A 57,671-nucleotide genomic window follows, 5' to 3' on the forward strand; every position below is an offset into this window, starting at 1 on the left:
GCCACCTTCGTCAACGGCAAGCTCGTCGAACGCCCCGACGATCAGCCCTCACCAGCAGCTGCTTAGGAACTCGTGATCCACAGGTCTTGACGATTGCTCCTAAGCCGGGGCCACACCCGCTCCTACCGAGGGCTTGAAGCCGGTCGGCGATGATTGCCGAAGGGCCCGCTCCTCTGTGCCCGTCAGGGCCTTCGCCATGACCTGCGTCCTGCTCACGCCGTCACGCAGCAGCTCTCCCGGCTTTCCGGTGTCCCTGAAGCCGTGGCGTTCGTACAGAGCGATGGCCCGGTCGTTACCCGGCATCACTGCCAACCGCAACGTACTGACCGCCCGATCACACACGGCCCACCGCTCGATCTCTCTGATCAACCGGTTTCCGACCCCTTTGCCACGAACCGAGGGACTCACCCAGAAGGAGATCAACTCAGCTTCGTCGGCTGTCTCGGCCGGAATGCCGGCGGCCATTCCAACCGGACGGTCGTCGATCGTGGCGATGACATTGTGGGAACCGGGCATCGCCAGGCGTGCCCGCCAGCGTTCCTCGCGGTCGCCTTCTCCCTGCCACTCCGACAACGTCGAGCCGAACGCGTACGGCGCCTCGGCAAGCGCGGCGAGCCGCAGCTCGCGCCAAATCGGCCAATCGTCTTCATACAGGACACGTAGTTCGATCACCGCCAAAACCTACAGGCGGCCACGGCACCACCCGCATCATCGGCAGGCGACGAGCGACCTGGGACGGAAGCGCGGCGGCAGCCGGGCGTGGTCGTAAGTTGCCATACGGGCTCAAGCCGCCGCCTGTGCCGGGCGGCGGTAACACGGCGCGTCCGCCCGCGGCCGCGCTACGTATCTCTTGGATCTGTTGCGCTCTGTCAGTCGACTCCTAGTCTTTTACAGTGCCGCAAGGAAAGCCTGCATCTCCAACATGTCCACCGTCTCGATATCATCCGGTCGGATGATCACGGTGAGCTCGCGGCATACCGGACGTACTCGAGATGAGGCAACAAAAGACAAAATAATCACTTTCAGAAGATTCTCGCGATCAAGAGCGTACACTCTTGCCAGCTCCGCACCCATGATGGGTACTGCCACGGCATTGAGTTGGCCCCTAGCCCCGATTGCTGTCCACAGTTTTCCTAAACTCATCCAGAAGTCGTCAATAGAGCATCGAGCCGTCAGATCATTACCCATCCTGCTATATGCCACGCAATAGATCCTCCGCTTGGGTGAACCAATGACGGCGACTGTCCCTATGGCGTACCGCATCAATTTCCCCTGCGGCTTTGTCGTTTTGGTCTCCACCTTAATAGGTGAGTATTCCGAGAGGGCTCGCGCTAGATCATCATCGAGCCTGCGACGATCGTTCTCGTAGGTTCGCTGTAGCAATTGTCCTTGAAGGCTTGCTCCATTGATTACGATGTCGTCTGTGGTGTCCGTGTCGAATGTGTCACAAAATCCCACAACGATATCAGTGTCCGACTCAAGAATATCGCCGACCCGGATTTCTATGGAAATATCGGGGTAATCGAATGCGCGTCCTGCATGGCGGCGTGGGAACGCCTTGAAGATGGCCCAGGCGAGGCATGCCGCCAGAGATAGCCCCGTCACTAGTCCTGGTTCAGCGAATCGAACGCCAAAGACTTGACCCGCGAACTGAATCGCCCCAGAGATGAGGCCAAAAGCGATGAGGAACTGCGCGAATAAAGCGTGCGGGCTCTGCGTGTGTTCCACACCATCTTGTTCTTTCTGCCTACGCACAATGATCTAATTTATCACCTGGCGGCGTGGCGCGTATATGCGTCGAGATTCTGGAGATGTTCTGTGTCCGCAAAATCCTCGCCGGTAGCTCTCACCGCGCATCCTGCCGTCTGCAGCCGCTGGCGCAACTTCAATATGCTCGGCACTGAGCCATCAAACTGAATGTAGTTGCGACCGCCTATATCTGAGAAATCTCGTAAGTGTCCCATCTTTATAAGAACCGTTCGCTCTGGGTACAAGCCGAAAGCCATGCCGGCCTCAAACAGAACGTTTGGCCTGGCTTGACACTGCGTGCCGTGCTCGGGATCGGGCCCGCTCCCCTGAAGTGAAGGGTGCAGGCGGACGATGTCGTCCGGGGTCATCAATACCAAGGCGGCTTGGGCGATGGTGAAAGCGGCACGGACAGTGTCGCCCAAATAAGGGCTGGCCATCCCGACTTCTTGCACTATCGACTCCCATTCCAGAGGATGTAGGCCCATCCTGCGGAGCAGGTCAAACATCCTCAACCGTGCCTGCGAGTCGCGTCCGTGGATGACGAACACGGTACGATCAAGGCCTTCGCGAGAATGTCCGGGACCGCGGGTGGATTGCTCGGTGTCGGGATGATGAGCGTAAGTCACGGCTCGAGCCTTCGGTCCGGATGCGACATTTGCCGCATTGATTTGCCCGTGACCACTGATCCAGATTCCTTCATTCTTATTCATTTCCTTACCTTCTTGTTGATCCATCGGCTCTGCCGGATCTACCCATGTGATCGCCATGGCTGATCGCTTGCGCGTTGTTGCCAGCGGCAACGCTGTCCGCCGTAATCGAACTATTTCCCGTCACCATCACCCCGTTGTTCATGATTGTGGTCTGTCGCTGAATCAATTCACCCGTATCAATGTTCCGACTATCAAGGAATTGAACCAGGGAGTCAAAGATCCGCTGCTCGACGACCTTCGTGTACATCTCGCTGTCGAGCTTCTGAAAGTAGCGCTGATAGCGGGAATCGCTTGCCCACTCCCTGATGCTGAAGAAGGCACCATGGTCGAAGTCCTGGCGGTCGACACCTCTTTTGTTCGGCGCGAGTGCTCGACGGTCGTCACGGTATTCGGAGAGGTGAGTGAACCCGCTGACAATTCCAGAGAACGGTCGGAGACAACTAAAGAACAAGCGCATATGGTCACTCACGCTTGAGACCGGCTCGATTTTATCGTATTTGCGAAACGAATCTTGGAGTGGAGTCAGAATTGAATGACTGGCTTCGATGAACAGATTTTTCTTAACCATAACGAAGCGTAGGAATATGGTTAAGGCGAGTTCGCCGTCCCAGCCGAGTAGGCGAATAACCATATACGGGCGCGCTCGTTTGTCTGGTGCCGCTAGGAGTTGATTGAAATGCACCTGGTCGACACCTGGCCGTGGACGCCCGTCGCTTTGAATGAACATGCTGTCATTAGGAACGTCCCGTCCGCTGACGAATACGCGATCCTCTACTGTCAAGCCCAACCACTTCAGTGCCTCTACCTGACTCTTGACATAGGTGCGGATGTCATGGACATCAAATAGCTCTGGAATCGTCCCCTCTATCCGTGGTTTCGTGAGGTCGATTGCAAACGACCAGCCGCCGATCACCTTGCCGTATCCTCGGAATGGCTTGAATCCTTGGTATATGGTGGTGTTTCCGCGTGTTAGATCAGCGATCTGACGCAGGCGGCTGCGCAAGAGAGGACTGCGTGGCTCGGGCGCGGTAGTTGCCGAGAACCTGTCGCGTCGAAGTGCCCCCGTCATCACGCGGTAATAGTGCAGCTTTGAGAGATACAGCACAAGCGAGGAGACGATTGTCGATAAGCCGATTGCCCATGGCAGTAAAGCAAGAGGTTCGAGTGAGACGGTCAATGCAGCACTGATAATTGAACCCAATACCACTAGGGTCAGTGGCAGGTTTACGGCGGTGAGGACGCAGTCCCGGATTGCCCGCCGCCTACGCGCCGCGCATGCATGCCGGAGCACGCCCACGACATCAAGACCCGGGGACATCGCGATGCCACGGCGAGGTTGCCGAATGATGTGGGCAACGAGGTTCTGCGCGAACATAGGGTCTGACTCGGCCGCGCAGCATAAGTATCGGGTTACCTGATAATCGGCTTCTGCGACGTCCACAACGGGGGTGTGGGCTAGAAGATCTTCCTCGGTAAGGCGATCTGAGAAGGTGACTGATGGAGCCTTGTCCGCTGTTGGGACTGCCCAGGGACAATCGGCGCAAGTGTTACCGCCAGGGGTGCGTGATTGGCAGTCGCCGCATCGCATCCCCTGCTCGTTTCCCATCGGGTGCAGTAGTGACCTCGCTTGAGCAGGCAGATTATGGAGCGTTACAGATGTAGTACATATGTCTCTATACACCTCCAAGTCGCCGTCGGCCAGTGTTTGCAGGAAAGCTCGCGACCAGTGGTCCCAAGTTCCTACTGGCAGGTAGCGGGGATGGTTTCGGAAACCGCTTATCAAGGGACATTTGTGCTGCTCAAAGCATTGACTCGAGCTCGGGCAGTCCTCACCGTAAAGATCAGCGGCGGGGAGGGCCGATGACCGGGTCGTCCAAGCCGAGGTCCTCTAGAGCCGCAGGGGTGAGCACAATGCGTAATGCGTCATCGCGGATAGTGACTTCTCGAACGCAACCGTAGGCGGTTCGCTGGTCTGCGGTGACCAGGCAAGTGAGTGTCCAGGCCGAGATCCGCGTCTTGGTCGCCGGCTTCTTCGATGCCACTCATGAAGATCAGCATGAAGCCGCTGCCGTCCTCGTTTTCCGCTATCCCGGCCTGCCGGTAATTTTCGTCGAAGTCTTCGTCGCCGCCGGCGACACGGGCCGTGAATCGGTAGGTCACTACCGGGATATATCAGCCGGATAGTTCGCACGGGTTCCAACCGCGGCCCGCCGGCGCGTGGCGGGCTGCTCATCGCCGGGATCCGGCGGCGGTCGTCAGTGCTTTCCTGACGACGGAGGGAGAAGGGCGACCTGGTAGCGGTCGCGGTAGGCCACCCGTGAGCCCGGGGCGTTCTTGATGCGGATCACCCGTACGGTGTGACCCGCCTCGCGCAGCTCGGCCCAATGGTTCCGGCCGTACACGCGCCAGCCCTCCTCGGTCTACCAGAACCGGACCCGGCGGTTGTTCAGCGGTGGCAGGGGCAGCCCGTTCAGCGAGGAGCACGGACCGCCCGACGCTCACGCCCCGCGCAGCCGCGTGCCCGAGGGCCGCTCGCCGTCGTCGCGGGGGATGTCCGCGTCCACCCAGCTCGTGATCGTGTCCGCCAGGATCCGGTAGAGCATGCCGGCACCTCCCACCCAAGAATGGGCCGAATCGCCGGCGGTGACCAGGGTGCGGAGCCTCAGGCGGAGTACGGGTGCTCGCGGTGGGCCTGGCGCACCAGCCTCCGGGCGATCTCGGGCCAGACGCCCGGCAGCGGTTCGGCGAGTAGGGTCGCAGCCGACTGCAAGCTAACCGCTGCGGACGTCGTGAGGACGGTTCCGGCCGATCCCACGGTCGGCGAATATGCCGCGACGGGAACTGTTCGATGCGGCAGACGTTCTTCCGTGCTGTTGGAGAACCGGGTAGATCGCGTCTGCGAACTGGCGCAGCTTCAACCTGGACGCAGCGCGCGACGTACCGACCCCGTGCGGGTGCAGGGCGCAGGGGCGGCGCTCGGTCGGGGAGACGCCCAGGGCGGACGGATCATGCCAGCGCGGGCGCCTGCTCGGCCGGACCGGACGCCACACCGGCGGGGACACGCTGCTGGGCGGGCTCCCGGCCGGGCGGCTCAGGCTCGGGCGGCAACTGAAGGGGAGCCGCATGCGCGAGGGCGGGCCGGGCCGGCGCGCGCCCGCGCAGCCGGGCCAGGGCGAGCCCGGCGGCCACGGTGGCCAGGACCACCACGACACCGGTGACCTGCAAAGTCACGCGGGGGCCCACGATGTCGCAGAGCAGGCCGAGAAGCGGCCCGCCGATGGCCCCCGCGCCCGCGCTGACCACGCCTTGGACGGCGATGACCCGGCCGCGCATGTGGTCGGGGCTGTCCAGCTGGGCGCGGGTCGCGAGGGTGGTGTCGATGATCACAGCGCCGGCGGCGATCGGCAGCATGAGCGCGCCGAAGGCGGCCAGGCCGGGCATGAAGCCGCTGACGCTCTGGCCCACGCCGGTCAGCAGCGCGGTGACGAGCAGCAGGGCCACCGTGAGGCGGGGACGTCCGGCGGCGATCACCCCGCCGATCACCGTGCCGATCGCGAAGATCGTCGACAGCAGCCCGTATCCTCCGGCGCCGGCGGCCAGCGGTCCGGAGCTCATCGCCGCCATGGTGACCTGGTAGTTGCGGCCCAGGCTGCCCAGAATCAGCGCGAGCGCCAGCAGCACCACGAGCCAGGGCGTGCGAAGCACGTAGGACAGGCCGGCGCGCACCCCGCCCCGGTCCGTCTCGGAGTGCAGGAGCCGGTGCATCTCGGAGGCGCGCATGGCGAGGACGGCCACGATGACGGCGGCGAAGCTCAGGGCGTTGACGAGGAACAGGCCGGCCGTGCCGGTGAGTGGGAGAAGGGCCCCGGCCAGGCTCATGCCGAGGATGCGGCCGGCCGAATTGATGATCGATCCCAGCGCGAAGGCGTTCGGCAGGTCCCGCGCGGGGACCACCTCGGCCCCGAATCTGCCGAGGGCCGGGCCGCCGATGGCGTTCACGACGCCGCTCGCGAACACGATGGCGTACACCGGTGCCACGGAGCCGGGGGCGCCCGCGGCGGTGAGCGCGAGGAGAGCGGCGAGCGCCGCCTGAGCCACCTGCGTGGCGAGCACGACCGGGCGGGCGGGGAGCCGGTCGGCCAGGGAGCCGCCCCACAGCCCCAGCAGGAGCGTGGGTGCGGCCTGGAGGACCAGGCTGAGGCCCACGCTGGTCGCCGATCCGGTGGCCGAGAGGATCAGCCAGTTGACACCCAGCACCTGCATCCAGGTGCCAGTGACCGAGACCAGGTCTGCTCCTGCCCAGAGGCGGTAGTTGTGATGGCGAAAAGAGCGCAGCGTCGCCGCAGGCAAGGGCACTTCTTTGTCCTTCTTTGGGGCGATTATCCGGAATGGCAACACCTCGAGCCGAGAGAAGGATTCCGGTCAGACCGAAAATATGGCGCGGATCACACCCGGAGAAGGTTTGACCAGGCTTCCTCCGGGTGGCCCGCCGCCGGCTGGAGAGGGGGACGGTGGCGCCAGGTGCACGGACACATCGTGGGCAGCGGGTTCAGCGTCGACATCACGATCACCGACGCCGGCTGTCCGGTGAACCAGAAGAGCTGCCTGAGTGCTCGACGACATCGTTTCCTTGGAAGATGTCCAGGCGGAGGGCCGCGTCGATCGCCGATCTACGCTCGGGTCTTTGCGCTGGCTAGGCTGAACGCGTGACTGATGCGGGGGGACGGGTCGAGCCGTCCGGGGTGTGGGCCACGGCCGTGGGCGTGGCCCGGGTGAGGGCGATGGAGACGGCACGCGAGCAGCCGCTGTTCCGCGACCCGCTGGCGCAGGCCTTCGCCATGGCCGGTGGGAGAGACCCTGGGGCGCCGCCGCCCCCGCGCGCGGACGAGGCGGCGCAGTGCCGCCGGCTCGGTGTGGCCTTCTCCATCGTCATCCGGACGAAGTTCCTCGACGACCTGCTCGAGCGGGCGGTCGCGTCCGGCGTCCGGCAGGTCGTGCTGCTCGGAGCCGGGATGGACAGCAGGGCCTTCCGGATGGACTGGCCTGAGGGGACCCGGCTGTTCGAGGTCGACACAGCCGAACCGCTGGACTTCAAGGCGTCGGTGCTGCGTCAGGAGCGGGCCGTTCCGCGCTGCGAGCGGATCACCGTCCCGGTCGACCTGCATGAGGACTGGCCCGGCGCCTTGGCCGCGGCCGGGCACGATCCGGCGCAGCCGACGGTGTGGATCGCCGAGGGACTGCTGATCTATCTGCCCGAGGACGCGGTGCAGTCGCTGCTCGAACGGGTCGGCGCGCTGTCCGCCGCAGGCAGCAGGATGGGTCTGACACTGGGCTCGCGCGGGGTGCTCGAACGCTTCCGCGAGGACGCCACTCCGGGATCGGCGGCATCGATGTGGGTCTGGGAGATGCCGGAAGACCCGGTCGGCTGGCTGCACGGCCTCGGCTGGGAGGCGGAGACCTTCACCCTGCGTGAGCGCGCCGACGTCTACGGGCGCCCGATGCTCACCCCGCCGCAGCTTGACGAGGGCGCCGGCGGACTGGTCTCGGCGGTGCGCGCGGCGCACTGAGCACTATGGTGCGCGCGGCGCACTGAGCACTATGGTGCGCGCGGCGCACTGAGCACGATGAAGGCGCACGATGAAGGCCGGCCTCACATGTGGCGTCGGCAGAGCCTGTGGCGCATGCTGTCCGGCTCCGCGTGCTCCAGCACTTCCTGGCCATGACGAGTCAGCCGCCACCGGCGCGAGTCCATGAGACAAGGCCTCGCCCGACGTTCAGGTCCAGGCCACCCGGCGGTCATCGCCCGCATGAAGGGTGGAACGTGTATCGAGGCCAAGCGGGGCGGACACTTCGTGTCCGTCATCGGCGGCGACGTCCGGGTGAGGCGCCGCGCGTGCGCTCGCTCGACGCGCTCACCGACGGCTCGCTGCGCGTCGTCGCCGATGGCCGGACGCCGCTCGACCAGCACCTCACGCGCGGCGGGGCGATCGAGTTCACCGTCCCGGCCCGGCCGGGCCGGGTGCGCGCCGAGCTGCGCCTCGGCAACGACCTGCCCGAGCAGGCCCCGCTGTGCGGACCGATCAGGGGATGCCCGCAGCGGGCGAGCGACGGTCGGGCGGTGAGGGATGCGTTACGGCGGATGAACGCGCGCGTGACGCCGGGGAAACGACGGCCCCGTACATATCTGTCAATCGACAGAAATCCCCCCAGCGCCCGGAGCCCCGATGGCCGTCACCGTCCCTTCCTCGCCCCCCACCGACGAGAGCGCCCTGCAGACGTTCGGCTACCGCCAGGAGCTGCACCGCAGCATGGGCAGGTACGCCTCCTTCGCCGCCGGATTCTCCTTCATCTCCGTGCTGACCACGGTCTTCCAGTTCTTCGCGTTCGGGTACGCCTTCGGAGGCCCCGCCTTCTTCTGGACCTGGCCCGTGGTGCTGGCAGGGCAGATCCTGGTCGCCCTCAACTTCGCCGAGCTGGCGGCCCGCTATCCGATCTCCGGCTCCATCTACCAGTGGTCGACGCGGCTCAGCACGGCGGCGTTCGGCTGGTTCGCCGGATGGATCATGATCCTCGGGCAGATCGTGGTGATCGCGGCGGCGGCGCTCGCCCTCCAGGTCGTGCTGCCCGCGATCTGGCCGGGCTTCCAGCTCGTCGGCGGCGACCCCACGCCCACGACGGCCACCGGTGCGGCCAACGCCGCGATCCTCGGCCTGGTGCTGCTCGCGCTCACCACGACCATCAACGTCGTCGACAACCGCGTTCTCGCCCGGGTCAACGGGATCGGCGTCACCGCCGAGATCATCGGGGCGGTGCTCATCGTGGTGCTGCTGCTCACCCACGCCGAGCACGGCCCCGGCATCACGCTCAGCACCGGCGGGCAAGGCGGAGCCATCGGCGCGCTGCTGGTCGGCTCGTTCACCGCCGCCTACGTCCTCATCGGGTTCGACAGCGCGGGGGAGCTGAGCGAGGAGACCCGCAACCCCCGGCGGGTCGCGCCGCATACGATCCTGACCGCGCTCACGGCGGCCGGGGGGCTCGGGGGGCTCATCCTGTTCGCCGGTCTGCTCGCCGCGCCCAGCCTGACCGACGGGAGGCTGGCCTCCGAGGGCCTGTCGTACGTGCTCACCAGCAGGCTGGGCGACTGGGTGGGCAAGCTGCTGCTGGCCGACGTGGTGCTCGCGATCACCGTGGCGACCCTGGCGATCCAGACCGCCGCCACCAGGATGCTGTTCTCCATGTCGCGCGACGGGGCGATGCCCTGGTCCAAGGCGCTGTCCAGGGTCTCGCCCCGCAGCGGGATGCCGACCGGGCCCGCGCTGGTCACCGGGATGGGCGCGGCGGCCATCCTGCTGCTCAACTTCGCCTCTCCGGAGGCGTTCCTGGCCATCGGCACCACCTGCATCGTGCTGCTCTACCTGGCGTACGCGATGGTGACGGGCCCGCTGCTGCTCCAGCGCCTGCGCGGCGGCTGGCGGGGCGGGGCGCCGGCCGGGTTCGCCGAGGACGGCAGCCGGCTGTTCAGCATGGGCCGCTGGGGCCTGCCGGTCAACGCGCTGGCCCTCTGCTACGGCCTGGCGATGGCGGTCAACCTGGCGTGGCCGAGGGCCGAGGTGTACGCGCCGATCACCGGCCACTGGTTCTTCCAGTGGTTCACTGTGCTCTTCCTGGCGGCGGTCGTGGCCCTGGGCGCGCTCTACCGGCGGCTACGCCGGCCCGCGGCCCGTGTCGCGCAGGCCGGGCAGATCCCCGTCGGGAACGCCGGCCAGGCGTAGCGCCGCGTCGGCGGTGGCGGCCGCCAGCGTCTCCAGGACGTCGGCGGCCATCTCGCCCGGAGCGTCCCTGCGGATCAGGATGACGCCCTCGATCAGCGCGAACAGCAGATCGGTGCGCAGCGCCCGCTCGGCGGGCGTCAGCGCCGCTCCGGCGGAGGTTTCCGCCAGCAGCCGGCCGTACGTGTCCTTGAGCTCGTCGCGCATGCGGCGGAAGGCGGCGAACCGTTCGGTGTGCACCTCGGGCAGCAGATAGAGCGCGCCCAGGTTGTGGGGGCCCGAGCACAGCAGCCTGGCGTCGCAGTAGCACAGCTCCCACAGCCGCTGCTCCGGCGTGCCGCCGGTGAGAGCGCGGGCGGTCTCCAGCGAGGGCCGCACCGTGCTCTCCAGCAGTTCGGCGAGGATGTCCTCCTTGCCGCCGAAATAGTGGTAGATCGACGCCTGCCTGATCCCGGCCCGCTCGGCCATCGCCCGCGTCGAGGTCGCGGCGTAGCCGTGCGTCGTGAACAACTCCGCCGCCGCCGTCAGGATCTCCTCCCGGGGGCTCAGCTCACTTCGGGGCCGTTCGACGGCTCGCGGCCTGCCGACTCTTCTGACGGTGGAACTGGCACTCACCGGACGATCGTCGCACACCTCCGGACGGGCGCCGCCGCTGTGCGCTTCCGGTAACGGATGGGAAACGTCGCGGCGCGTGAGAGGAAACATGCGCCGCCTAATTTCTGTCATGCGACAGAAATTCGCCCCCGGAACTTCCACCCCCCGAGGAGATCGCGTCATGGCGACCAGCACGACGTACGGCGCGCGCGAGCACGCCCGAGCACAGGAAGGCACCACGAGCGACACCATGCCGGTGCTCCCGGCCTCCGACTGGCCCGCCCCGCCGGACGGCGTCGACCCCGCCGACCTCGTGTGGGCCGAGACCGTCGCCGGGGGCGGCTACACCCACAAGGTGCTGGCCCGGGGCACCGAGCTGCGCCTCACCGACCTCGCCGGCGACGCCTGCGCACACCTGCTGCTCTACGTCGAGGGCCGCCCCTGGGAACGGCTCAACGTCGCCGACACCGTCAAGGTGCTGTGGAACGCCTACATCGGCGAAGGCCACCTGCTGCTGTCGGACCAGGGCCGCGTGCTGGCCTCGATGGTCGCCGACACCTCCGGCCGCCATGACACCATCTGCGGGACCTCCACCCTGCGGCGCAACATCGAGCGGTACGGCGACGGCTCGCCGCAGGGCGCGTCCCCCGCCGGGCGGGAGCTGTTCACGCTGGCCGCCGCCAAGCACGGCCTGCAGCCCCGGGACCTGCCCCCGTCGATCTCCTTCTTCCAGGGGGTCAGGGTCGGCCCCGACGGCGGCCTGATCTTCACCGGCTCGGCCGGGCCCGGCGCGTCGGTCACCCTGCGCGCCGAGATGCCGCTGGTCGTGCTCATCGCCAACACCGCGCACCCCATCGACCCGCGCCCCGCCTACACCTGCACCACGCTGGAGGTCCTGGCCTGGCGCGCCCGGCCCACCGCACCCGACGACCCCCTGTGGCAGGCGAGCCCCGAAGGCCGCCGCGCCTTCCTCAACACCGCCGAGGTGACCCGATGACCCTCACCGACACGTCCGTGCTCGACGTCACCGTCGCCGCCCGCGCCCCCTGGTCGGCCGTCATCCGCGCCGGGCAGGAGCTGACCATCACCGACCTCGGCGGCAACCAGGCGGTCGACTTCCTGCTGTACGACGCGCACGACACGGCCGTCCGCTACAGCGCCCCCGACACCATCCACGCCCAGGGCAACATCTTCCTCACCACCGGCAGCGTGCTGCTGTCGAACGAGCACACCCCGCTGATGACCGTCGTCGCGGACACCTGCGGCCGCCACGACACCGTCGGCGGCGCCTGCTCCAAGGAGTCCAACACCCTGCGCTACGGGCACCACACCTACTCCCAGCACGCCTGCGTCGAGAACTTCCTCATCGAGGGCAGCCGCCACGGGCTCGGCAAGCGCGACCTGGTCAGCAACATCAACTGGTTCATGAACGTCCCGGTCGAGGCCGACGGCACGCTCGGCATCGTGGACGGCATCTCCGCCCCCGGCCTCGCGGTCACCCTGCGCGCCGAGACCGACGTGCTGGTCCTGGTCTCCAACTGCCCGCAGATCAACAACCCGTGCAACGGCTTCGACCCCACGCCCGTACGGATGACGGTGCGATGAACACCCTCCTCGTCGCCAACCGGGGCGAGATCGCCGTCCGCGTCATCGCCACCGCCCGCCGCCTCGGGCTGCGCACGGTCGCCGTCTACTCCGACGCCGACCGGGGCGCCGCCCACGTCCGCCTGGCCGACCACGCCGTACGGCTCGGCCCCGCTCCGGCCAGGGAGAGCTACCTCGATGCCGATCGCGTGCTGCGGGCCGCCCTGGACAGCGGCGCGGACGCCGTCCACCCCGGTTATGGCTTCCTGTCGGAGGACGCCGCCTTCGCGCGCCGGGTCGAGGCCGCAGGGCTGGCCTTCGTCGGTCCCACTCCCGAGCAGCTCGACCTGTTCGGGGCCAAGCACACCGCCCGCGCCGCCGCCGAGGCGGCCGGGGTGCCCCTGCTCCCCGGCACCGGCCTGCTCCCCGACCTCGACGCGGCCCTGGACGCCGCGAGCGACATCGGCTATCCGGTCATGCTCAAGGCCACCGGCGGAGGCGGCGGCATCGGCATGCGCGCCTGCCGCGACGCCGGCGAACTGGCCCAGGCGTGGCAGAGCGTCGAGCGTACGGCCGCCGCGAGCTTCGCCTCGGCCGGGCTGTTCCTGGAGCGCCTGGTCGAGGGGGGCCGGCATGTCGAGGTGCAGGTCTTCGGCGACGGCATGGGCAACGTCGTCGCGCTCGGCGACCGCGACTGCTCGCTGCAGCGGCGCCACCAGAAGGTGCTGGAGGAGGCACCCGCGCCCGGCCTGCCGCCGGCCGTGCGGGCCAGGCTCGCGGACAGCGCCGCCGGTCTGTGCGCCTCCGTGCGCTACCGGTCGGCCGGCACCGTCGAGTTCATCTACGACCCCGTGCGCGCCGAGCCGTACTTCCTGGAGGTCAACACCCGTCTCCAGGTGGAGCACCCGGTCACCGAGGCGATCTACGGCGTCGACCTGGTCGAGTGGATGCTGCGCCTGGCCCAGGGCGACGCCGGGCACGTGCACGCCGCCCTGCGCACCCCGCCCGTGGCCGTCGGCCACGCCGTCGAGGCCCGGGTCTACGCCGAGGACCCTAGCCGCGACCACCGGCCCAGCGCGGGCCTGCTCACCCACGTCGCGTTCCCCCCGGGCGTACGGGTCGACGGCTGGGTCGAGACGGGCACCCAGGTGAGCAGCGCCTACGACCCGCTGCTCGCCAAGGTGATCGCGCACGGCGCCGACCGGGAACAGGCACTCGACCGGCTGGCCGCGGCGCTGGCCGAGACCAGGATCGACGGCGTCGAGACCAACGTCGGGCTGCTGCGCGCCGCCGCCGGCGACCCCTCCGTACGGGCGGCAACGCACGGCACCGCTACCCTGGCCGGGCTCGCCGACGGCTCCCGGCGCGTCGAGGTGGTGCGCCCCGGCACGCTCACGACCGTTCAGGACTGGCCGGGACGCGCCGGCTACTGGCAGGTGGGCGTGCCGCCGTCCGGACCGATGGACGACCGCTCCTTCAGATATGGCAACGCCGTCCTCGGCAACGACCCCGGCGCGCCCGGCCTGGAGTGCACGCTGCGGGGCCCGGCGCTGCGCTTCAGCCACGCCGCCACCGTCTGCGTCACCGGCGCGCCCACGCCCGTCACCGTGGACGGCACGCCGGTGCCGCAGTGGGAGCCGGTCACCGTGCCCGCCGGCGGCGTGCTGGACATCGGCGCCGCCGAAGGGCCGGGGTTGCGGGTCTCCCTGCTCGTCGCGGGCGGGTTCGACGTGCCCGCCTATCTGGGCAGCGCCGCGACGTTCACGCTCGGCGGGTTCGGCGGCCACGGCGGCCGGGCCCTGCGCGCGGGTGACGTCCTTCACGGGGGCCGCCTCTACGACGGCGGCGCGGACGGTGGTGTAACCCTGGCGGAGCGGCCCGAGTTCGGGCACGCCTGGCGGATCGGCGTGGTCGAGGGCCCGCACGCCAACCCCGAGTTCTTCACCGACGAGGACATCCGCGACTTCTACGCCGCCCAGTGGAAGGTCCACCACAACTCCGCGCGCACCGGCGTCCGCCTGGTCGGCCCCAAACCGCGCTGGGCCCGCCTCGACGGGGGAGAGGCGGGACTGCATCCGTCCAACATCCACGACACCCCCTATTCGGTGGGCGCGGTGGACTACACCGGCGACATGCCGGTCGTGCTCGGCCCCGACGGCCCCTCGCTCGGCGGGTTCGTGTGCCCGGCCACCGTCGTCACCTCGGAACGCTGGAAACTCGGCCAGCTCCGGCCGGGAGACACCGTCACCTTCGTCCCCGTGCCGCCCGCGATCGGCGTCCCCGGCGACGGCGGCGTGCTGCACCGTCTCCCCGAGACCGGCGAGCGGCCCGCCGTCACCTACCGGCGCAGCGGCGACGACAACATCCTCGTCGAGTATGGCCCGATGGAGCTCGACCTGGGCCTGCGCATGCGGGTGCACGCGCTGTCGGAGGCGGTCGCCGCCCGCGACCTGCCTGGTGTCGTCGACCTCACCCCCGGCATCCGGTCGCTTCAGGTCCATCTCGACCCGGCCGTGCTCTCGCAGCGCGACCTGCTGGTCGAACTGCTCCACATCGAGGCCGGTCTGCCGCCCACCGGGGAGCTGGAGGTGCCCAGCCGCGTCGTCCACCTGCCCCTGTCGTGGGACGATCCCGCCACCCGGGAGGCCATCGCCCGCTACATGGCGGGCGTGCGCGACGACGCGCCCTGGTGCCCGTCGAACATCGAGTTCATCCGGCGGGTGAACGGCCTGGAGGACGAGGCCGAGGTCCATCGCATCGTCTTCGACGCCGAATATCTCGTCCTCGGGCTCGGCGACGTCTATCTCGGCGCGCCCGTGGCCACCCCGCTCGATCCCCGGCACCGCCTGGTCACGACCAAGTACAACCCCGCCCGCACCTGGACCGCCGAGAACTCCGTCGGCATCGGCGGCGCGTACCTGTGCATCTACGGCATGGAGGGACCGGGCGGCTACCAGTTCGTCGGCCGCACCACGCAGGTGTGGTCGAGCTGGCAGCAGCGCGGCGCGTTCGAGCCCGGCTCGCCCTGGCTGCTGCGCTTCTTCGACCGGATCCGCTGGTATCCGGTGACGGCCGAAGAGCTGCTCGAACTGCGCGCCGACCTGGCGGCCGGGCGCCTCGAACCCAAGATCGAAGAAGGAGTGTTCCGGCTCGCCGACTATCGCCGCTTCCTCGACGAGCACGCCGGCTCCATCGCGGCCTTCCGCGAACGGCAGGCCGCCGCCTTCGCGGCCGAGCGCGCGGCCTGGCAGGCGGCGGGCGAGTTCGACCGCGCGGAGCAGCCACCGGGCCCGGCCGAGACCGAGCTGGACGTCCCGCCGGGCTGCCGGGTGGTGGAGGCGGAGTTCGCCGCGAGCGTCTGGCAGATCGGCGTCACACCCGGCAGGCGGGTCGCCGAGGGGGAACCGCTGATCGTGCTGGAGGCGATGAAGATGGAGTCCGCCGTCCTGGCCCCGGAGGACGGCGTGGTCGAACGCGTCCTGGTCAGGCCCGGTGAGCAGGTCGAGGCGGGCGTCCCGATGGTGGTGCTGAGGAGTGATCGTGGCTGAGACGGCACTGGACCGGGTCCGCAGGGCCTACGCGCGGATCGCCGAGACCGGCCGTCCGGAGATCTGGATCGACCTGCGGCCGCAGGCCGACGTTGAGGACGAGGCCGCCGCCGTGGACGCCCGGGTGGCGGGCGGCGAACCCCTTCCCCTCGCGGGCCGCCTGCTGGCGGTGAAGGGCAACATCGACGTGGCCGGACTGCCGACCACCGCGGGCTGCCCCTCCTACGCCTACCTCCCGGACGCCGACGCCCCCGCCGTGGCCGCCCTGCGCGAGGCCGGCGCGATCGTGCTCGGCACCACCAACCTGGACCAGTTCGCCACCGGGCTCGTGGGCACCCGCAGCCCGTACGGCGCGGTGCGCGCCGCCACGGACCCGGCCCGGATCTCCGGGGGATCCAGCTCGGGCTCGGCGGTCGCCGTCGCACTCGGCCTGGCCGACCTCGCGCTCGGCACCGACACCGCGGGCTCGGGCCGGGTTCCGGCCGCCTTCAACGGCATCGTGGGGATCAAGCCGACCCGTGGCCTGATCTCTGCGGACGGCGTGGTGCCTGCCTGCCGGAGCCTCGACTGCGTCAGCGTCTTCGCCCGCACGCTCCCCGAGGCCCAGCGGGCACTGGCCATGATGACCGGCTCCTCCGCACGGCCCGCGTCCCGTCCGGCCCGCCGTACAGGGCCGTGGCGGGTGGCCGTGCCCGCCACCGCCGATCTCGGCCCGCTGGCCCCGGGCTGGGCCGAGGCGTTCGAGGCGACGGCGGGACGGCTGGCCTGGGCGGGCGTGGAGGCCGGCCCGATCGACCCCGGCCCCTTCCTGGAGGCCGCCGCGCTGCTCTACCAGGGGGCGTTCGTCGCCGAGCGCTACACCGCCGTCGGCGCGTTCGTCGAGAAGGGCGGCCCCGACCTGGATCCGGTCGTCGCCTCCATCATCACCGCCGCCCGCGACCTGCCCGCCCACCGCCTGTTCGCCGACCGGGAACGGCTCGCGGAGCTGCGGGAGCGGGCCTTCTCCCTGCTGGGCGACCGCGACGCGCTGCTCCTGCCGGTCACCCCGCGCCATCCCACGCCGGCACAGGTCGCGGCCGACCCCGTCGGCGTCAACAGCGACCTCGGCCGCTTCACCAACTTCGTCAACCTCTTCGACATGTGCGCGCTTGCCATACCGGCCGGGCAGGTGGACGGCCTGCCGTACGGCGTCATGCTCGTCGGCCGGGCCCACGCCGACGACGACCTGGCCGCCATCGCCCGGCTGCTCCAGCCGGTCGTACGGCTCGCGGTGGTCGGCGCGCACCTGTCGGGACAGCCGCTCAACCACGAGCTCATCACGCGCGGCGCCCGCCTGGTGGCCGCCTCCACGACCGCCGCGCGTTATCGGCTGCACGCCCTGGCCACCGACCCGCCCAAACCCGGGCTCGTACGGGTCGCCGAAGGCGGCGCGGCCATCGAGTGCGAGGTGTGGGAGCTGCCCGCCGAAGGGCTGGGCGACATGCTCGCGGCCCTTCCCCGCCCGATGACGTTCGGCCAGGTCGAGCTGGCCGACGGCGCGAACGTGCCGGGCTTCCTCTGCGCCCCCGAAGGGCTGCGGGGCGCGGCCGACATCACCGGGCACGGGGGATGGCGCGCCTACCTCCGGTCACAGGCGGTTCACGGCCGACCGGCACCCTGACGCCGCCGTCAGCATCCGGGAGGCGTGAACTCCCGGGTACGCCTGCGGCCGCCGGGCTCGGAGGCGGCTCAGCCGTGCAGGCTGCGGCGGAGGAAGGCGTGCCACGTCTGCTCGAACGAGCGGGCCAGGGCCGACGTGGCCGCGAAGCGATCCCATGCGTGGAACGCGCGGGCGTAGAGGTGCAGGTCGACCGGCACACCGGCGGCGGTCAGCCGGCGGGCGAAGTCGATGCCCTCGTCGCGCAGCACGTCGAACTGGGCGACGGCGACGAAGGTGTCCGGCAGGCCGGCGAGATCGGTGGCCCGGCCGGGCGCGGAGTAGGGGTGCACGTCGTCCGTGCCCAGCCGGTCGCCCAGGACCGCGGCCCAGGCGAGCCCCATGTCCGTACGGGTGAAGACGACCTCGGAGACGGCCTCGAAGCTCGACGGCGACTCCAGGCGGTCGTCGAGCATCGGGTAGAGCAGGGACAGCGAGCACGGCCGTACGGCGTGCCGATCGCGCACCATGAGCGCGGTGGCCGCGGCGGGCGCTCCGCCGCCGCTGGCACCGGCGAGCCCGATCCGGTGCGGGTCGATCCGGTGCTCGGCGGCGTGCTCGACGAGGTGGGTGTAGGCGAGGTAGCCGTCCTCGGCGGCACCGGGAGCCGGGGTCTCCGGGGCGAGCCGGTAGACGACGGCGGCCAGGACGCGGCCGAGGTCCAGGGCCAGGGCGGTGTGGTAGGCGTCGTCGTCGCGGGCGTTGTCGCCGAGGACCTGGGCGCCGGCGTGGAACCAGACCAGCGCGGGGAGGGCGTGCCCGGCGCCGGCCGGGCGATAGAGGACCACTTCGAGCTCGGTCCGGTCGGCCCGGGGGATGCGCAGCGTCTCGATCGTGACCCGCGGGTCCGCAGGGGCCGGGGCCAGGTGGGCGCGGGCCGCGCGCATCCGCGCGCGCAGGCCAGGGATGTCGGAGAGGTCGAGCAGGGTGCCGTTCGCGGCCTTGGGCATCGCGGCGAACGCGGTGGCGAGCTCCGGGTCGAGCGCGTCGTTGATTCCGGGCATGGGAGGTCCTTTCAGAACAGGGAGGGCTGGCCGCTGCCGGCGGTGATGCCGCCGTCGACGGGCAGGATGACGCCGGTGATGAAACGGGCGTCGTCCGAGGCCAGGAAGCCGACGGCGGCGGCGACGTCGGCCGGGGTGCTGAAGCCGGCGAGCGCCCGGCGCTGGTTGAAGCGTTCGACGAGGTCGGCGTGCTCGGCCGCCAGTTCTTCCGGTCCGGTCAGCGACGGGGCGACGGTGTTCACCCGGATGCCGAAATGGCCGAGGTCGAAGGCGAGCCCGCGGGTGAAGTTCACGACCGCGCCCTTGGCCGCGTTGTAGGCGGTGAGCATGCGGTCGCCGCCGAGGCCGGAGGCCGAGGCGATGTGGACGATGCTGCCGCGGCTGTCCTTCAGGTACGGCAGCGCCGCCTGCGCGCCGAAGAAGCAGCTGTCGACGTCGGTGCTCATGAGGAGCCGCCAGTCCGCCAGTGTCGTGTCCGCGAACTCCTTGCCGAGGCCGACGCCGGCGTTGGAGACCAGGACGTCGATGCCGCCGAACCGGGCGGCGCCGGCGTCGATCATCGCCCGCACCTCGTCCTGGCGGGTGACGTCGGTGGCGACGGGGAGCGCACGGTGGGCGCCGAGCTCGGCCGCGAGGGCCTCCAGCCGGTCCTTGCGCCGCGCGGCGAGCACGACGTTGGCCCCTTCGGCCGCGAACCGCCGTGCGATGCCCTCGCCGATGCCGGAACCGGCTCCGGTGACCACGACCGTCCTGCCGGTGAATCGCTGTTCCACGATGACCTTCTTAACGTCAGTGACTGACGCATTTGCGTCAGTCGCTGACTGTACGATGCGACAGTCACTGACGCAACTTCGTGTCAGTCACTGTCGCCTGTGATAGGGTCACAGCCGTGCCACGGAACGGGGATGAAGTGCGGCTGCGCCTCCAGGAGGCCGCGCTGGAGCTGTATCTGGAGCGTGGCTACGACAAGACCACGACCGGGGACATCGCCGCCCGCGCCGGGGTCACCGAGCGGACCTTCTTCCGCCACTTCGCCGACAAGCGCGAGGTCTTCTTCGACGGCGAGGCCCAGCTGCGCGACCTGCTGACCGGCGCGGTCGCGGCGGTGCCGGCCGGCACCAAGCCGCTGCCCACCCTGCGGGCCGCGTTCCACCAGGCCGTGCCGCTGATCGAACGCAACCTCCCGGTCACCAGGCGGCGGGCGCCGGTCATCGCCGCCACGCCGGCCCTGCAGGAACGGGCACTGGCCAAGAGCGCGGCCCTCGTCGCCGCGCTCACCGAGGCACTCCGCGCCCGCGGCGTCGCCGAGCCGCTCGCGGCCCTGTGCGCCCAGGTGGGCATGGACACCTACGCGGCCGCCATCCGCCGGTGGGGCGCCGACCCCGCCGACGACCTGCACGCCCATCTCGACCGGGCCTTCACCGATCTCCGGCTCGCCGCGAACGCCCTGAAGTAACACCGGGCACGCATGGTGCCGCGGCGGCCGGTCCTCGGGCGGACCGGCGTGTTCGGCTCTCCTACCTGCGGGTACTGCGGCGCGGACGTGCCCGGATCGCTCCATGGAGGATTTCGCCGAATGGATGCCGGCAAGCCCGCCAAGGCCGTCAAGGATGTCGTGGAGAACGCGGCCGAGAAGGTGACCGACCCCCTGACGCCGGACGTTCCCGGGTCGCCGGGCAGCGCCCCGGCGACCGTCGAGGGGACCTGGTCGCCAACAACATCCCGGTGTTCTTCATCCAGGACGGCGTCAAGTTCCCCGACGTCATCCACGCGGGCAAGCCGCACCCGGACCGGGAGATCCCCCAGGCGCAGAGCGCCCACGACACGTTCTGGGACTTCGTGTCCCGGCACACCGAGGCGCAGCACCACACCATGTGGAACATGTCCGACCGCGGGATCCCGCGCTCCTACCGGATGATGGAGGGCTTCGGCGTCCACACCTTCCGGCTCGTCGACGAGGCGTCGCCTCCCACGTCGGTCACCTGCCGCCGGGCATCGACGTCACCGACGACCCGCTGCTGCAGACGCGGCTGTTCTCCTACCTCGACACCCAGATCACCCGGCTGGGCGGCCCGAACTTCGCGCAGACCCCGGTCAACCGGGCGCACTGCCCGGTCAACGACATGTTCCGGGACGGCTTCCATCAGCACGCCGTACACGCCGGGGTCGCGCCCTACCGGCCGAACTCGCTGGACGGCGGCAACCCGTTCGTCGCCGGTGACGCCGAGAACGCGTTCACCGACACCCCGGTCGAGGTCGCCAGGGCGAGGAAGATCCGCGCCAACCCCGGTAGTCTCCGGCACACCGGGCGTGGTGTCCGGCGACTCGGCCACGGAGGTCTTCCCCGCCGTGCGGCGGTTGATGGCCGCCCACCGGGTCTGGGAACGGTTCCCCGCCTCGGTGGCCTGACGCCGCGGGCACTAACCGGCGGCGATCAGTTCGGCGATCCGCGCCTGGTCGGCGTCCGAGGCGAGGAACGCGACGAGCTTCTGCTCGACGTCGTCGGCGGTGAGCAGCACGACGTGCCGCAGTTCGAGCTCGCCGAGCACCGGATGCCGCAACCGCTTGGTGCCCGAGCTCAGCGGCGCGATGTCGTGCCGCGGCCACCACGCGCGCACCTGCGGGCTGGCGGCCTTGAGCCGGGCGGCCAGCTCCGCGAAAGCGGGGTCGCCGGCATGGCGGGCGGCGGCGGAACGGAAGCGCGCGAGCAGCGCGGACGCCTCCTGCTCCCACTCCACGAAGACGGTGCGCGCGGCCGGGTCGGCGAACATCCACCAGAGCATGTTGCGGTCCTCGGGCGGCAGCACGAGCCAGTCGGTCCACAGCGCACGCGCGGCGCGGTCGGCCGCGAGCACGTCCCAGCGCCGTCCCGTGACGTACGCGGGGCACGGGTCGAGCCGGTCGACGAGCTCCGCGAGAGCGGGGGAGATGCTCTCCCCGCTCGGCGTGGCGGCCGGTGGCGCGGCGTGATGGACGAGCTCGTGCAGGTGCGCACGCTCGGCGGCGTCAAGACGCAGGGCGCCGGCCAGCGCGTCGAGGACCTGACGCGAGGGGCGCACGTCGCGGCCCTGCTCCAGGAAGGCGAGGTAGGTCGGGGAGATCGCGGCGAGCGTGGCGACCTCCTCCCGGCGCAGGCCGGGCGTGCGGCGCCGGGCGCCCGGGGGAAGCCCCACGTCGGCCGGGCTCAGGCGGTCTCTCCGGGAGCGCAGGAAGTCGCCCAGCTCCCTCAGCCGTGCGGGATCGGCGGCATCGGTCATGACGATCCTGATACTGCGGTTACTAGCATGAACGTCCTGTGGTTGCGGCGATGAGGCGACATTAGCGTCGTCGCGTGACCACACGACCTTCGCCTGCCTCCCACCGGATCCTCACCGAGTCGGTCGAGATGACCGTCGCCGACGGGTCGCGGATGGGCGGCTTCCTCGCCCGCCCGGCCGGCCCGGGGCGCTTCCCCGGCGTGGTCGTGGCGATGGAGCTCTTCGGCGTCAGCGCCCACGTACGCGACGTCTGCGAGCGGCTGGCCGCGGACGGATACGTCGCGCTGGCACCGGACCTCTATCACCGCGACGCCCCCATGATCGAACTCCCGCACGACGCGGCGGGCCGCGAGCGCGGCTTCGAACTCCTGCACCGGATGACGCGGGACCACGCGCTGGCCGACGTGCGCGCCGCCGTCGATCACCTGCGTACGCGGGGCTGCGCGCGCGTCGGCATGGCAGGCCTGAGCGTCGGTGGTCATGTGGCCTACCTCGCGGCCACCCGCCTGGACCTCGCGGCGGTGATCGTCGCCTACGGCGGCTGGATCCCGGGCACCGACATCCCCCTCGGCCGCCCGGAGCCGACGCTCGCGCTGACCCCCGGCATCACCGGGCGCGTGCTGGTCCTCGTGGGCGCCGAAGACCACGTCGTGCCGCCGGACCATCGCCGGGCGATCGCGGACGCGCTGCGGGCCGCCGCCGTACGCCACGAGATCGCCGAATATCCGGGCGTCGGTCACGGGTTCCTCTGCGACCGCCGCGACACGTTCGACGCCGCGGCGGCCGGCGACGCCTGGCGGCGCGTGCGGGAGCTGCTGGCCGCGGAACTGGCCGAGCACGGCTCGAAGCACGGCTCGAAGCACGGCTCGAAGCACGGCTCGGACGAAGGGCCGGTGAGGAGCCGGTAATGCCCTCGAAATAAGAAACATCACGGTAACACACCCGGAAACGCCGTGAAACGGCCGGCGGTGAGTCTCATGGTGCGCCCGTGGCGGATCCGCCGGACGACCACCCCGAGGAGTGTGAGGCGATGACATGCCGGTGAAGGTAGATGGCGGCGCCACGGCCTGGCTCCTGGCCTGCACCGCGCTCGTCCTGCTGATGACGCCCGGCCTGGCCTTCTTCTACGGCGGGATGGTCAGGGCCAAGAGCGTGCTCAACATGATCATGATGAGCTTCGTCTCGATCGCCCTCGTCACCCTCGTCTGGCTGGCCGCCGGCTACAGCCTGGCGTTCGGCCCCGACATCGGGGGCCTGATCGGCGGCCTCGCCCACGTGGGGCTGCACGACATCACCACCGAGTCGGTCACCGGCCAGGTGCCGACGCTGCTGTTCGCGACCTTCCAGCTCACCTTCGCCGTCATCACCGCGGCCCTGATCAGCGGCGCCATCGCCGACCGGGCCCGCTTCTCGGCCTGGATGGTCTTCGTCCCGGTGTGGGCGCTCGTCGTCTACGCGCCCATCGCGCACTGGGTGTGGGGCCCCGGCGGCTGGATCCAGAGCCTGGGCACGCTCGACTACGCGGGCGGGCTGGTCGTGGAGATCACCTCGGGTGCCTCCGGGCTCGCCATGGCGCTGGTGCTCGGGCCGCGGATCGGGTTCAAGGCCGAGGCCATGCGCCCGCACAACCTGCCCCTGGTGCTGCTCGGCGCCGGGCTGCTGTGGTTCGGCTGGTTCGGGTTCAACGCCGGTTCTGCGCTGGCCGCGAACGGCACCGCCGCCGCCGTCTTCCTCAACACCCTGGCCGCGGGGTGCACCGGCCTGCTGGGCTGGCTGCTGGTGGAGCAGCGCCGCGACGGCCACCCCACCACGTTCGGGGTCGCCTCCGGCGTCGTGGCCGGGCTGGTCGCGATCACCCCGTCGTGCGGCTCGGTCGACGTGCTGGGCGCGCTGGTCATCGGCCTGGCCGCGGGCATGATCTGCTCGCAGGCGGTCGGCTGGAAGTTCCGGCACGGCTACGACGACTCCCTCGACGTGGTCGGCGTGCACCTGGTCGGCGGCGTCGTCGGCACCCTGCTCATCGGGCTGCTGGCCACCCGCACCCTCACCGGCGCCGACGGCCCCCGCGGCCTGCTGTACGGCGGCGGGCTGGCCCAGCTCGGCAAGCAGGCGCTGGCGGTGCCGGTGGTCGCGCTGTACGCCTTCGCGGTCACCTACGGGATCGGCAAGCTGATCCACCGGATCATGGGCTTCCGGGTGAGCGAGGAGGACGAGGTGTCCGGCGTCGACCTGGCGCTGCACGCGGAGACCGCCTATGACCACGGCGTTCTCGACCACGCCGTACGGCTGCGCACCCACCGCCCCGTGCCGGCGCAGCCGGATCCGCGCCCCACGACCTGATCGACCAGGTCCGTCCGCGATCTCGACGGGTGCGGGCGAGAGCCGGCCCTTGGCGTCGGACGCCGGAGGGCCGGCCGCTCGGTGGTGAGCGGAGCGCCTGCCAGGACGCCTACCAGGCGATCGGCATCGTGGTCAGGCCGTGGACGACGGTCATGGAGCGGAACCGGGGCTCGCCCGCCAGCCGCAGGCCGGGGAACCTGCTCAGCAGGGCGGGGAACGCGATGCGCAGCTCCATGCGGGCCAGGGGTGCACCGAGGCAGTGATGGATGCCGTGCCCGAACGCGACGTGCCCGGCGGCATCCCGGAGGATGTCCAGCTCGTCCGGGTTCGAGAAGAGCCCCGGGTCGCGGTTCGCGGCGGGAAGGGAGCAGATGACGGTCTCGCCGGCGCCGATGGTCTGTCCGCCCAGCCGGACCTCGGTCGTGGTGAGCTTGATCGTGCCGGAATGCACGATGCTCAGCCACCGCAGCAGCTCCTCGACGGCGGCGTCCACGCGGTCGGGCTCCTCGCGCAGCAGCGCGAGCTGGTCGGGGTGCCGCAGCAGGGCGAACGTGCCCAGCGACAGCATGTTGGCCGTGGTCTCGTGCCCGGCGAGCAGCAGCAGGCTGCCGATGCCCGAGAGCTCGGCGTCGCTCAGCTCGTCGCCGTGCTCGCGTACGAGCATCCCGAGCAGGTCCTCGCCGGGATCCTTCCGGAACATCTTGATCAGGCTCGCGATGTACGCCCGGGACTCCGCCGCCGCCGCCGCGCGTTCGTCCGGCGACAGGGACACGTCGAGGAGCCGCTTGGACGTGTCCTGGAAGCCGGCCCGGTCGGCGTACGGCACGCCCAGCAGCTCGCAGATCACCAGCGAGGGCACCGGGAGGGCGAAGTCGGTCACCAGATCGGCGGGCGGCCCGCCGCGCCCCCTGGCGTCCAGATGGTCGTCGACGAACTGCTGGACCCGGGGCTCCAGCCGCCGCATCCGGCGGACGGTGAACTCGGCCGTGAGCATCCGCCGCAGCCGGGTGTGCTCGGGAGGGTCGGAGCCGAGCAGGTTGCCGGCGCGCATCGCGGCGACCTCCTCCGGGCTCGGCGGCGGCGCGCCCGGCGGCCGGAGCGGCGGCACGAGCGCGTTGCTGTACAGCTCGGGATGGCTCAGCACCGTACGGACGTCCTCGAACCTGGTGACCAGCCAGGCGTCGGAGCCGAAGACGGTGCGGATCTTGGCCACCCCTTCGTCGTTCCGCAGCGCGGAGAGCTCTGGGGCGGGATGGAATCCGTCCCGCCGCATGTGCAGAGGCGGGGACATGTCGCGCACGCGACCTCCTCGGGTGGACCGGAAGCGTGTTGATCACCTTGCCATAAATCCGACCATAACCGTCCGGTGTCCGCCGTGGACGGTCGTGGACACGACTGTGGCGGCCCACGCAGGTGCCCCGGCAGAGCGGCGGCGTCCGATGCCGGACAGCCGGTCACCGGGCCGCTCGCGCCGGTCAGACGAGGCGCGCGAGTGCGGTGCTGTAGATCTCGACGGCCTCCTCGATCCGGTGGACCAGGCAGTACTCGTCGGTGACGTGCGCCTGCTCGGGCTCACCCGGGCCGCAGACGACCGTAGGCGCCCCGCCGCAGGCGACGGCGAGGACCGAGGCGTCGGTGAAATAGCTGGCGGCAGGGTGGTCGCCGGGCGCGCCCGCCCCCGCCTCGACCAGGGTCCGTACGACGGGGTCGTCCGGCTCCGTCCAGATCGCGGGCAGGTCCACGAGCACGTCGAGGGTCGCCTCGTCGCCGAGCGCGGCCTGCAGCCGCTCGCGGAGCCGTCCGTGGTCCTGGCCGGCGACGGTGCGCAGGTCGATGGTCGCGGCGGCCAGATCGGGCACCGAGTTCACGTTGATCCCGCCGCGCACCGTTCCCACGTTCACCGTGGAGGGGCCGAGCCAGGGGTGGTCCGGCACCCCGGGGTCGAACGTCTCGACGGCGCCGATGACGCGGGCGAGCTTGTAGATCGCGTTGTCGCCCAGGTGCGGCATCGAGCCGTGCGCCGTCGTGCCCCGCGTCGTGGCCTCCAGCCACAGGGCGCCCTTGTGCCCGAGCAGCACCCGGTTGGCGGTCGGCTCGGCCACCAGCAGCGCGCGCGACCTGCTCACCAGGCCGGCGGCCACCATGTCCGCCGCGCCCTCGCAGCCGGTCTCCTCGCCCACGGTGAAGACCAACTCCAGCGCGGTCTTCGGCCCGGTGCGGCGCACGTGCCGCTCGGCGGCGACCACCAGTGCGGCGACGCCGGCCTTCATGTCGCTCGAACCGCGCCCGTACAGGCGGTCGCCGTCGATCTCCGCGCCGTGCGGCGCATGCCGCCACGCCTGCCCGCCCAGCGGCACCGTGTCGAGGTGCCCGGTCAGCGTCACCGGTTCGCCCGTCCCCCAGCGGGCGACCAGCCCGGTGCGGCCCGGCGCGTGCTCGTGCGTGCGCACCGCGAAACCGGCGTCCGACAGCCGTCTCGCGAGGGGTTCGGCGACCGCGGCCTCGCCTCCGCCCACCGAGTCGATCCTGATCAGCTCGCGTGTCAGCTCGACCGCATCGTCCACGCGGCCTCCTTCCCTCACTCAGTCCGCGACGCCGGCCGCCACCGGCCGGCTGGTCTGCCGTACGACGAGCCTGGGAGCGATGGCGATGCGCTGCGCGGGCCGGGGGTCGCCGGCCTTGACCTGGCCGAGCAGGCGCACGGCCTCGGCCGCCATCTCCTCCACCGGCTGGCGCACGGTGCTGAGGGGCGGATCGCACATGGTCGCGTGTCCCACGTCGTCGAACCCCACCACTGCCACGTCCCCGGGGACGCGCTTGCCGCCGAACCGCAGCGACCGCACGAGGCCCACGGCGATCTCGTCGTTCGCGCAGACGACGGCGTCCGGCAGCCGCCCGGCGTCGAGCAGCATGCGCCCGGCCTCGACGCCCCATTCGAGGGTGAACTCGCCCAGCAGTGGCGGCAGAACCTCGACGCCGGTCCGCGCGGCGGCGCGTTCGAAACCGCTGAGCCGCAACCGGGCGGAGGAGCTCACCAGCCGGCTCCCGGCGAAGACCACGGAGCGGGCCCCGCCCGCGATCACGTGGTCGACCGCGAGGGCCAGCCCGGCCTCGTCGTCCACGCCCACCCAGTCGGCCCCGCCGCCCTCGATGTGGCGGTCGAGCTGCACCAGCGGCACCCGGCGGGCCGCGTCGAGCACCGCGGGGACGCTGGCCTCGATGTCGCACGGGCTGATGATCAGCCCGTCCACGCGCCGGGCCAGCAGGGTCTCCAGCCTGCGCGCCTCGATCTCGGGGCTGTACTGGGACGAGCACAGCAGCAGGTCGGTGCCGGAGTTCTGCAGCTCGCGCTCCACCGCCTCGACGATCGTCGTGAAGAACGGGTTGCCGATGCCCGGCACGACCATGCCGATGGTGCCGGTGGTCTGGTCACGCAGTGCCTTGGCGACCGCGTTCGGCTGGTAACCGAGCTCGCCGGCGGCGCGCGCCACCCGCTCGGCGATCTCGGGCGTGACCTTGCGCCGCCCCGAGAGGGCACGGGAGGCCGAGGCCACGGAGACACCGGCCGCTCGTGCCACGTCGTGAATCGTCACGCCCATCGTGTAATCGATTTCCCTTGATCTTTACCAATGATCGACCTTGCAGCGTCCTGCACTGCCGGGATCACAAGGAACGATAGAGGTTTAGTGAGGAAACTGCATCTTGACGCTGCTTTTTTGACCCCACTAGCATGCCCGAAACTCGGGTAATCGATTACCCAACCGGTGACTCATCTCTGCCCGACCCCCCGAAAGGTTCCTCTCTCATGGCTCGATCCACGAGGCTCATCCGCCTGACAGCGGCGACGACGATCCTGGCCACCGGCCTCCTGGCGGCGGCGTGTGGCGGCTCGGACGACTCCGGCGCTTCCGGAGGCTCCGGCGGAGACCGGCCGCGGGTCGGACTGGTCCAGATCAACCAGCAGGCGATCTTCTTCAACGAGATGAACGCCGGCGCCCAGCAGGCGGCGAAGGAGGCCAACGTCGATCTCACGATCTTCAACGCCAACGACGACCCGGCCAAGCAGAACGAGGCCATCGACAACTTCGTCCAGCAGCAGTTCGACGCGGTCATCGTGGTCGCCATCGACGTCGAGGGCATCAAGCCCGCCGTGAAGATCGCCAAGGACGCCGGACTGAAGGTCGTCGCCGTCGACGCGATCGTCGACTCGCCCGCCGTCGACACCCAGGTGGGCGTGGACAACGCGGCGGCGGCCCGGCAGGCGGGCGAGTTCGTCAACAAGTGGGCCCAGGCGCAGGGACTGAGCGCGCCGAAGATCGGCGTGGTGGGTGCGCTGAACTCCTTCATCCAGAACATCCGCAAGGACGACTTCAACAAGACCGTCGAGGGCGCCGGCGCGAAGATCGTGCAGACCGTCGACGGGCAGAACAAGCAGGAGACGGCGATGACGGCCGCGGAGAACCTGCTCACCTCCCGCTCCGACATGAACATCGTCTACGCCACCGGCGAGCCGGCCCTGCTCGGCACGGTCGCCGCGGTGAAGTCGCAGAACGCGGCCGACCGGATCAAGGTCTTCGGCTGGGACCTGACCAAGGAGGCCATCGACGGCATCGACGAGGGGTTCGTCGCCGGGGTGGTCCAGCAGGACCCGAAGACCGAGGGCTACGAGGCGGTCAAGGAGGCCAAGGCCCTGATCGGCGGCGCCCAGGCGAAGAAGAACATCGACGTGCCCGTGACGATCGTGACCAAGGACAACGTCGACCCGTACCGCGCCACCTTCAAGTGAGCGGTGAAGGGACTCGCATGACGGACCAAGAGGCGGGGCGCGTCGACCGGGTGGTCATGCGCGACATCCGCAAGCGCTACGGAATGGTCGACGCGCTGCGTGGGGTGACGCTGCGCGTCGGCCCGGGAGAGGTGGTGGGGCTCGTCGGCGACAACGCCGCCGGCAAGTCCACCCTCATGAAGGTGCTGGCCGGCGCCGTCGTGCCGGACTCCGGCGAGATCGTCTTCGACGGCCGGCCGGTCTCCTTCGCCAGCCCCAAGGACGCCCGCGAACTCGGCATCGAGATGGTCTACCAGGACCTCGCGCTCTGCGACGACATCGACGTGGCCGGGAACCTGTTCCTCGGCAGGGAGCCGCGCAGGGCCGGCGGGATGATGCTCGACGTGCGCAAGATGCACGCGGACGCCCGTCGCCACCTCGACGCCCTGAACATCCGGATCCCGCTGACGGACATCCCCGTCGGAGGGCTGTCCGGCGGCCAGCGGCAGGCGGTGGCCATCGCCCGGGCGGTGACGTTCGGCCCGAAACTGCTCATCCTCGACGAGCCGACGGCGGCGCTCGCCGTCGCCGAGGTCGAGACCGTCCTCGAACTGATCAAGACGGTCTCGGCCCAGGACGTCTCGGTGATCCTCATCACGCACCGCCTGCAGGACCTCTTCCGGGTCTGCGACCGGCTGTGCGTCATGTACGAGGGCACGCTCAGGGCCGACCTGGACGCCCGGAGCACCAGCCTCGAACGGCTCGTGTCGGAGATCGTCGCCCACGACGAGGAGGACAAGGAGGGGAGGCGACGGTGACCGCCGCCAAGACCGCCACCGGACCCGGGACCAGCCAGAGGGTCGTCACCACCAGGTCGGCCAGGGCCAGCGCCCACATCGGCCGGCACGCGCAGACGATCGCCATCGCGGCCGTTCTGGTGGCCCTGCTGATCTTCTTCGCGTTCTCCGCCGACCGGTTCGCCACGACCGGCAACATCCTCAACCTGTTGCGGCAGATCGCCCCCACGCTGGTCGTGGCGACCGCGATGACCTTCGTGATCAGCACGTCCGGCATCGACCTGTCGGTCGGGTCCACCGTCGCGCTGTCCGGGTCGCTGCTCGCGATCGTGCTGCAGCACGGGTGGAACCCCACCCTCGCCCTGGTCGCGATCCTCGCGCTCGGCGCGCTGATCGGGTTCGTGAACGGGTGGTTCTCCTCCTACCAGAACATCCCGCCGTTCATCGTCACGCTCGCCATGCTGTCGATCATGCGGGGTACGGCGCTGCGCGCCACCGAGGGCTACTCGACCCCCATCGACGGGGACCTCTGGATCGTCCAGATCGGCCAGGGTCGCATCGCCGGGGTGCCGGTCCCGGCCATCCTCGCCGTGGTCGTCGCGCTCGCCGGCTGGCTCGTCCTCACCCGGACGCCGTTCGGCCGCTATGTCATCGGCCTCGGCTCCAACGGCGAGTCGCTGCGCCGCGCCGGTGTGAACACGCGGAAGGTCGGGCTGACCGTCTATGTGCTCACCGGCCTGGCGGCGGCGGTCGCAGGCGTGCTGATCGCCACCCGCCTCAGCTCCGGCTCGTCCAACGCCGGATCCGGCTTCGAGCTGGAGGTAATCACGGCCGTCGTGCTCGGCGGCACCAGCCTCTTCGGCGGCCGGGCGAGCATGCTCGGCACGATCCTCGGCGCGCTCACGCTCGGCGTGATCGCCAACGGCCTGGTGCTGCTGCACGTGTCGCCGTTCTATGTGCAGATCGTCCAGGGCGGCATCCTGCTGCTGGCCATCTTCGCCAACAGCAAGGTGTGGGCGAAGTTCGGGGCGATCCGGAAATGACGTCCCCGGCTCCCCGGCCTCCGGCCGCGACGACTGTGACGACCGTGCTCGGCCCGGTTTCCCCTGACGACCTCGGGATCACGCTCTGCCACGAGCACCTGCGCAACGACGGCGCCCGCGCCTGGCATCCCGCGCCCGAGGGCGACGCCGAGGGGGAGCTGATCGCCCGCGACCCCGTACGGATCGAGTTCCTCGGCAGGCTCCGCAACGACCCGTACCTCTCTCGCGACAACGTGTCGCTGGACGACACGGGGACCGCCATCGAAGAGGTGCGCAGGTTCGCCGGGCGCGGCGGGCGCACGGTGCTCGAAGTGACTCCCGAGGGGATCGGACGGGCGCCCGCCGAGCTGGTCGCGATCGCCCGTGCCACCGGGCTGAACATCGTCATGGGCTGCGGTTTCTACCTCGAGAGGACCCACCCCGCCCGAGTGCGCTCGATGACCGCCGCGGACATCGCCGACGAGATCGAGCGTGACCTGACCGAAGGCGTCGACGGCGTCCGGGCCGGTGTGATCGGCGAGATCGGCGTCTCGCCGGACTTCACCGCCGAGGAGGAGAAAGTGCTGCGCGGCGCGGCCCGGGCGCAGGCCCGCACCGGCGTGCCGCTCTCGGTCCATCTTCCCGGCTGGGTGCGGCACGGCCACCGCGTGCTCGACGTCGTCGCCGAGGAGGGCGGCCTGCTCGCCGGCACGGTGCTCTCGCACCTGAACCCCAGCGGCGCGGACCGCGACTACCAGGTGTCCCTCGCCCTGCGCGGCGCCTACCTCGGCTACGACATGTGCGGCATGGACTATCTCTATCCGGGCGAGGGGCAGTCTCCATGCGACGAGGAGAACGCCGCCGCCGTGGCCTGGCTGGTCCGCGCCGGGCTCGGGCACAAGGTCCTGCTCTCCCAGGACGTGTTCCTGAAGACCATGCTCGTGCGCTACGGCGGCACCGGCTACGCCCACATCCTCACCCACTTCGTGCCGCGCCTGCACCGGCACGGACTGACCGCCGGTGACACCACCCGGCTGCTCGCGGACAACCCGCGCGAGCTCTTCCTCGCCGCCGCGCGCGGCCACTGATCACACACGAACAGAAGGAGACGATTTCCATGACCCGCGTGCTGGTCGCCGGCGAATCGTGGGTGAGCGTGTCGACCCACTACAAGGGCTTCGACTCGTTCACCTCGACGACCTACCACACCGGAATCGATCCGCTGCGGGACGTCCTGGTCGCCGACGGCATCGAGGTCGACCACCTGCCCGCGCACGACGTGCCCGCGCTGTTCCCCGGCACGCCCGAGGCGCTGGCCGCCTACGACGTGATCGTGCTCTCCGACATCGGGGCCAACAGCATCCTGCTGCATCCCGCCACCTGGCTGGCCAGCGAGAAGACCGTCAACCGGCTCGACCTGCTGGCCGGCTGGGTGGAGCAGGGCGGCGGCCTCGCCATGGCGGGCGGCTACCTGAGCTTCCAGGGCTTCGAGGCCAAGGCCGCGTTCGCCGGCACGGCGGTCGAACGGGTGCTCCCCGCCCGGATCTCCCGCTACGACGACCGCGTCGAGGCTCCGCAGGGCGTGCCCGGCCTGCTCGCCGACGAGACGCACCCCATCGTCGCCGGGCTCCCCGCCGAGTGGCCCGACCTGCTCGGTTACAACCGCTTCACGCTGCCCGACGACGCGACGCTGCTCGCGACCGTCGCCGGCGACCCCCTGCTCGCCGTACGGCAGGCCGGGGCGGGCCGGACGCTCGCCTGGGCCTCCGACATCGCGCCGCACTGGTGCCCTGACGAGTTCGTCTCCTGGGACGGCTACCGCACGCTGTTCACCCGGGCGGTCCGCTGGCTCGCGAAGGAGATCTGACATGCCGATCCCGGTGATCCTCGACTGCGACCCCGGGCACGACGACGCCATGGCCATCCTGCTCGCGGTGGCCGACCCGGCGATCGACCTGCGCGCGGTCGCGACGGTCGCGGGCAACCAGACGGTGGAGAAGACCGCGCTCAACGCCCGGCGGATGCTGAGCCTGGCGGGCGTCACCGATGTGCCGGTCGCCGCCGGCTGCGACCGCCCGCTCGCGGCGCCGCTGGAGATCGGCGACTACGTGCACGGGGAGAGCGGCCTGGACGGCCCGGCGTTCGGGGAGCCGAGCGTCCCGCTCGACCCCCGCCACGGTGTGGACCTCATCCACGACACGCTGGCGGCCGCCGGCGAGCCGGTGACCGTGGTGGCCATCGGCCCGCTGACGAACATCGCCACCCTGCTGCGCCGCCACCCCGAAGACCGCGAGCGGATCAGGGAAATCGTGATCATGGGGGGCTCCACGGATCGCGGCAACCACACGCCGTACGCGGAGTTCAACGTCTACGCCGATCCGGAGGCGGCGGCGGAGGTTCTGGACAGCGGCGTGCCGACGACGTGGGTCGGGCTCAACGTCAGCCACCAGGCGCTGGTCACCGCCGACGTGCTCGGCAGGATCGAGGGGCTCGGCACCCCGCTCGCCCGCGTCTGCGTGGAGCTGCTCACGTTCTTCGGCTCCACCTATCACGAGACCTGGGGATTCCCCGCGCCGCCGCTGCACGACCCGATCACCGTGGCGTACCTGATCGATCCCACGGTCATGACGTACGAGCGGGTGGGTCTGCGGATCGAGCTGGACGGCCGGCACACCCGGGGCGCGACCGTGGCCGACCTGCACCGCCGCATGGACTGGGAGCCCAACGCGAACGTCGGGATCGGCCTCGACCGCGACCGGTTCTGGAACCTCATGATCGGCGCCATCGAGGAGCTCGGCCGGGCCTCCTGAGCGTCGCCGCCCACGGCGTACGGCAGGCCGGCCACGCGCGGGGCGCGACCGGACGAGATGGCAGCACACCGCGCCCCGCGCCCCCACACCGCGCCCGCACTCCGCGCCCGCACTCCGCGACCGGACGAGATGGCAGCACACCGCGCCCCGCGCCCGCACTCCGCGCCCGCACTCCGCGCGCCGCGCGCCATGCACCTGACAGCTTGAGACAGGAGGAACGCCATGCGACCGAAGGGTGTCGTCGTCGTCGGGAGCATCTCCGCGGACGTCACCGCCTTCGCCCGCCGCCTCCCGCGCCGGGGGGAGACCGTTCTCGGCGACGACGTCACCGTGAACCTCGGAGGGAAGGGCGCCAACCAGGCGGTCGCCGCCGCCCGTGCGGGAGCGCCCACCTGGCTCGTCGGCTGCGTCGGCACGGACCCGTTCGGCGACATCGTGTCGTCGGCGCTGCGCGCCCACGGGGTGACGCTGACGGAGGTCCGCTCCGTAGGCAGCCGTACGGGCATCGCGCACATCAGGGTCGACGCGTCGGGCGAGAACGACATCGTCATGACTCCGCTCGCCAACGCCGATCTCACCGCGGAGATGGTGGACGAGAGCATCCGGGCCGTACGCGGCAGAGCGGGCGTGCTGCTCCTCCAGCTGGAGATCCCGGCCGAGGTCGCCTGTCACGCGGCGGAGGCGGGTGCACGGGCCGGGCTGACCGTGGTGCTCGATCCCGCGCCCGCCCAGCCGCTGCCCGACCGGGTGTGGCCGCACGTCGCCGTCGTGACCCCCAACGAGAGCGAGGCCGCCGCGCTGACCGGGGTGGAGGTCGTCGACGTCGAGTCCGCCGAGCGGGCCGCGGCCTGGTTCCTCGACCGCGGAGTGCGGCACGCGCTCATCACGCTCGGATCGGCCGGCGCGCTGTCGGTCACCCCCGAGCGCGCCCGGCACTTCCCGGCCTACCCCGTGACGCCCGTGGACACCACCGCCGCGGGTGACGCCTTCACCGGCTCCTTCGGCGCGGCCCTCGCGGCGGGCCTTGATGTCTCCACGGCGATCCGCCGGGGGATGGCCGCCGGAGCCCTGGCGACCACACTGCCCGGCGCCGGCGCCTCCCTGCCCGACCGGAAGGCGGTGGACGAACTGCTCGATGCCATGGGCGAGGAAACCGCTCACTGAGCGCCCCGGTCGCGAAGACGGCGGTGCGCGGCGCGTCGTGGCCTTCACCGGGTCCATCGGATGCCGAACCGAGATGGAACGGTGCAAACGACGTGAGGGGCGGTCCATATGATCAAGTTCGATCGTGTCCCCCCACCCCAGGAGGGTCCTGTGCGTACCCGATCTCTGCTCGCGGCCGCAGCGGTGGCCGTCAGCGTGGCCGCCGTCTCCCAGCCCGCCCACGCGGCGGGTCCCGCCGTACGGATCACGAAGATCTACTACGACTCGCCCGGCTCGCCGGACAACGGGTCGAACAAAAGCCTCAACGGCGAGTACATACAGATCAAGAACACGACGAAGAAGGCCGTCAGCCTCAAGGGCTGGACCGTCCGCGACGACACGAAGCGCTCGGACCACGTCTACACGTTCGGCCGGTTCACTCTCGGAGCCGGGAAGACGGTCACCCTGCGGACCGGCCGGGGGAAGAACACCTCCACCACCCTCTACTGGGGCAGGAGCGGGGGGACGCTCGCGTACATCTGGAACCAGACCAAGGACAAGGCGTTCCTGCGGAACGCCTCCGGCAAGCTGGTCGACTCCTGCGCGTACAACTCCTCGCGGCAGGACTACAAGATCTGCTGACCACGGCCCGGTCGTGACCCGGCCCCCGGCGGAGTGCCGCCGGGGGCGCTTTGTCCGTTCTTGCGCCATGTGAAACATTCAGCGGTCACGGCGGAATTTCGACCGGGGTCGTCGTCCTCTCTCTCCTGGTCGTGACGGAACGGCGTTCCCAAGGTCCCCGGAAGGGCCGGGTTTAACGCCCGACCGGATCGAGCCCTCGCGATCGCCGCTCTGGATAGGTCCGTGCAAGTCGAAATAGCCTCCGGGCACTCGGCACTCCTGCAACGGATGAGGTGTGAATTGACCGCACGCTCAAGAGGACGCCGCCTCGCGGCGACGTTCGCCATGGCCGGCGGGGCGCTCGCCACCGCGCTCCTGCCGCTCGGCCCCGCGCACGCGGCGTACAGCGCCGACCAGCCTGTCTATCTGCAGTTGGTGAGCAACGACGGCAACGCGACGCAGCTGGCCCTTCTCCAGGGCACGGTGGCGTTCGACGACGGGAACACGAAGTACCGCTACTCGCTGACCCTGTGCTGGCAGCACGCCTATCCCGCGCCCTCGTTCCAGGTCGTCGTCAACGGCACGAGCACGTCCTGGCCGTCCCAGACCGGCTCGACGAGCCTGCCGGGGTGCCAGCAGACGGCCGTCTACAACAGCGAGGTGAACTTCGGCGGCACCGTCCGCAACGTCCGCTTCGACGTGACCGGCGGGTGGTTCGGCAGCAACGGCCAGTACCAGACGCGTACGAAGAGCACCTACACCTACGACAACCCCTACAACTGAGCCGTTTCCGCGACGGATCGGCATGCGCCGGCGGCGGCGCGGACGGCTGAACGGCGAGGTCCCCGGCGTACGGTTCCACCATGAACCCTCGACGCCGGGACCTCGTCGCGATCACAGCCCGCGCCGGCGGCGGTCTCGGTGAACGCGGGCAGTGCCACCACGGTTCCGGTCGCCGCTGTGGCGGTCAGGACACCTGTGGCGATCGCTTTGTACAGTCTCATCAAGCGGGTCTCCTGGACATGAGATCGGGGGTCCCGTGAAGGCGGGCCGGGTGGAGCCGACACTCGGCCCGCCGCCATGTGGAACGCCTGATGGAAGGCGTACCGATGCTTCCGGGTCCTCGCATGGTCGGAAAGGCGCACCGAGGGGCGTCCGTATGGTCCGGGCGAAGAGCCTTGGGCGGCTGGAGAAGGGCACTGCCGACGTCCCGCATGGTCCAGGCGAAGGGGCCGGGACGGCGGAGCGAGCGCTCGGCCGGGGGCGATAACCTCGCGGGGTGAGCCGCACCTCTCGTTCCCGCCGGCCGCGCGCCGGTGAGCCCTGTCCCTGTGGCCTGCCGGCCGTCTACGGCGACTGCTGCGGCCGGTTCCACGCGGGACGGTCCGCGCCGACGGCCGAGGCGCTGATGCGGTCGCGCTTCTCCGCGTTCGCGGTCGAGGACGAGGCATACCTGCTGCGCACCTGGCATCCCTCCACCCGTCCGGGGCGGGTCGATTTCGACTCGGGCATGCGGTGGACCGGGCTGGAGATCGAGGCGGCCACAGGCGGGAGCCCCATCCACACCGACGGCACCGTCACCTTCCGCGCCCGGTACGACTACCGGGGACAGCCCGGCGAGATGCGGGAGCAGAGCCGTTTCGTCCGCCACGAAGGCGCCTGGGTCTATCTCGACGCCGTCGGTGAATGAGCCGCGCGAAGGCCATGCCGAGCCCCGGAAATGCCGCTTTCCGGATTTATGCGAATAGCGGCATTTGAGGGCATAGGTGCCTGATGCCGGGCCGAAAGGCATAGCGACAAAAAATGCGTCATCATCGATGCCGCGCTTGGCATGGGCGGGGCCGGGGCCATGATGCGGGGTATGAGGTCAACGTTGCTTATGTCCGCGACGAAAGCCCATTGCCGAATGGCCTGGTAGGTAGGTGCGTTCCACGATGTCTCGCCGCTGCATGTCCCGCTCACGGCCGTTCCGGGTCCTGACGGCCCGTCGGCTGACGCTGGCCGTTCTGGTGGCCGCGATCGCGTGGAGCGCCGCTGCCCAGGAGGCGAGCGCGTTCGCGCAGGCCCGGACCCGTGCGCCGATGAGGGCGTACGGGCACGGGGACGGCGGGGGCCAGGTGGCGTCGGGCGGTACGGCCACGGCGCGGCAGTTCAAGTCGGGCAACGGCAGGTTCAACCAGAATCTCAACGGCGTGTTCGCCCCGACCTTCATGATCGGCCAGCAGCAGACCGGCATCACGAACGGCGGGCGCATCAGCACCCAGGGCGCCTTCTGCGGCCCCGGCCCGAGGAAGTGCAACATCCGGCAGAACATGCCCATCACTTCCAATGGATGGTGATCGCCTTTGAATACGCGTGGGCCGTGGATTCCACGAATGCGGGGGCGCGCTGACTGATATGGCAATGATGCCGTAAGACGCCGCGCGGATCGGGCGCGGGAATCCGTCGCGTCACTAGCCTGAGATCTCCTGGGCGAAAAGGGCCGCCCGGAGCGTTGTGGCGGTGACTGGCGGGAGCGCGCGATGAAGTGTCAGCGGTACGGCGGGACGGCCATGAGGAAGATCGCTCTCGGTCTCCTCGCCTGCGCGTCGGTCGTTGCGGCGCTGGCCCCCGCGGGCCCTGCCGCCGAGGCCACGCGCACCCCCGGGCGGGAGACGCCGCGCCACCAGGAGGCCGGGCCACAGGAGCCCCGTCCACGAGAGCCCCGGCCGCAGGAGCCCCGGCCGCAGGCATCCGGGCAACGGTCCACGCGGGCCGTCAGGGACGCAATCGAGGCCGGGCTCACCGCGTCGAGCACCACGACCAACCGCGGCACGCAGCAGATCATGATCAACGTCGCGACCGGCGGGACCGGCATCCAGAACGCGATGTGCCGGGGCAACCGGGCGTGCGACATCGCGCAGGCGCTCGGCATGCCCTCGGCGGCGCCCTCACCCACGCCGACCCCGGCCGCGGCCCTGCAAGCCGGGTCCAGGGCGAAAGCGCGCGGCCACGGCGGATCACGGCGAGCGGGGGGCCGGTGAACGCGGGCCTCCGCCGCGGGCGCCTCCGTTGGTAATCTCAAGACGGGAAAGGGGTTCGGCCCTGTCCCTCCCGTCCACGGCCCGCCAACGAGGAACCTCCGAGTCGTCAGGATCTGCGCACCATGTCGAAAGCCGGTCGGTCCCAAGAGGAGATGCGCCGGCGCAACCTCGGCGATCTGCTGCGGCACGTGCACCTGGCCGGGGCGCTCTCCCGCTCCGAGCTGGCCGACCGGATGGGCCTGAACCGCAGCACGATCATGGCGCTGACCGCCGAGCTGTCCGCGGCGGGCCTGGTCAGCGAGGAGCTGCCCGCAGACACCGGCAGGGCGGGCCGCCCGTCGCTGGTGGTCCGCCCGGAGCGTGACCGGGCACACGTGCTGGCCTTCGACGTACGGGTCGACCGCCTGGTCGCGGCCCGCGTGGGACTGGGCGGGGAGATCCTCGACCGCCGGGAGGCCGCCCGGCAGCGTACGGGCGCAGACCTGGAAGACGTCGTCGGCGTGCTCGCGGGCTTCGGCCGCGAGCTGCGGCGCGGCGCCCGCGCGGGCTCGGTGTGCGTCGGGGTCGGCGCGGCCTACTGCGGCATGATCCGGCCCGACGACGGCACGGTGCGATACGGACCCTACGTCGGGTGGGTGGACCAGGCGTTCGGCGTCGAGCTCGGCTCCCGGCTGGGGCTCCCGGTGCTCGTCGGCAACGAGGCCCACCTGGGCGCGCTGGCCGAGCGCGACCGCGGAGTCGGCCGCGGCTTCGACAACCTGGTCTACCTGCACGGCGACGTGGGCGTGGGCGGCGGGATCATCGTCGGCGGCAAGCTGCTCGGCGGCGACGGCGGCTACGGGTGCGAGCTCGGGCACATGGTGGTGAACCCGTACGACGGGCGGCCCTGCATGTGCGGCTCGCGCGGCTGCCTGGAGGCGGAGGTCGGCGAGCACGCCCTGATCGAGGCCGCGGGCCGTTCGGGCGAGCTGAGCGGCCGCGAGGGCGTGCGCGCCGTGGTGGAGGCCGCTGGAGAGGGAGACGCGGCGGCCGGGGAGGCGCTGCACCGGATCGGCGACTGGCTGGGCATCGGCGTCGCCAACCTGATCAACCTCTTCAACCCCGGGATTGTGATCTTCGGAGGGATGCTGCGGGACGTCTACCCGGGCTCGGCGGCGCAGGTCGCGCGCAGGGTGGAGACGAACGCCATGGTGATCTCCCGCGAGCAGGTGCGGCTGCGGGTCTCGGCGCTCGGCGACGACGTCACGCTGGTCGGCGCCGCCGAGCTGGCCTTCTCCAGGCTCCTGGCCAACCCCCTCGACGTGCTCGCGGAGATGCGGCGTCGTACGGCGAGCCACCGCGCGGCCCCCCGGAGGCGAGTGGCCACCCTCTGAGCGCACCACTGCGCGCAGCTCCGGAGCAGGTGGTGGCGCTACAGGAGCGCGGCACCGCAGGGGGTCGTTCCGCTCGAAGACATGCGGACCTGCCGGTCAGGGGCCGGGCACGAGGCCGACTCCGCCGATGATGTCGCCTCCCGGCCTGCCGTTCCACGCGGGCTCCACGGTCTCGGGCCGCCACAGGTGCAGCGGCACGACGCCGGGCTCCAGCACGTCGAGGCCGTCGAAGAGACCGCGGACCTGGTCGGCGGTGCGCGGCACGATGCCGCCCGCGGTGGTCGCGGTGTAGACGTCGCGGCCCCGCCTGACCGTGTCCTCGTCCAGGTCGCCCTGGGTGATGTGGGAGACCACCACGTAGCCGCCCGGGACGAGCGGCTCGCGGAACGCGCCGACGACGCGCGCCGCCTCCGCGTCGTCGGTCACGAAGTGGAGGACGGCCAGCATGATCAGGGCGATCGGCTTGGTGAAGTCGAGGTGGGCCCGGACGCCGGGGTGGCCGAGGACCGACTCCGGTTTGCGCAGGTCGCCGTCGATCACGATCGATCGGGGGTTGTCGGCGAGCAGGGCGCGTGCGTGGGCGAGCACGATCGGGTCGTTGTCGACGTAGACGACCCGGGACTCCGGCGCCTCGGCCTGCGCCACCTGGTGGACGTTCTCCTGCGTCGGCAGCCCGGTGCCGATGTCGAGGAACTGCCGGATGCCCGCGCGCGCCAGGTGCCGTACGGCCCGCATGAGGAAGGCGCGGTTGGTCCGGGCGACGTCGCGGGCGTTGGGCAGGATGGAGATGATCTTCTCGGCCGCCTCGCGGTCGGACGCGAAGTTGTCCTTGCCGCCCAGGTAGTAGTCGTACATCCGGGCCACACTCGGCGTGCCGGGGTCCACCACCCACGCGGGCGCCTGCTCCTCGTGCACGCTCTGTCCTCCACTTGCGGGTCGGTACGCGGCATGGGACGACGTCCATCCTAGAGACGCGAGCGCCGTTTTTGACCATCTGATCCGACAAGCGGCAATGCCGGATGTGCTTATGCAAATGCCCTTCGCTCGGGTAGGGATTGACGAGAGGGGAGGTGACGGCATGGAGCCGCGCGGCGCCCTGGGACTGCGCATGGTGCTGGCCACCTTCGGGCTGGTCGTGTGCGTCTTCATCGCGATCACGGCGTACGCGGCGGGGCTGTTCGTGGCGGCGACCGTCGCGACCGTGCTCGCGATCGTCGCCGCGGCCGACTTCGTCACGATGGTCCGCCGCCGGGCCGGGCGCTGAGGACGCAGATGTGCCGGAGCGCGCCGCGCGGGCGGCGCCCGTGTGGCGCCGCCGGGCCGGGCGCTGAGGACAGGCCCGGGGACAGAGCCGGGGACAGCCCCGAGGCGCGGCTACGGCACGCCGGGCGCGCCCCCTTGCCGGCCCCCGGGGCTCAGCCGGCGGCGAGGGCGCCCATGATGCGGTCTTCGCTGACCTCGGGCCCGGTCGGCTCGCCCACGACCGCGCCGTCGCGCAGGACCACCACGCTGTCGCAGTTCTCCACCAGCTCCGACACGTCGGAGGAGATCAGCAGGATCGCCGGCCCGTCCACCGCCAGGTCGTCGAGGAGCGAGCGCATGGCCACCTTGGTCGTGATGTCGACACCCCGGCTGGGCTCGTCGAGCAGCAGCACCTTCGGATGCATCGCCAGCCAGCGGGCCGGCAGCACCTTCTGCTGGTTGCCGCCGGACAGCTCCCCGGCCGCCTGCCGGGGTGAGACGGCCTGGATGCCCAGCCGCCGCATGAACGTGTCGACGATCCGGTCGAGGTGCGCGTCGGAGACGATCCCCGCGCGCGACAGGCGGGGGAGCGCGGCCGGCGCGATGGTGTCGCGCACCGACAGGGTCGGCACGATGCCCTCGACCCGGCGGTTCTCCGGCACGAGCCCGACGCCGGCGCGGATCGCGTTCCTGATCGGCCACGTGCCCGCGGGCGCGCCTTGAAAGCTCTTGCACAGACCTGCGGCCTGCGGCACGGTTGCCTCCGCCGTGAATGGTGAGCCCGATAGAAGATAAATCCGTAACGAGGCCGTCACATTCGATCAGATCTGAGCAACGTGCAGGCGGACGCCCTTGCCGCCCAGCTCGTCGAGCACGTCGTGCGGGGCGGCGGCGTCGGTGACCAGATGGTCGATCTGCTCGGCCGAGACGGTCTGCACCATCGCGTCGACGCCGATCTTGGTGTGGTCTGCCAGCACGACCACCTCCTCGGCGGCGGCGGCCAGTGCCCGGTCGACGCAGGCGACCTGCATGTTCGGGGTGGACAGGCCGCGGTCGGCGGTGAGCCCGTTGCCGGAGACGAAGGCCCGGCGCACGCGCAGCCCGGCGAGGGACCGCTCGGCCGCGCTGCCGACGAGGGCGAGTATCGGCCCGCGCAGCGTGCCGCCGGTCAGCATCACCTCGATGCGCGGGGAGTCGGCGAGGGCCTGCGCGACCAGCAGCGAGTTGGTGACCACGGCCAGCTCGGTGTGCCTGCTCAGCCTGCGGGCGAACTCCTGGGTGGTGGTCCCGGGGCCGACGACGATCGCGTCACCATCCTCCACCAGCGACGCGGCCAGGTCGGCGATGGCCGACTTCTCCGCCGAGGAGAGCGTCACCTTCTGGACGTAGCCGGCCTCCCGGTTCTGGTCGCCGGGCAGGGTGGCGCCGCCGTGGTGCCGGTTGAGCAGGCCCTCCGACTCCAGCGCGCGCAGGTCGCGGCGTACGGTGACCTCCGACGACTGCACCGCCTGGGCGAGCTCGCGCAGCGAGACGGCCCCGTTGGCCCGCACCAACTCCAGGATGCGCCGGCGGCGCTCGGCCGCGAACACGGGCCGGCGCCCGTCGCTGTCCCTGTGGACCACGCCCTCACCCTCCGCTGTGATCGGTTCCGGTCATAGTCGACCAGCCACGGCGCGGCACCGCTGACCGGGGATGAACGATTCATCCGATCCCTTGACTGAGTGGGGCCGCCTGTGGTGCTTATTTGAGGACGATACTTGACTCCTGTCCGAATCTGATCGGTTCCGGTCGGAAGGCGCGTTTCCCGTGTGTGTGCCGTGTCCGCGGCTCCGATCTCGACTCTCCCCTCACGCCATGGCAGGTGGTCGCCGGCGCGCCGTGCGGAGCGCATGGTGTCGCCGCCGAAGGCGGCCCGGCTCTCCTCCGGCATGATCCTCGGCATCGGCCTGGAACTTGACGTCCTGTGCGGCTGGACGCGCGGCCGGAACGCCTAGGTGACTCCACCAGTATCGTGCCCCTATTTACCTAATAGCTTTAGGTAACCGGTTTCAGGCGTAGGGTATGCGTACGGCGATGACGGCGACGTCGTCTTTCTGGGCCACGGGCAGCCGGCTGAGCAGCATGTCGCAGAAGGCGTCCAGGGGCGCCTGGGCCAGGGAGGCGGCGGCGCGGCGCAGGCGTTCCAGCCCGACGTCGAGGTGCTCACCCGGCACTTCCACCAGGCCGTCGGTGTAGAGCAGCAGCGTGCTGCCCGGGGGCAGCGTCGCGACGCTGCTCGCGCGTGACATGTCGTAACCCACGCCCACCACGGGATCGACCGCGTCGTCCAGGTAACACGCCCCACCGTCGCGGGTGACGAGCAGGGGCGGCGGGTGACCGGCCACGGAGTAGTGGAGCACCTGCCCGCCGTCGTCGTGCTCCTCCAGACGGGCGAGGACGCAGGTGCCCATGGCCTCGGGGTAGAGGACCTCGGCGGCGACGTTCAATCGCCGCAGGGTGTGTCCGGGAGGCTCCCTCCGGTCGATCGCGAGGCCCCTGAGCGCGTTGCGGATCTGGCTCATGGTGACGGCTGCGCTCAGGTCGTGCCCGGCCATGTCGCCGATGGTCAGGACCAGGGAGCCGTCCGGCAGCAGGAAGGAGTCGTACCAGTCGCCGCCGATCTGCGCAGCGGTGGCGGACGCGGAGTAGCGTGCGGCGATCTCCAGGCCCGGCACCTGCGGTGGGTCCGGCAGCAGGTACCTCTGCAGGGCCAGCGCGACCCGCTGCGTGCGCTGGAATCGCATCGCGTTGCTGAGGTGAGGGTGCGCGTGGTCGAGCATCCGCCCGATGAGCTCGACGGCCATGGCGCCGAGCGGTTCGCGGTCCCCAACGACCACGGCGTGCACGACCGCCGCCACCGCGCCGTCCACAATCACCGGAACCATGACGCAACTGTTGACGCCGGCGACCGACTCGCCGTTGAGCACGACACCGGCCGGCGCGTGCCCCTGGGGAAAGTCCCGGTGCACCGGCCTGCGGGTTGTGATCGCCGCGACGAAGTCGGAGTCGGCGTCGAACACCTCCTGACCCGCCAGGGGAGTCGCGCCCGCCGGCACGATGCCGGCCACGGGCATGGTGACGAAAGGCAGCGAGATCGGCTGCTCCTCGAATTCCGGCAGCACGTAGATGGCGCATCCGTCGGCCAGAAGGGGCACGATCACCTCGGCCAGCGCGCGCAGCACCTCGTCCAGGTTCGCGAGGTTCGCGGTCGCGGCGGCGACCTGGTCGAGCAGCAGCCTGTGCTGTCGCTCCTGCCACTCCTGCTCGATGTCGGCGATGGTGCCGACCCACTCGACTATCTCGCCGTCCTCAATGATCGGTATGCCTTGCACGCGAACATGCCGGTAGTCGCCGCCCGGCGTCCGGACCCGGTAGACCTGGTGAAGAATGTCCTGCCGTTCCACCGCCTCGGCCCACTTCTCGAGGGCGGGCTCACGGTCGTCCGGGCACACCGCGTTCAGCCATCCGTTGCCGCGGTGCTCCTCCCATGGCTGTCCCGTCAGCCGCTGCCAGCCGGCGCTCGGTTCGCTCACTTTGCCGACGGGGTCGGTCACCCATACCGCCTGTGTCTGCAGTCGCACCAGGTTGCGATAGCGCTGCAGGAACCTCCGCTGATCCCCGGCGGCGGGACCGGGGAGCCGCCCGGCGAAGACGCGGTCGGTGACGTCCACGACCACGATCAGCAGACCTTCCTCTCCCTCCCGCATGATCTTCGACATGCCGACCGAGGCGAACCGCAGGCTTCCTCGCCCGCCGTCCTCGAAGGGAAGCGCCTCGACCGTCGCGGGCTCACCCGTTTCCAGCACCTGGTCGAACAGCTCGAAACGGTCGTCCACACAAACGTCGCTCAACACTTCCCTGATCGGCGTTCCTCGCTGGTGAACGCCGACCATCTCCTGATAGGCCCGGTTCACATAAAGGAGCCGGTGATCCGATCCGCCGGTCACCAGCACGCCCACAGGCAGGGCGTCAAAGCCGTCGAGGTCTACGTCCAAGATCATGATCTTCGAACTCCTCCGCGCCGCATTGCCTTTTACAACACAGCAGAACGTAGATCCTTGCTTATTCACTATTCATGAATTGTCTCTGCGGCGCTGTCCGTCGTCCCAGCTTGGCCACCTCTTTCAAGGAAGACGACGCCGTCGATCGTGCCGAGCCGGGTCGGGCCTAGAGGGTGCGGAGGGGCGCGTTGTGCTTCTCGAACACCTTGTAGAGGCCGAGAAGCTCGTGGCCGTACTTCTCGGCGGCGGCGTTGACGCCGTTGTATCGCGCCAGAATCCTGCGGGTGTTGTCATCGCCGGTGGCGAGGCCGGGGCGCGCGACGCCTATCTCGGCGGCTCCCCAGATGTGGACGTACGCCACGGTGGTGATGTTGTACGAAGGGTCCTGCAGCTTCTGCCAGACCGCCCAGAGGTCGGTCTCGTCGGCGGGGTCCAGGATGGCGCCGCTGATGATGCCCTTCTGGATCGCGTGATTGCGGGCTTTGATCGCCGTCGCGGCGAAGATCTGCGCCAGCCCGGTGCTGCAGTCGTTCGTGCCGATCGGGCCGCCGGTGTAGTGACTTCGCACGAGTTTGTCGGCCGCCAGGTCCGCGGGATTCCATTTGCGGATCTCCCACAGGATCGGGGCCTGGATCAGCGCCTTGCGCATCTTCAGACGGCGCGCCAGACCGCTGATCAGCTTGTCGTGGGTCAGCGTGATGTCGAACGCCTTGGTCGTGGTGTTGCAGCCCAGGGTGGCGTTGTCCTTGTCGAACAGATCGCTGCCACCTGCCTCCGGGACGCCGATGCTCGTCAGGTAGTTCCGTACGTCCTGGAGCAGTGCGCCCTTCTTGCTCATGTCGAAGTCGACGTCGAGGCCGGCCGCGACCGTGCCGGGGTCGAATCTGCTCTGACCCTCGTCGAGACCCGAGGCGATGTTGTTGTCAATCTCGATCTTCCCCGCACCCGAGCCGACGGTGATCGTGGCGATCTGGTCGAACGCCCAGTCGGCGGGCATGGGGTAGCCGAGGTTGCCGGAATATCCCGAGGACATGTCGGAGACGAAGCTCGCCGACGTCAGGCCCATGGCACTGACCCGGCTGCAGACGTTGCGGGGTCCGTAGATGCCGACCTTGTAGCCTCTGGCGTGCTCGTTCATCGTGTTCGCGATTCCGCGGAAGTGCGGAATGACATTCGACGTCACCTGATGGTCCAGCGCGTCGAAATCCACGGCGAAATAGATCCGCGTGCCGGATCTGAATCCGTGGCGGCGGGCCCACTCGATCGCGGCGAGTGCGTCGATGACGCCCTGGGCGTACCCGAAGTAATCGACGGATCTACCCGAGGTCTGGTAGATGGGGAAGACGCGCAGGCCCTTCTCGGCCAGCACCGCGAGCTCGCCCGGCTGGATCATCTTGTTCAACGTGGTGTCCGGCACGTTGCACAGGTAGCGGCCCGCGATGCGGTAGCCGGCGGCTTTGAGCGCGTCGGCGCGCGCCGGGGTGATCTCCGTCACGCAGTCGAAGGCGCTGCCTTTACGGGTCGCGTCTCCGGTGGAGACGAGCAGGGAGGCCCAGGTCTGGAAATCCCCCTTGCCGGTGACGGGTAACTTGACGAAAGTCTGAAATCGTCTGACCTGTGTGGACAGCTGGGAATCGAAGGTGCCGGTGAAGGTGACGCCGTCACGCCTGTTGAACACCATCGCAGCGGAGAACAGCCGCACCCAGGGGCCGGAGGAACCAACGGAGAGGGTGTTGGCCTTGAGACCGGCCTGGGTGGCGGGCCCGAACACTCCGGTGGCCTCGGAATCGCTCATCCCCAGCTCGAACTGGACGGCCAGCATCAATGCCTTCTGGACGTCCCTGGAGAAATATCCGTCACAGGGGACGATGAAGAAGCCGGTGCGATTCACATAGCGAGCGTTCATCCACTGCTGGATCGAGCGGACAACGGGGTTTCCACCGCTGACGACGACGTAAGCGTCCATGTTCAGCAGCGCCTTGAACACCTTCGGCACCACATCGGCGCCCGGATATACGCCGCTCACGCCCGCGTCGGACTTGAGCTTTTGAACGGCGGCGGCGACATGATCATTGAAGATCCCGTCGATTCCCCCGCCGTCATAGCCCTTGCAGTACAACCCCGACTGGATGATCCGGACCAGGTTCGCCGGTGCCCCGGTGCCGGGACCGACGGACGGCCACGTGCTCTGGAGGGTGGACATGGTGGTCGGCCCGAAATTGTCGGACAGCGCGGTGCCGCCCAGCTCGTGTTGCAGGCATCGGGTCAGCGCGCGCATCGTCGACCAGCCGGTTATGCCGTCTTCCGCGACCTTGGTGATGCCGGGCACGTTGCCGTAGATCGAATTGATGAACCGTTGTGCTCGGAGCACCATCTCGTCCATCGCACTCTCCCGTACCGATTCTCGGCCTGATGCGGCACTTATCGAGGTGTGGTGCTACGAGCCCTGCGCCTGAGATGCGGAGGATTATCTGGATCGTCCCTATGCGGTGCGATCCTGTCAACGGTTCATTATCGATATTCGGTTGTCACATCCGGAAAGGCGATTTGTCGGTGGCATAAATCCCAAAATGCGCCGGAAATGCCGGCGGCTCAGGCCGCCGGGCCGTCCGACCCGCCCAGGGCGACCAGCTCCCGCAGGGTCGCGTGGGGAATGTCGATGCCGGCGAAGGACAGGAACCGTCCCATCGGCATCGACGAGGCCATCCGCAGCCCGTTCTCGTCGTCCTCCTCGGGCCGGGCGCTCTTCCCGCCGGTGAGCACCCGCAGGAGGGCGGGCCCGGCGAGCGGGTGGGAGAGCCACTCGCCGAGCGTCGAGTCGAGTGAGACCACGGGGACGACGGTGTCACCGCCGAGGCTGATCGTGGTCTCGGCCACGACGGACGAGGCGTTCTCGCCGATCTGGATCGTGTAGTCGCCCGGCGCGACGACCCACCGGCCGAGCCGGACGTCGTAGTAGGCGAACGCCCGCCGGTCGAGGTGGAGCGTGACCAGGCGCGACTCGCCGGGGGCGAGGGAGACCTTCGTGAAGGCCCGCAGCTCCCGGGCGGGCCGCCGTACGGGGCCTGCGGTGGTTGACACATAGACCTGCACCACGTGCTTGCCCGCCCGGTCGCCGGTGTTGGTCACCCGCACGGTGACGGTCGCCCTGTCGTCGCCCGTGCGGGTGACGGTGAGGCCGTCGGTCGCGAACGTCGTGTAGCTCAGGCCGTGGCCGAAGGGGTAGCGCACGGGCAGCTCGACCGTCTCGTAGTAGCGGTAGCCGACCATGACGCCCTCGCCGTAGCGCACGTGCCCGGCCTCGCCGGGGAAGTTGAGGTAGCTCGGCGTGTCCTGCAGCCGCATCGGGATGCTCTCGGCGAGGCGTCCGGAGGGGTTCACGACGCCGAAGAGGAGGTCGGCGACGGCCGAGCCGCCCGCCTGGCCGAGCAGCCAGCCCTCCAGCACGGCGTCCACGTCGTCGTGCCAGCCCTCCAGGGACACGACGCCGCCGTTGGACAGGACGATCACCGTACGGCGGGCCGCCGCGGCGACCGCGCGGATCAGCTCGACCTGGACGGCCGGCAGGTCGATGGTCTCCCGGTCGAAGCCCTCCGACTCCTCCCGCTCGCCCAGGCCGGCGAAGACGATCGCGACGTCGGCGGACGCCGCGGTCTCGGCCGCCGCCTCGCGAAGCTCCCGCGCGTCGCCCGATCCGTCCAGGGTGAACCCCTGGGCGTAGGCGACGTCCGGGGCGTGGGCGCGGATCGCGTCGAGCGCCGCGTCGACCCGCGTGGCGTTGATGTGGGAGCTGCCGCCGCCCTGGAACCGCGGCTTGGCGGCGAACTCGCCGATCACGGCGATGCGGGCCTCCGCCGAGAGGGGGAGCGTGCCGTTCTCGTTCTTGAGCAGCACGGCGCATTCGGCGGCCAGCTCGCGGGCGAGCGCGTGATGGGCGTCGGCGTCGAACGCGCCGGAGACGCCGCCGTGGCGCCGGGTGAGCGCGACGACGCGGCGCACGCTCGCGTTCACCACGGCCTCGTCGAGCTCGCCCGCGCGGACGGCGTCCACGATGCGCCGGTCGCTCGCGCCGCCGGTGCCCGGCATTTCGAGGTCGAGGCCCGCGGCCAGCGCGGCGACGCGGTCCTGCACCGCGCCCCAGTCGGAGACGACCACGCCGGTGAAGCCCCACTCGCGGCGCAGGACGTCGGTGAGCAGCCACCGGTTCTGCGAGGCGTGCACGCCGTTGACGCGGTTGTAGGAGCACATCACGGTGGCGGGCCTGGCCTGGGTGACCACCCGCTCGAACGCGGGGAAGTAGATCTCACGCAGCGTGCGCTCGTCCACGTCGGCGCTGACCCGCATGCGCTCGGTCTCCTGGTTGTTGGCGGCGAAGTGCTTGACCGACGCGCCGGGACCCTCGGCCTGCAGCGCGTTGACGTGCGCCGCCGCCAGCACGCCCGAGAGCAGGGGGTCTTCCGAGTAGTACTCGAAGTTGCGCCCGCACAGCGGCGAGCGCTTGATGTTCACGCCGGGGCCGAGCACGACCGCCACGCCGAGGGCCCGGCCCTCCCGGCCGACCGCGGCGCCGATCCGCGCGGCCACCTCGGGGTCCCAGCTCGACCCCACCGCGACCGCGGGCGGGAAGCAGGTGGCGGGGATGCTCTCGTTCAGGCCGAGGTGGTCGGAGCCGCCGGCCTCGCGGCGCACGCCGTGCGGTCCGTCGCACAGCGTGATGGACGGAATCCCGGCCTCCTCGAGAGCCTTGGTCGTCCAGAAGTCCCGGCCCGACAGCAGCGAGGCCCTCTGCTCCAGGGTGAGCGCGTTCAGCGTGAGCGCGTCGAGGTCGGTCCGGGCCATCGGGAGCTCCTTTCCTTCACGGGGAGAGTTCAACAGTGTTTCCTGCCCCGGAAGGGAGCAGCGGCGGCGCGGCGGGATCTTCCCGGCGGCGGAGGACAGGCGGACGTGACGGCGCCGCGGCGGGCGGCCGGTCCGCCCGCCGCGGCGCCTGTCACGGTCAGGAGGCCGGTTCCTGCACCCGCGCGTGCGTGGTGAGCCGCCGGGCCCCGCCGAGCACGACGGTGTCGCCGGTCAGCAGGATGTCGGTCCGCAGCGGACGGTCGGCGGCGGACGGACCGGCGGTGAGCGCGATGACGCCCGGCTCGACGATCCTGCGCAGACCGGGATCGGTGTAGGAGAAGGCGTCGGTGGGGACCTCGAAGACCACCTCGCGGGTCTGCCCCGGCGCGAGCGGCACCCGGGCGAAGCCGACGAGCTGCGCGACGGGGCGGGCCACCTGCGCCACCGGGTCGGAGGCGTACAGCTGCACGACCTCCTCCGCCGGCCGGGAGCCGGTGTTGGTGACGGTCACCCGCGCCTCGACCGTGCCGTCCGTGGGGCACCGCTCCGTCGAGGTCGTCAGCCCGTCGTACGCGACGGTCGTGTACGACAGCCCGTGGCCGAAGGGGAAGGCCGGGGTCGGGTCGGACACGGAGATCCCCTCGCTGTGCAGTCCGAGAGGCGGCTGCAGATAGGTGGAGGGGTTGACGAAGGGCGAGCCGGGGATCTGGACGGGCAGGCGGCCCGAGGGCTCGACCCGGCCGCTGAGCACGCCCGCGATCGCCGCGCCGCCCTCCACGCCCGGCAGGAACGCCTGGACCGTGGCGGCGGCGCGCTCGGCGTAGGCGCCGATCGCGTACGGGCGGCCGGACACCACGACGAGCACGGTCGGCGTGCCGGTGGCCAGGACCGCCTCGACCAGTTCCGGCTGCACGCCGGGCAGGGCGAGGTGAGCGGCGTCGCAGCCCTCGCCGGAGGTGCCGTTGCCGAACAGCCCGGCCCGGTCGCCGACGAACAGCAGGGCGAGGTCGGACCGCCCGGCCAGGGCGGCGGCCTCGGCGATGCCCGAGGTGTCGTCGCCCGACACGTCGGCGCCCCGGGCGAAGTCCAGGCCGGCGTCGGGGAACTCGGCCCGCAGGAGGTCGAGGACGGGGGAGACGGGCAGGCCCATGCCGTGGCCGGGGAAACGGCCGAGCACGTGGTTGGGGAAGGCGTAGCAGCCGAGCAGGGTCTGCGGGTCGTCGGCGCACGGGCCGATGACGGCGATGCGGGCGGTCGTCCCGGAGGCCAGCGGCAGCGCGCCGGCAGGGTTGCTCAGCAGCACGACGGAGCGTTCCGCCACCGTGCGGGCAAGGTCGCGGTTGCGAGGGCTGTCCAGGTCGGCCTCGCCGGCGTCCTCCGGCACGAGGGGGCCGTCGTCGAGCAGGCCGAGCTCGATCTTCTGCCGCAGCACCCGGCGTACGGCCTCGTCGACCAGGGCCTCCTCCACGTTGCCGCTGCGCACCTGCTCGACCAGGCGCGAGCCGTAGCCGACCGTCTCGGGCAGCTCGACGTCGATGCCCGCGCGCAGCGCGATCGCACCGGCGTGCGCCTCGTCGGCTGCGACGTGGTGGTTCATGGCGAGGAACGGCACCGCCCAGTAGTCGGCCACGACCGTGCCGTCGAATCCCCACTGGTCGCGCAGCACCCCGCGCAGCAGGGCGGTGCTGGCGGCGACCGGCACGCCGTCGATGTCGGTGTAGGAGTTCATGATGGAGCGGGCGCCGCCCTCGCGGATGGCCGTCTCGAACGGCGGGAGGATGACGTCGGCCATCTCGCGGGGGCCGATGCTGACCGGGGCGTGGTTGCGGCCGGCCCGGGAGGCGGCGTATCCGGCGAAGTGCTTGAGCGTCGAGATGATCCCGGCGTTCTCCAGGCCGCGCACGTAGGCCGCGCCGAGCTGTCCCACCAGGTAGGGGTCCTCGCCGAGCGTCTCCTCGACCCGGCCCCAGCGGTAGTCGCGGACCACGTCGAGGACCGGCGACAGGCCCTGGTGGACGCCGACGGCGCGCAGGTCGTCGCCGATGGCCCGGGCCATCCGCTCCACGAGCCCGGGATCGAAGGTCGCGGCCCAGGCCAGCGGGGTGGGATAGGCGGTCGCGCCGTAGGTGGCGAACCCGGTCAGGCACTCCTCGTGCGCGATGGCGGGGATGCCGAACCGGTTGGCCGCGACCACCTGCTCCTGCAGCTTGCGCAGCCCGGCCGCCCCCTCCGCCGGGCTCACTGGGGCGGTGCCGTACACGCGGGTCAGGTGGCCGACCCCGTCGCGCATCCGGTCGGCGAGGTCCGCGCCGTCCTTCATGAACAGGTCCTGGAGCGGCGCGACGTTGCCACCCGCCGCCTCCGAGCCGGCGGGTGAGATGTCGACCCACACCGATCCGAGCTGGGCGACCTTCTCCTCCAGCGTCATCTCGGCCAGCAGCGCCTCCACGCGCTCGTCGAGAGGCCGGTCGCCGTCCCGCCAGGGCGCGAGCCCCGGCGCGTCTACGAATGTCATGACATCCCTTGCTTGTCGATCCGTCGCGTGGGCCTCGGCCCCGGAAGACGCCGTACGGGACCCAGGTGACGATCGGCCCGGCCGTCTCCGCGTCGCAGCGGAGGCAGACGTCGGTACGCGAGCAACCGCATCGAGCGCCCCCTGCTGATCCGAGCTGTCGTCTGATCCGAGCTGTCGTCTGACTGCGGTCCGAAAGTTTCCGAATCAGGACCGATAGTTTATGTGGACTCTAGGCCGGTGCTCCGGAAGCCGTCAAGGATCCGGCAATGAGACATCCGAAACATTCGGCCGAATGTCCGAAAGTTCGGGCTACACTGCGGCCATGACGACGACCAGGGAGCCGACACCCCCCGACCGCACCCCCTCCCGGCCGCTGACCATCGCCCAGATCGCCGAGCTGGCTGGGGTGTCGCCCGCGACCGTCTCCAAAGTCGTCAACGGCAGGTCGGAGGTCGCCCCCGAGACCCGCGCCCTGGTCGAGGACCTGATCCGCGAGCCCGGCTCCCGCCGGCAGAAGAAACGCCCCACCGCCGCTCCGCTCATCGAGCTGGTCTTCAACGAGCTGGAGGGCGCGTACGCGATGGAGGTCATCAAGGGGGTCGAGCACGTGGCGCGCGAGCACGGCCTCGCGGTGGTCGTGTCCTCGCTGCAGGAGGACCACCACCCTCCCGCCACGGGCTGGATCGAAGGGGTGATCGGCCGCCGTCCCCACGGCGTGATCGTGGTCTTCTCCGGCCTCACCAAGGCCCAGCACGAGCAGTTCAAAACCCGCGACATCCCCGTGGTGCTGGTCGATCCCACCGGCGACCCCGGGCACGAGCTGCCCTCGGTCGGCGCGGGCAACTGGAGCGGCGGCCTGTCGGCCGCGCGTCACCTGCTCGAGCTGGGACATCGGCGTATCGGGCTCATCACCGGCCCCGCCCACGCTCTCTCCAGCCGCGCCCGGCTCGACGGGTTCCGCGCCGCCATGGACGCCGCGGGCGTGCCGACGGACCCGCAGCTCGTCAGGCAGGGCGACTTCAGCGCCGAGGACGGCCTGGCGCACGCCCGCTCCCTGCTCGCGATGCCCCGGCCCCCGACCGCCGTTTTCGCCTTCAACGACGCGCAGGCCATGGGCGTCTACCAGGCGGCCCACGAGATGGGCCTGCGCATCCCCGACGAGCTGAGCGTGGTCGGCTTCGACGACCTGCCGATGGCGCAGTGGCTCATCCCCGCGCTGACCACGGTGCGCCAGCCGCTGGCCGAGATGGCCGCCGCCGCCACGGCCATGGTCGTCGCCATCGCCCGGGGGGAGTCTCCGGTGCAGAACCGCATCGAGCTCACCACCGGCCTCGTCGTACGCGGCAGCACCGCTCCGCTCGTGGCGTGACATTCGTCACCGGAAGTTTCGGAACACAGACAGAAATTTCGGCGTTGGCGTTCCTTTGCCGGGACGTGGCGCGCGGGGGCGGTCACGCCGGCCGGGTTCGCCGTCCTGCACGGGCGTCGCGCGGAGCGCGTCACCGGGTGGGCCGTTCGGACCGAGGGGCCCCTTCGGGGCAGAAACATTCGGAATTTTACCGAAATCTTTTGGGGGATCGGCATGTTCGGCGAACGTCACGTCGCTCGTTCCGTTGCCGGAGGCGACCCAGGCACGGGAGGTTTCCGGCCTGCTCCTTTCCTGGACTCCGGTCATGGTCACGGTAAGTGATCAGGGTAAAGTACCCAAAATGTTGCATATGCCCAGATCGGCGAGGTAGAGGGTGGCGGGGGTACAAGCAGTTCTGAAGCGTGTCGCCCTCGACACAAGGCCCCTGAGCATCGCCGCGTACCGGCGGCTGCTGGTGGGGCAGGGCGTCTCCTTCATCGGGTTCCAGCTCACCTCGGTGGCCGTGAGCGGGCAGGTGTACAGCATCACGGGGTCGTCCCTGTGGGTCGGCCTGCTCGGGCCGGTGAGCCTCGTGCCGCTCGTCGTCTTCGGCCTGTGGGGCGGCGCGGTCGCCGACGCGATGGACCGCCGCCGGCTCCTGCTGGCCGGCTCGGTGGTGGCCTGGCTGTCCACCGTCGCCCTGCTGCTGCACGCCTGGTCGGGAATCGGCAGCGTCTATCTCATCCTCGCCGTCATCGCCCTGCAGTCGGTCGGCTTCGCCGTCACCTCGGCCACGCGCGGGGCGATCATCCCCCGCATCGTGCCCACCGAGCGGGTTCCCGCGGCCAACACCCTCAACTTCCTGGTCAGCAGCATCGGCACGGTGGTCGGGCCGCTGCTGGCCGGGGTGGTGCTCGCCAAGGGCGGCTACGCCGCCGCGTACCTCATCGACGCGATCCTGTTCGGCGCCGGCTTCTACGCGGCCGTACGGCTGCCGACGCTGACACCCGTCGGTGAGATCTCCCGGCCGGGCCTGCGCTCGGTGGTCGACGGGCTCAAATACGTGGTGAGCAAGCCCGTCGTGTTCATGTCGTTCGTGGTGGACATCATCGCGATGGCGTTCGCGATGCCGAGGGCGCTGTTCCCGGAGATGGCGGCCGAGCGCTTCGGCGGGTCCGCGGTGGCGTTCGGCTGGCTGTCGGCGAGCATCGCCATCGGGGCGGTCGTCGCCGGCGTCTTCTCCGGCTGGGTCGGCCGCGTACGCCGCCAGGGGGTGGCGCTCACGCTCGTGATCGCCCTGTGGGGCGTGACGGTGGCCGCCGCGGCGCTGGCCCAGCCGTTGTGGCTGGTCGTGGCGCTGCTGGCGATCGGCGGGGCGACCGACCTCGCCTCCGCCGTCTGGCGGCAGACGATCCTGCAGACCTACGCGCCCGACGAGATGCGGGGACGCCTGCAGGGGGTGTTCATGGTCGTCGTCGCGGGCGGGCCCCGGCTCGGTGACCTGCGGGCGGGCGCCACCGCCGACGCCTTCGGGCTGGTGCCCTCGTGGGCGGGCGGCGGCCTCGTGTGCGCCCTGCTGGTCCTGGTGACCGGGTTCGGCGTGGCCGCCTTCCGCCGGTACGACGCCATGGCGAGCCGCCCGGACACGGCCTGAGCCCGAGTCAGGGCCGGGCCTCGCCGCGTACGCAGAAGGAGATGGGGCTGCAGGCGCGGCCGGGGAAGACGAAGCGCTCCAGCGACCCCACGGTGAAGCCCGCCGCCTCGACGGCCGTCACGCTGTCGCGGCCCGTGTGGCAGCCGCCGGTCAGGCGCGGCCACACGGTCGCGTCCAGCAGGTCCTGCGTCCTGGCCCAGCCCGTGGACCAGGCGCGGACGTGTTCGAGGAACCGCAGCCGCCCGCCGGGGGCCAGCACGCGGCGGATCTCCCGCAGTCCGGCGACGGGGTCGGGCAGCGAGCACAGCACGAACGACACCACCGCCGCGTCGAACTCCCCGTCGGCGGCCGGGAGCCGGTCGGCCAGGCCGCTGACCAGCTCGATCCGCGCCGGCGCGTCACGGGCCGCCTGACGGGCGGCCGCCCGCAGCCGCGGCTCGGGCTCGACGGCCAGCACACCGGCGACGGACGGCGGATAGTGGACGAAGTTGAGCCCGTTGCCCGCGCCGACCTCGATCACCCGGCCCGACAGCCCCGACACCAGCGCCGCGCGCTGCCCGATCATGCCCTGCCGGTCGAGCACATGGCTGAACCACGTGTAGAAGCGGGCGAAGAGCGGATGGCTGACCTCGGTCGTCGGCATGGCGTCCCCCTGTTCGTTCCTCGTTCATTCCCGCCCGGACCTCGTGGCCCGCGGCATTACCGAATCGGGGTGAAACGGTCGTGGTCGCGGCTGGTCTCCGCGGGTACGGGCACCCATGGACGACGTGGTTGACGATGCGGTTGACGACGAGCTGGAGGACGCGCCGGGCCACGAGGAGAGCGCCGACCGCCCGCCGTGGGCCATACGCGGCGGCATTTCGCGGCGGCCCCGCTCCTGGCGGCGTGACGCGGAAAGGAAGCGACCATGACTTCTGCCGTGACCTCTGCCGTGACCTCTGCGGTGACCTCTGCGGTGCCCGCGGCGACACCGTCGGCACCCTCGGCGGCACCCTCGGCGGCACCCTCAGCGGCACCCTCGGCCGCGCCCTCGGCGGGACCCGGGGCGGAGCCCGCCCGGCTGCCGCTCATCGGCGACAGGGCGCCGGACTTCGAGGCCGAGAGCACCCACGGGCCGGTCCGGCTCGCCGACTACGCCGGGCGGTGGCTGGTGCTGTTCAGCCATCCGGCCGACTTCACCCCGGTGTGCACCACCGAGTTCGTCGCGTTCGCCGAGCTGGCCGACGCGTTCGCCGCCCGCGACGTCGCCCTGCTCGCCAACTCCGTCGACTCCGTGTACAGCCACCTCGCCTGGACGCGGGCGATCGAGGAGAAGTTCGGCGTGAAGATCCCCTTCCCGGTCATCGCCGACCTCGACACGCGGGTGTCCCGGGCGTACGGCATGCTCCACCCGAACATGTCGACGACGGCGGCGGTCCGCGCGGTGTTCGTGATCGACCCGCAGTCGGTCGTCCGCGCGATCCTCTACTACCCGATGAACGCGGGGCGGATGATCCCCGAGATCCTCAGGCTCGTGGACGCGCTGCAGACGTCCGACCGCGACGGCGTCTCCTGCCCGGCCAACTGGCGTCCGGGCGACGACGTGCTGCTGGGCGCGCCGAAGACCCAGGCCGAGGTGGAGGCCAGACTGGCCGACGAGCGGCTCAAGATCGTCGACTGGTACCTCGCCAGCGTCCCCGGCCGCGGCGCCTGACCGCAGGCGCAGGGAGGAGGCGCAGGGCGGAGGCGCAGGGGCGGAGGCGCCGGCCCGTCGCCGGGAAGGTGAACCGCACGCGGGGGAGCGCCTGAGCGTGATGTTCCGGTACAACTCCCTTGTGACTCAATTGGTGACAAACTGGGCGGGCAACATCACCTTCCGGGCCGCTGAGGTCGAGCGGCCCTCCTCAGTCGAGGAACTGCGCGCCCTGGTGGCGCGCAGCGAGAAGGCCCGCGTGCTGGGCAGCGGACACTCCTTCAACCACATCGCCGACTCCCCGGGCGCGCTGATCTCGCTCGACGCGCTGCCACCGGAGATCGAGATCGACGGCGGGTCGTCCACGGTGCGGGTCGCCGCGAACGTCCGGTACGCCGAGCTGGGCCGCCGTCTGCACGAGAAGGGCTACGCCCTGCCCAACCTCGCGTCGCTGCCGCACATCTCGGTCGCGGGCTCCTGCGCGACCGGCACCCACGGCTCGGGCGACGCCAACGGCGGCCTGGCCACCTCCGTACGAGCGATCGAGATGGTGACC

General features: G+C 70.6%; 49 protein-coding genes and 1 pseudogene (1 of these 50 running past the window's edge). 29 read left to right on the forward strand and 21 right to left on the reverse strand.

From position 1 onward, the window contains the following. Positions 1 to 99 precede the first annotated feature (99 nt). From FLV34_RS30210 to FLV34_RS30225, 4 genes are all read right to left on the reverse strand, one after another. Positions 100 to 672 (reverse strand): GNAT family N-acetyltransferase, encoded by a 573-nt coding sequence (locus FLV34_RS30210; RefSeq protein ID WP_147944707.1) that lies wholly within the window; start codon positions 670 to 672, stop codon positions 100 to 102. Between the two features lie 216 nt (positions 673 to 888). Then, complete coding sequence (locus tag FLV34_RS30215) at positions 889 to 1,755, reverse strand: macro domain-containing protein (protein WP_222709672.1); 867 nt, start codon at positions 1,753 to 1,755, stop codon at positions 889 to 891. Between the two features lie 14 nt (positions 1,756 to 1,769). Beyond that, complete coding sequence (locus FLV34_RS30220; RefSeq protein ID WP_142652724.1) at positions 1,770 to 2,516, reverse strand: TIR domain-containing protein; 747 nt, start codon at positions 2,514 to 2,516, stop codon at positions 1,770 to 1,772. Beyond that, a complete protein-coding gene (locus FLV34_RS30225; protein ID WP_222709673.1) occupies positions 2,464 to 3,834 on the reverse strand; it encodes a hypothetical protein in 1,371 nt (456 codons plus the stop codon). The genes FLV34_RS30220 and FLV34_RS30225 overlap by 53 nt, the downstream gene beginning before the upstream one ends. 614 nt (positions 3,835 to 4,448) lie before the next feature. Between FLV34_RS30225 and FLV34_RS30230 the strand changes: the two genes are divergently transcribed. Continuing rightward, positions 4,449 to 4,643, forward strand: a complete 195-nt coding sequence (locus FLV34_RS30230; protein ID WP_147944709.1) for a hypothetical protein — start codon at positions 4,449 to 4,451, stop codon at positions 4,641 to 4,643. A 71-nt stretch (positions 4,644 to 4,714) separates the two neighbouring features. Here the strand turns inward: FLV34_RS30230 and FLV34_RS40825 are convergent, their stop codons facing one another. Further along, a complete protein-coding gene (locus tag FLV34_RS40825; RefSeq protein WP_168066453.1) occupies positions 4,715 to 4,861 on the reverse strand; it encodes a hypothetical protein in 147 nt (48 codons plus the stop codon). A gap of 604 nt (positions 4,862 to 5,465) precedes the next feature. Then, positions 5,466 to 6,815 (reverse strand): MFS transporter, encoded by a 1,350-nt coding sequence (locus FLV34_RS30235; RefSeq protein ID WP_205830987.1) that lies wholly within the window; start codon positions 6,813 to 6,815, stop codon positions 5,466 to 5,468. Between the two features lie 350 nt (positions 6,816 to 7,165). On the opposite strand from FLV34_RS30235, the gene FLV34_RS30240 reads away from it, so the two are divergent. Continuing rightward, positions 7,166 to 8,026 (forward strand): class I SAM-dependent methyltransferase, encoded by an 861-nt coding sequence (locus tag FLV34_RS30240; RefSeq protein ID WP_222709674.1) that lies wholly within the window; start codon positions 7,166 to 7,168, stop codon positions 8,024 to 8,026. Positions 8,027 to 8,683: 657 nt separating this feature from the next. Next, on the forward strand, positions 8,684 to 10,231 hold the full coding sequence (locus FLV34_RS30245) for an amino acid permease (protein ID WP_147944710.1): 1,548 nt from the start codon (positions 8,684 to 8,686) through the stop codon (positions 10,229 to 10,231). Here FLV34_RS30245 and FLV34_RS30250 read toward each other — a convergent pair. Next, entirely contained in the window at positions 10,163 to 10,843 is a 681-nt protein-coding gene (locus FLV34_RS30250) for a TetR/AcrR family transcriptional regulator (RefSeq protein ID WP_205830985.1), read from the reverse strand. The two genes, FLV34_RS30245 and FLV34_RS30250, sit on opposite strands and share 69 nt — an antisense overlap. A gap of 160 nt (positions 10,844 to 11,003) precedes the next feature. Here FLV34_RS30250 and FLV34_RS30255 point away from each other — a divergent pair, with 160 nt between their 5' ends. From FLV34_RS30255 to atzF, 4 genes are read left to right on the forward strand one after another with little or no spacing between them, the layout of a single operon-like run. After that, positions 11,004 to 11,819 (forward strand): urea amidolyase associated protein UAAP1, encoded by an 816-nt coding sequence (locus FLV34_RS30255; RefSeq protein WP_147944711.1) that lies wholly within the window; start codon positions 11,004 to 11,006, stop codon positions 11,817 to 11,819. After that, positions 11,816 to 12,427, forward strand: a complete 612-nt coding sequence (locus FLV34_RS30260; protein WP_142651214.1) for an urea amidolyase associated protein UAAP2 — start codon at positions 11,816 to 11,818, stop codon at positions 12,425 to 12,427. The genes FLV34_RS30255 and FLV34_RS30260 overlap by 4 nt, the downstream gene beginning before the upstream one ends. After that, positions 12,424 to 15,954, forward strand: coding sequence for a 5-oxoprolinase/urea amidolyase family protein (locus FLV34_RS30265; protein WP_147944712.1), 3,531 nt, complete (start codon positions 12,424 to 12,426; stop codon positions 15,952 to 15,954). The genes FLV34_RS30260 and FLV34_RS30265 overlap by 4 nt, the downstream gene beginning before the upstream one ends. Then, positions 15,947 to 17,614 carry an allophanate hydrolase gene (gene atzF / locus FLV34_RS30270; RefSeq protein ID WP_147944713.1) on the forward strand — a complete coding sequence of 556 codons (1,668 nt, stop codon included), beginning with the start codon at positions 15,947 to 15,949 and terminating at the stop codon, positions 17,612 to 17,614. Before FLV34_RS30265 ends, atzF begins: the two co-directional genes overlap by 8 nt. Before the next feature lie 68 nt (positions 17,615 to 17,682). Here the strand turns inward: atzF and FLV34_RS30275 are convergent, their stop codons facing one another. Further along, on the reverse strand, positions 17,683 to 18,654 hold the full coding sequence (locus FLV34_RS30275) for an alpha/beta hydrolase fold domain-containing protein (RefSeq protein ID WP_147944714.1): 972 nt from the start codon (positions 18,652 to 18,654) through the stop codon (positions 17,683 to 17,685). Positions 18,655 to 18,665: 11 nt separating this feature from the next. After that, positions 18,666 to 19,427, reverse strand: coding sequence for an SDR family NAD(P)-dependent oxidoreductase (locus tag FLV34_RS30280; protein WP_142651210.1), 762 nt, complete (start codon positions 19,425 to 19,427; stop codon positions 18,666 to 18,668). 116 nt (positions 19,428 to 19,543) lie between these two features. On the opposite strand from FLV34_RS30280, the gene FLV34_RS30285 reads away from it, so the two are divergent. Then, on the forward strand, positions 19,544 to 20,110 hold the full coding sequence (locus FLV34_RS30285; RefSeq protein WP_168066451.1) for a TetR/AcrR family transcriptional regulator: 567 nt from the start codon (positions 19,544 to 19,546) through the stop codon (positions 20,108 to 20,110). 245 nt (positions 20,111 to 20,355) lie between these two features. After that, positions 20,356 to 20,870 (forward strand): annotated as a pseudogene (locus tag FLV34_RS30290) (catalase); the annotation flags it as partial. Between the two features lie 204 nt (positions 20,871 to 21,074). Here FLV34_RS30290 and FLV34_RS30295 read toward each other — a convergent pair. Further along, positions 21,075 to 21,911, reverse strand: a complete 837-nt coding sequence (locus tag FLV34_RS30295; protein ID WP_168066449.1) for a helix-turn-helix transcriptional regulator — start codon at positions 21,909 to 21,911, stop codon at positions 21,075 to 21,077. 74 nt (positions 21,912 to 21,985) lie between these two features. Here FLV34_RS30295 and FLV34_RS30300 point away from each other — a divergent pair, with 74 nt between their 5' ends. Next, positions 21,986 to 22,819: a dienelactone hydrolase family protein gene (locus tag FLV34_RS30300; RefSeq protein ID WP_222709675.1), complete on the forward strand. Its 834-nt coding sequence runs from the start codon at positions 21,986 to 21,988 to the stop codon at positions 22,817 to 22,819. A gap of 127 nt (positions 22,820 to 22,946) precedes the next feature. After that, the gene (locus FLV34_RS30305) at positions 22,947 to 24,251 is read left to right on the forward strand and encodes an ammonium transporter (RefSeq protein ID WP_147944715.1); all 1,305 of its coding nucleotides are present in this window, start codon (positions 22,947 to 22,949) and stop codon (positions 24,249 to 24,251) included. A 109-nt stretch (positions 24,252 to 24,360) separates the two neighbouring features. On the opposite strand, the gene FLV34_RS30310 is transcribed toward FLV34_RS30305, so the two are convergent. The 3 genes from FLV34_RS30310 to FLV34_RS30320 form a co-directional block, all read right to left on the reverse strand. Further along, a complete protein-coding gene (locus tag FLV34_RS30310) occupies positions 24,361 to 25,542 on the reverse strand; it encodes a cytochrome P450 (RefSeq protein WP_261985963.1) in 1,182 nt (393 codons plus the stop codon). Positions 25,543 to 25,726: 184 nt separating this feature from the next. Further along, positions 25,727 to 26,815 (reverse strand): M20 family metallopeptidase, encoded by a 1,089-nt coding sequence (locus FLV34_RS30315; protein ID WP_142651208.1) that lies wholly within the window; start codon positions 26,813 to 26,815, stop codon positions 25,727 to 25,729. An 18-nt stretch (positions 26,816 to 26,833) separates the two neighbouring features. After that, positions 26,834 to 27,850: a LacI family DNA-binding transcriptional regulator gene (locus FLV34_RS30320; RefSeq protein WP_142651207.1), complete on the reverse strand. Its 1,017-nt coding sequence runs from the start codon at positions 27,848 to 27,850 to the stop codon at positions 26,834 to 26,836. A gap of 206 nt (positions 27,851 to 28,056) precedes the next feature. Between FLV34_RS30320 and FLV34_RS30325 the strand changes: the two genes are divergently transcribed. The 13 genes from FLV34_RS30325 (at position 28,057) to FLV34_RS30385 (ending at position 39,805) form a co-directional block, all read left to right on the forward strand. Then, a complete protein-coding gene (locus tag FLV34_RS30325) occupies positions 28,057 to 29,037 on the forward strand; it encodes a substrate-binding domain-containing protein (RefSeq protein ID WP_142651206.1) in 981 nt (326 codons plus the stop codon). Between the two features lie 17 nt (positions 29,038 to 29,054). Further along, positions 29,055 to 29,834 carry an ATP-binding cassette domain-containing protein gene (locus tag FLV34_RS30330; protein WP_168066447.1) on the forward strand — a complete coding sequence of 260 codons (780 nt, stop codon included), beginning with the start codon at positions 29,055 to 29,057 and terminating at the stop codon, positions 29,832 to 29,834. Further along, positions 29,831 to 30,856 (forward strand): ABC transporter permease, encoded by a 1,026-nt coding sequence (locus tag FLV34_RS30335; RefSeq protein ID WP_142651205.1) that lies wholly within the window; start codon positions 29,831 to 29,833, stop codon positions 30,854 to 30,856. Before FLV34_RS30330 ends, FLV34_RS30335 begins: the two co-directional genes overlap by 4 nt. Before the next feature lie 44 nt (positions 30,857 to 30,900). Next, positions 30,901 to 31,923: a phosphotriesterase gene (locus FLV34_RS30340; protein WP_261985959.1), complete on the forward strand. Its 1,023-nt coding sequence runs from the start codon at positions 30,901 to 30,903 to the stop codon at positions 31,921 to 31,923. Positions 31,924 to 31,952: 29 nt separating this feature from the next. Further along, the gene (locus FLV34_RS30345) at positions 31,953 to 32,702 is read left to right on the forward strand and encodes a glutamine amidotransferase (RefSeq protein ID WP_142651203.1); all 750 of its coding nucleotides are present in this window, start codon (positions 31,953 to 31,955) and stop codon (positions 32,700 to 32,702) included. A 1-nt stretch (position 32,703) separates the two neighbouring features. Continuing rightward, on the forward strand, positions 32,704 to 33,645 hold the full coding sequence (locus FLV34_RS30350; protein ID WP_147944717.1) for a nucleoside hydrolase: 942 nt from the start codon (positions 32,704 to 32,706) through the stop codon (positions 33,643 to 33,645). Positions 33,646 to 33,867: 222 nt separating this feature from the next. After that, a complete protein-coding gene (locus FLV34_RS30355; protein ID WP_147944718.1) occupies positions 33,868 to 34,809 on the forward strand; it encodes a ribokinase in 942 nt (313 codons plus the stop codon). A 150-nt stretch (positions 34,810 to 34,959) separates the two neighbouring features. Then, the gene (locus FLV34_RS30360) at positions 34,960 to 35,430 is read left to right on the forward strand and encodes a lamin tail domain-containing protein (RefSeq protein WP_222709676.1); all 471 of its coding nucleotides are present in this window, start codon (positions 34,960 to 34,962) and stop codon (positions 35,428 to 35,430) included. A gap of 279 nt (positions 35,431 to 35,709) precedes the next feature. Next, positions 35,710 to 36,192: a hypothetical protein gene (locus tag FLV34_RS30365; RefSeq protein ID WP_142651199.1), complete on the forward strand. Its 483-nt coding sequence runs from the start codon at positions 35,710 to 35,712 to the stop codon at positions 36,190 to 36,192. 496 nt (positions 36,193 to 36,688) lie between these two features. Beyond that, entirely contained in the window at positions 36,689 to 37,099 is a 411-nt protein-coding gene (locus FLV34_RS30370; protein WP_147944720.1) for a YchJ family protein, read from the forward strand. Positions 37,100 to 37,358: 259 nt separating this feature from the next. Next, complete coding sequence (locus FLV34_RS30375) at positions 37,359 to 37,748, forward strand: hypothetical protein (protein WP_147944721.1); 390 nt, start codon at positions 37,359 to 37,361, stop codon at positions 37,746 to 37,748. A gap of 213 nt (positions 37,749 to 37,961) precedes the next feature. After that, the gene (locus tag FLV34_RS30380) at positions 37,962 to 38,432 is read left to right on the forward strand and encodes a hypothetical protein (protein WP_147944722.1); all 471 of its coding nucleotides are present in this window, start codon (positions 37,962 to 37,964) and stop codon (positions 38,430 to 38,432) included. 122 nt (positions 38,433 to 38,554) lie between these two features. Then, positions 38,555 to 39,805: an ROK family transcriptional regulator gene (locus tag FLV34_RS30385; RefSeq protein WP_205830983.1), complete on the forward strand. Its 1,251-nt coding sequence runs from the start codon at positions 38,555 to 38,557 to the stop codon at positions 39,803 to 39,805. Between the two features lie 96 nt (positions 39,806 to 39,901). Here the strand turns inward: FLV34_RS30385 and FLV34_RS30390 are convergent, their stop codons facing one another. Beyond that, positions 39,902 to 40,720: an SAM-dependent methyltransferase gene (locus FLV34_RS30390; protein ID WP_261985960.1), complete on the reverse strand. Its 819-nt coding sequence runs from the start codon at positions 40,718 to 40,720 to the stop codon at positions 39,902 to 39,904. 163 nt (positions 40,721 to 40,883) lie between these two features. Here FLV34_RS30390 and FLV34_RS30395 point away from each other — a divergent pair, with 163 nt between their 5' ends. After that, positions 40,884 to 41,069, forward strand: a complete 186-nt coding sequence (locus tag FLV34_RS30395) for a hypothetical protein (RefSeq protein ID WP_142651194.1) — start codon at positions 40,884 to 40,886, stop codon at positions 41,067 to 41,069. Positions 41,070 to 41,220: 151 nt separating this feature from the next. Here FLV34_RS30395 and FLV34_RS30400 read toward each other — a convergent pair whose 3' ends face one another. The 6 genes from FLV34_RS30400 to FLV34_RS30425 form a co-directional block, all read right to left on the reverse strand. Next, positions 41,221 to 41,802, reverse strand: a complete 582-nt coding sequence (locus FLV34_RS30400; RefSeq protein WP_261985961.1) for an ATP-binding cassette domain-containing protein — start codon at positions 41,800 to 41,802, stop codon at positions 41,221 to 41,223. Between the two features lie 66 nt (positions 41,803 to 41,868). Then, the gene (locus FLV34_RS30405; RefSeq protein WP_221890004.1) at positions 41,869 to 42,669 is read right to left on the reverse strand and encodes a DeoR/GlpR family DNA-binding transcription regulator; all 801 of its coding nucleotides are present in this window, start codon (positions 42,667 to 42,669) and stop codon (positions 41,869 to 41,871) included. A gap of 426 nt (positions 42,670 to 43,095) precedes the next feature. Then, positions 43,096 to 45,087 carry a SpoIIE family protein phosphatase gene (locus FLV34_RS30410; protein ID WP_142651192.1) on the reverse strand — a complete coding sequence of 664 codons (1,992 nt, stop codon included), beginning with the start codon at positions 45,085 to 45,087 and terminating at the stop codon, positions 43,096 to 43,098. A gap of 166 nt (positions 45,088 to 45,253) precedes the next feature. Continuing rightward, positions 45,254 to 47,416 (reverse strand): glycoside hydrolase domain-containing protein, encoded by a 2,163-nt coding sequence (locus FLV34_RS30415; RefSeq protein ID WP_261985962.1) that lies wholly within the window; start codon positions 47,414 to 47,416, stop codon positions 45,254 to 45,256. A gap of 263 nt (positions 47,417 to 47,679) precedes the next feature. Beyond that, positions 47,680 to 49,926: a glycoside hydrolase family 3 C-terminal domain-containing protein gene (locus FLV34_RS30420; protein WP_147944725.1), complete on the reverse strand. Its 2,247-nt coding sequence runs from the start codon at positions 49,924 to 49,926 to the stop codon at positions 47,680 to 47,682. 157 nt (positions 49,927 to 50,083) lie between these two features. After that, a complete protein-coding gene (locus tag FLV34_RS30425; protein ID WP_142651190.1) occupies positions 50,084 to 52,441 on the reverse strand; it encodes a glycoside hydrolase family 3 N-terminal domain-containing protein in 2,358 nt (785 codons plus the stop codon). Between the two features lie 322 nt (positions 52,442 to 52,763). On the opposite strand from FLV34_RS30425, the gene FLV34_RS30430 reads away from it, so the two are divergent. Continuing rightward, positions 52,764 to 53,810, forward strand: coding sequence for a LacI family DNA-binding transcriptional regulator (locus FLV34_RS30430; protein ID WP_147944726.1), 1,047 nt, complete (start codon positions 52,764 to 52,766; stop codon positions 53,808 to 53,810). Positions 53,811 to 54,183: 373 nt separating this feature from the next. Further along, a complete protein-coding gene (locus FLV34_RS30435) occupies positions 54,184 to 55,443 on the forward strand; it encodes an MFS transporter (RefSeq protein ID WP_142651188.1) in 1,260 nt (419 codons plus the stop codon). A 7-nt stretch (positions 55,444 to 55,450) separates the two neighbouring features. Here FLV34_RS30435 and FLV34_RS30440 read toward each other — a convergent pair whose 3' ends face one another. Further along, positions 55,451 to 56,086: a class I SAM-dependent methyltransferase gene (locus tag FLV34_RS30440; RefSeq protein WP_142651187.1), complete on the reverse strand. Its 636-nt coding sequence runs from the start codon at positions 56,084 to 56,086 to the stop codon at positions 55,451 to 55,453. Positions 56,087 to 56,350: 264 nt separating this feature from the next. On the opposite strand from FLV34_RS30440, the gene FLV34_RS30445 reads away from it, so the two are divergent. Continuing rightward, positions 56,351 to 57,136, forward strand: coding sequence for a peroxiredoxin (locus tag FLV34_RS30445; protein ID WP_147944727.1), 786 nt, complete (start codon positions 56,351 to 56,353; stop codon positions 57,134 to 57,136). Positions 57,137 to 57,257: 121 nt separating this feature from the next. Continuing rightward, positions 57,258 to 57,671, forward strand: the 5' end (the start) of a protein-coding gene (locus tag FLV34_RS30450; RefSeq protein WP_147944728.1) for a D-arabinono-1,4-lactone oxidase. It continues 858 nt past the right edge of the window; 414 of the gene's 1,272 nt are visible here — the first part of the coding sequence; the start codon lies at positions 57,258 to 57,260; its stop codon lies off the right edge, out of view.

The sequence above is a fragment of the Microbispora sp. CSR-4 genome (assembly GCF_008033685.1).
GTDB lineage: Bacteria > Actinomycetota > Actinomycetes > Streptosporangiales > Streptosporangiaceae > Microbispora.

What these genes read in the sequence shown, in the direction of transcription:
- FLV34_RS30320 (WP_142651207.1), bottom strand. Translation starts at nt 27,850, where the DNA reads ATGGGCGTGACGATTCACGACGTGGCACGAGCGGCCGGTGTCTCCGTG.
- FLV34_RS30295 (WP_168066449.1), bottom strand. Translation starts at nt 21,911, where the DNA reads ATGACCGATGCCGCCGATCCCGCACGGCTGAGGGAGCTGGGCGACTTC.
- FLV34_RS30425 (WP_142651190.1), bottom strand. Translation starts at nt 52,441, where the DNA reads ATGACATTCGTAGACGCGCCGGGGCTCGCGCCCTGGCGGGACGGCGAC.
- FLV34_RS30375 (WP_147944721.1), top strand. Translation starts at nt 37,359, where the DNA reads ATGTCCCGCTCACGGCCGTTCCGGGTCCTGACGGCCCGTCGGCTGACG.
- FLV34_RS30355 (WP_147944718.1), top strand. Translation starts at nt 33,868, where the DNA reads ATGCGACCGAAGGGTGTCGTCGTCGTCGGGAGCATCTCCGCGGACGTC.
- FLV34_RS30380 (WP_147944722.1), top strand. Translation starts at nt 37,962, where the DNA reads ATGAGGAAGATCGCTCTCGGTCTCCTCGCCTGCGCGTCGGTCGTTGCG.
- FLV34_RS30385 (WP_205830983.1), top strand. Translation starts at nt 38,555, where the DNA reads ATGTCGAAAGCCGGTCGGTCCCAAGAGGAGATGCGCCGGCGCAACCTC.
- FLV34_RS30310 (WP_261985963.1), bottom strand. Translation starts at nt 25,542, where the DNA reads ATGTCCCCGCCTCTGCACATGCGGCGGGACGGATTCCATCCCGCCCCA.
- FLV34_RS30255 (WP_147944711.1), top strand. Translation starts at nt 11,004, where the DNA reads ATGGCGACCAGCACGACGTACGGCGCGCGCGAGCACGCCCGAGCACAG.
- FLV34_RS30275 (WP_147944714.1), bottom strand. Translation starts at nt 18,654, where the DNA reads ATGCCCGGAATCAACGACGCGCTCGACCCGGAGCTCGCCACCGCGTTC.
- FLV34_RS30420 (WP_147944725.1), bottom strand. Translation starts at nt 49,926, where the DNA reads ATGGCCCGGACCGACCTCGACGCGCTCACGCTGAACGCGCTCACCCTG.
- FLV34_RS30440 (WP_142651187.1), bottom strand. Translation starts at nt 56,086, where the DNA reads ATGCCGACGACCGAGGTCAGCCATCCGCTCTTCGCCCGCTTCTACACG.
- FLV34_RS30395 (WP_142651194.1), top strand. Translation starts at nt 40,884, where the DNA reads ATGGAGCCGCGCGGCGCCCTGGGACTGCGCATGGTGCTGGCCACCTTC.
- FLV34_RS30430 (WP_147944726.1), top strand. Translation starts at nt 52,764, where the DNA reads ATGACGACGACCAGGGAGCCGACACCCCCCGACCGCACCCCCTCCCGG.
- FLV34_RS30245 (WP_147944710.1), top strand. Translation starts at nt 8,684, where the DNA reads ATGGCCGTCACCGTCCCTTCCTCGCCCCCCACCGACGAGAGCGCCCTG.
- FLV34_RS30265 (WP_147944712.1), top strand. Translation starts at nt 12,424, where the DNA reads ATGAACACCCTCCTCGTCGCCAACCGGGGCGAGATCGCCGTCCGCGTC.
- FLV34_RS30260 (WP_142651214.1), top strand. Translation starts at nt 11,816, where the DNA reads ATGACCCTCACCGACACGTCCGTGCTCGACGTCACCGTCGCCGCCCGC.
- FLV34_RS30445 (WP_147944727.1), top strand. Translation starts at nt 56,351, where the DNA reads ATGACTTCTGCCGTGACCTCTGCCGTGACCTCTGCGGTGACCTCTGCG.
- FLV34_RS30410 (WP_142651192.1), bottom strand. Translation starts at nt 45,087, where the DNA reads ATGATCTTGGACGTAGACCTCGACGGCTTTGACGCCCTGCCTGTGGGC.
- FLV34_RS30325 (WP_142651206.1), top strand. Translation starts at nt 28,057, where the DNA reads ATGGCTCGATCCACGAGGCTCATCCGCCTGACAGCGGCGACGACGATC.
- FLV34_RS30350 (WP_147944717.1), top strand. Translation starts at nt 32,704, where the DNA reads ATGCCGATCCCGGTGATCCTCGACTGCGACCCCGGGCACGACGACGCC.
- FLV34_RS30220 (WP_142652724.1), bottom strand. Translation starts at nt 2,516, where the DNA reads ATGGCGATCACATGGGTAGATCCGGCAGAGCCGATGGATCAACAAGAA.
- FLV34_RS30330 (WP_168066447.1), top strand. Translation starts at nt 29,055, where the DNA reads ATGACGGACCAAGAGGCGGGGCGCGTCGACCGGGTGGTCATGCGCGAC.
- FLV34_RS30225 (WP_222709673.1), bottom strand. Translation starts at nt 3,834, where the DNA reads ATGTTCGCGCAGAACCTCGTTGCCCACATCATTCGGCAACCTCGCCGT.
- FLV34_RS30305 (WP_147944715.1), top strand. Translation starts at nt 22,947, where the DNA reads ATGCCGGTGAAGGTAGATGGCGGCGCCACGGCCTGGCTCCTGGCCTGC.
- FLV34_RS30345 (WP_142651203.1), top strand. Translation starts at nt 31,953, where the DNA reads ATGACCCGCGTGCTGGTCGCCGGCGAATCGTGGGTGAGCGTGTCGACC.